Source organism: Rhodococcus sp. 05-340-2 (genome assembly GCF_002258915.1).
In the GTDB taxonomy this organism is placed as follows: Bacteria; Actinomycetota; Actinomycetes; order Mycobacteriales; family Mycobacteriaceae; genus Rhodococcoides.
Window position 1 is genome coordinate 169,330 of the sequence record NZ_NOYU01000032.1, and the last position, 50,309, is coordinate 219,638.

56 protein-coding genes and 1 pseudogene are annotated in these 50,309 nt (G+C 63.8%); 33 read left to right on the forward strand and 24 right to left on the reverse strand.

Annotation, left to right across the window (positions count from 1 at the left end; genetic code table 11):
• Window positions 1-1,640: 1,640 nt before the first annotated feature.
• The 3 genes from CH271_RS20470 to CH271_RS29625 all read left to right on the forward strand — a co-directional run bounded on the left by CH271_RS20470 (window position 1,641) and on the right by CH271_RS29625 (window position 3,642).
• Complete coding sequence (locus CH271_RS20470; RefSeq protein ID WP_052049215.1) at window positions 1,641-3,263, forward strand: FAD-dependent monooxygenase; 1,623 nt, start codon at window positions 1,641-1,643, stop codon at window positions 3,261-3,263.
• 173 nt (window positions 3,264-3,436) lie between these two features.
• A complete protein-coding gene (locus CH271_RS29365; RefSeq protein ID WP_254925546.1) occupies window positions 3,437-3,571 on the forward strand; it encodes a hypothetical protein in 135 nt (44 codons plus the stop codon).
• The gene (locus tag CH271_RS29625; RefSeq protein WP_369679413.1) at window positions 3,547-3,642 is read left to right on the forward strand and encodes a DUF1330 domain-containing protein; all 96 of its coding nucleotides are present in this window, start codon (window positions 3,547-3,549) and stop codon (window positions 3,640-3,642) included. Before CH271_RS29365 ends, CH271_RS29625 begins: the two co-directional genes overlap by 25 nt.
• Window positions 3,643-4,412: 770 nt before the next feature.
• Here the strand turns inward: CH271_RS29625 and CH271_RS20480 are convergent.
• The 8 genes from CH271_RS20480 to CH271_RS20520 form a co-directional block, all read right to left on the reverse strand.
• Window positions 4,413-5,573 carry a cytochrome P450 gene (locus CH271_RS20480; RefSeq protein ID WP_052049227.1) on the reverse strand — a complete coding sequence of 387 codons (1,161 nt, stop codon included), beginning with the start codon at window positions 5,571-5,573 and terminating at the stop codon, window positions 4,413-4,415.
• Between the two features lie 57 nt (window positions 5,574-5,630).
• The gene (locus tag CH271_RS20485) at window positions 5,631-6,800 is read right to left on the reverse strand and encodes a PucR family transcriptional regulator (protein ID WP_052049216.1); all 1,170 of its coding nucleotides are present in this window, start codon (window positions 6,798-6,800) and stop codon (window positions 5,631-5,633) included.
• Window positions 6,801-7,457: 657 nt separating this feature from the next.
• On the reverse strand, window positions 7,458-8,744 hold the full coding sequence (locus tag CH271_RS20490; RefSeq protein WP_032393657.1) for a pentapeptide repeat-containing protein: 1,287 nt from the start codon (window positions 8,742-8,744) through the stop codon (window positions 7,458-7,460).
• Between the two features lie 77 nt (window positions 8,745-8,821).
• Window positions 8,822-9,319: an NPCBM/NEW2 domain-containing protein gene (locus CH271_RS20495; RefSeq protein WP_179274791.1), complete on the reverse strand. Its 498-nt coding sequence runs from the start codon at window positions 9,317-9,319 to the stop codon at window positions 8,822-8,824.
• A gap of 831 nt (window positions 9,320-10,150) precedes the next feature.
• On the reverse strand, window positions 10,151-11,239 hold the full coding sequence (locus tag CH271_RS20505) for a BsuBI/PstI family type II restriction endonuclease (RefSeq protein WP_032393660.1): 1,089 nt from the start codon (window positions 11,237-11,239) through the stop codon (window positions 10,151-10,153).
• Window positions 11,236-12,993, reverse strand: a complete 1,758-nt coding sequence (locus CH271_RS20510) for an Eco57I restriction-modification methylase domain-containing protein (RefSeq protein ID WP_032393661.1) — start codon at window positions 12,991-12,993, stop codon at window positions 11,236-11,238. The genes CH271_RS20505 and CH271_RS20510 overlap by 4 nt, the downstream gene beginning before the upstream one ends.
• 167 nt (window positions 12,994-13,160) lie before the next feature.
• Window positions 13,161-14,009, reverse strand: coding sequence for a hypothetical protein (locus CH271_RS20515; RefSeq protein WP_032393662.1), 849 nt, complete (start codon window positions 14,007-14,009; stop codon window positions 13,161-13,163).
• A 111-nt stretch (window positions 14,010-14,120) separates the two neighbouring features.
• Window positions 14,121-14,489 carry a hypothetical protein gene (locus CH271_RS20520; protein ID WP_141216013.1) on the reverse strand — a complete coding sequence of 123 codons (369 nt, stop codon included), beginning with the start codon at window positions 14,487-14,489 and terminating at the stop codon, window positions 14,121-14,123.
• A 1,095-nt stretch (window positions 14,490-15,584) separates the two neighbouring features.
• Between CH271_RS20520 and CH271_RS20530 the strand changes: the two genes are divergently transcribed.
• On the forward strand, window positions 15,585-16,067 hold the full coding sequence (locus tag CH271_RS20530) for a hypothetical protein (RefSeq protein ID WP_032393665.1): 483 nt from the start codon (window positions 15,585-15,587) through the stop codon (window positions 16,065-16,067).
• A 158-nt stretch (window positions 16,068-16,225) separates the two neighbouring features.
• On the opposite strand, the gene CH271_RS20535 is transcribed toward CH271_RS20530, so the two are convergent.
• Window positions 16,226-16,594 (reverse strand): histone-like nucleoid-structuring protein Lsr2, encoded by a 369-nt coding sequence (locus tag CH271_RS20535; protein WP_032393735.1) that lies wholly within the window; start codon window positions 16,592-16,594, stop codon window positions 16,226-16,228.
• A gap of 913 nt (window positions 16,595-17,507) precedes the next feature.
• On the reverse strand, window positions 17,508-17,768 hold the full coding sequence (locus tag CH271_RS28500; protein WP_141216014.1) for a hypothetical protein: 261 nt from the start codon (window positions 17,766-17,768) through the stop codon (window positions 17,508-17,510).
• 403 nt (window positions 17,769-18,171) lie between these two features.
• On the opposite strand from CH271_RS28500, the gene CH271_RS20540 reads away from it, so the two are divergent.
• Both CH271_RS20540 and CH271_RS20545 read left to right on the forward strand, forming a co-directional pair.
• Complete coding sequence (locus CH271_RS20540) at window positions 18,172-18,384, forward strand: hypothetical protein (RefSeq protein ID WP_094618289.1); 213 nt, start codon at window positions 18,172-18,174, stop codon at window positions 18,382-18,384.
• Between the two features lie 86 nt (window positions 18,385-18,470).
• Window positions 18,471-19,943, forward strand: a complete 1,473-nt coding sequence (locus tag CH271_RS20545) for an MFS transporter (protein WP_094618290.1) — start codon at window positions 18,471-18,473, stop codon at window positions 19,941-19,943.
• 178 nt (window positions 19,944-20,121) lie between these two features.
• On the opposite strand, the gene CH271_RS20550 is transcribed toward CH271_RS20545, so the two are convergent.
• Window positions 20,122-20,937 carry a TrmB family transcriptional regulator gene (locus tag CH271_RS20550; RefSeq protein ID WP_032393538.1) on the reverse strand — a complete coding sequence of 272 codons (816 nt, stop codon included), beginning with the start codon at window positions 20,935-20,937 and terminating at the stop codon, window positions 20,122-20,124.
• 84 nt (window positions 20,938-21,021) lie between these two features.
• Between CH271_RS20550 and CH271_RS20555 the strand changes: the two genes are divergently transcribed.
• From CH271_RS20555 to CH271_RS20565, 3 genes are all read left to right on the forward strand, one after another.
• A complete protein-coding gene (locus CH271_RS20555; RefSeq protein ID WP_032393539.1) occupies window positions 21,022-21,390 on the forward strand; it encodes a Rid family hydrolase in 369 nt (122 codons plus the stop codon).
• 22 nt (window positions 21,391-21,412) lie between these two features.
• Window positions 21,413-22,600, forward strand: coding sequence for an MFS transporter (locus tag CH271_RS20560; RefSeq protein WP_052049163.1), 1,188 nt, complete (start codon window positions 21,413-21,415; stop codon window positions 22,598-22,600).
• Between the two features lie 85 nt (window positions 22,601-22,685).
• Entirely contained in the window at window positions 22,686-23,564 is an 879-nt protein-coding gene (locus tag CH271_RS20565; protein ID WP_052049164.1) for an alpha/beta fold hydrolase, read from the forward strand.
• 442 nt (window positions 23,565-24,006) lie between these two features.
• Here CH271_RS20565 and CH271_RS29380 read toward each other — a convergent pair whose 3' ends face one another.
• Window positions 24,007-24,756 (reverse strand): tyrosine-type recombinase/integrase, encoded by a 750-nt coding sequence (locus CH271_RS29380; RefSeq protein ID WP_230596585.1) that lies wholly within the window; start codon window positions 24,754-24,756, stop codon window positions 24,007-24,009.
• Here CH271_RS29380 and CH271_RS20575 point away from each other — a divergent pair.
• The 8 genes and pseudogenes from CH271_RS20575 to CH271_RS20605 all read left to right on the forward strand — a co-directional run.
• Window positions 24,756-25,667 carry a DUF2637 domain-containing protein gene (locus CH271_RS20575; RefSeq protein WP_082322322.1) on the forward strand — a complete coding sequence of 304 codons (912 nt, stop codon included), beginning with the start codon at window positions 24,756-24,758 and terminating at the stop codon, window positions 25,665-25,667. The genes CH271_RS29380 and CH271_RS20575 overlap by 1 nt on opposite strands.
• 273 nt (window positions 25,668-25,940) lie before the next feature.
• Window positions 25,941-26,210, forward strand: a complete 270-nt coding sequence (locus CH271_RS20580) for a hypothetical protein (protein ID WP_032393540.1) — start codon at window positions 25,941-25,943, stop codon at window positions 26,208-26,210.
• 3 nt (window positions 26,211-26,213) lie between these two features.
• A complete protein-coding gene (locus CH271_RS20585) occupies window positions 26,214-26,555 on the forward strand; it encodes a hypothetical protein (protein ID WP_032393541.1) in 342 nt (113 codons plus the stop codon).
• A 576-nt stretch (window positions 26,556-27,131) separates the two neighbouring features.
• Entirely contained in the window at window positions 27,132-27,368 is a 237-nt protein-coding gene (locus tag CH271_RS20590; RefSeq protein ID WP_032393542.1) for a hypothetical protein, read from the forward strand.
• Window positions 27,369-27,421: 53 nt separating this feature from the next.
• Entirely contained in the window at window positions 27,422-27,721 is a 300-nt protein-coding gene (locus CH271_RS20595; protein ID WP_032393543.1) for a hypothetical protein, read from the forward strand.
• A 67-nt stretch (window positions 27,722-27,788) separates the two neighbouring features.
• Window positions 27,789-28,118 (forward strand): hypothetical protein, encoded by a 330-nt coding sequence (locus tag CH271_RS20600; protein ID WP_032393544.1) that lies wholly within the window; start codon window positions 27,789-27,791, stop codon window positions 28,116-28,118.
• Window positions 28,115-28,279 carry a hypothetical protein gene (locus CH271_RS28940; RefSeq protein ID WP_155288773.1) on the forward strand — a complete coding sequence of 55 codons (165 nt, stop codon included), beginning with the start codon at window positions 28,115-28,117 and terminating at the stop codon, window positions 28,277-28,279. The genes CH271_RS20600 and CH271_RS28940 overlap by 4 nt, the downstream gene beginning before the upstream one ends.
• Window positions 28,280-28,408: 129 nt before the next feature.
• A pseudogene (locus CH271_RS20605) lies at window positions 28,409-28,807 on the forward strand (IS110 family transposase); the annotation flags it as partial.
• Between the two features lie 48 nt (window positions 28,808-28,855).
• Here the strand turns inward: CH271_RS20605 and CH271_RS20610 are convergent.
• Both CH271_RS20610 and CH271_RS20615 read right to left on the reverse strand, forming a co-directional pair.
• Window positions 28,856-29,830, reverse strand: coding sequence for a DMT family transporter (locus CH271_RS20610; protein WP_032393545.1), 975 nt, complete (start codon window positions 29,828-29,830; stop codon window positions 28,856-28,858).
• Window positions 29,827-30,402: a TetR/AcrR family transcriptional regulator gene (locus tag CH271_RS20615; RefSeq protein WP_032393546.1), complete on the reverse strand. Its 576-nt coding sequence runs from the start codon at window positions 30,400-30,402 to the stop codon at window positions 29,827-29,829. Before CH271_RS20615 ends, CH271_RS20610 begins: the two co-directional genes overlap by 4 nt.
• A 370-nt stretch (window positions 30,403-30,772) precedes the next feature.
• Here CH271_RS20615 and CH271_RS20620 point away from each other — a divergent pair, with 370 nt between their 5' ends.
• The 3 genes from CH271_RS20620 to CH271_RS28945 all read left to right on the forward strand — a co-directional run bounded on the left by CH271_RS20620 (window position 30,773) and on the right by CH271_RS28945 (window position 32,109).
• Entirely contained in the window at window positions 30,773-31,381 is a 609-nt protein-coding gene (locus CH271_RS20620) for a hypothetical protein (RefSeq protein ID WP_052049165.1), read from the forward strand.
• Window positions 31,382-31,576: 195 nt separating this feature from the next.
• Window positions 31,577-31,882, forward strand: a complete 306-nt coding sequence (locus CH271_RS20625; protein WP_032393547.1) for a hypothetical protein — start codon at window positions 31,577-31,579, stop codon at window positions 31,880-31,882.
• Between the two features lie 71 nt (window positions 31,883-31,953).
• Window positions 31,954-32,109 carry a hypothetical protein gene (locus CH271_RS28945; RefSeq protein WP_155290773.1) on the forward strand — a complete coding sequence of 52 codons (156 nt, stop codon included), beginning with the start codon at window positions 31,954-31,956 and terminating at the stop codon, window positions 32,107-32,109.
• A gap of 69 nt (window positions 32,110-32,178) precedes the next feature.
• Here the strand turns inward: CH271_RS28945 and CH271_RS20630 are convergent, their stop codons facing one another.
• Window positions 32,179-32,382 (reverse strand): hypothetical protein, encoded by a 204-nt coding sequence (locus CH271_RS20630; RefSeq protein WP_094634685.1) that lies wholly within the window; start codon window positions 32,380-32,382, stop codon window positions 32,179-32,181.
• An 875-nt stretch (window positions 32,383-33,257) separates the two neighbouring features.
• On the opposite strand from CH271_RS20630, the gene CH271_RS20635 reads away from it, so the two are divergent.
• Window positions 33,258-33,485, forward strand: a complete 228-nt coding sequence (locus CH271_RS20635) for a hypothetical protein (protein ID WP_141216015.1) — start codon at window positions 33,258-33,260, stop codon at window positions 33,483-33,485.
• Here CH271_RS20635 and CH271_RS20640 read toward each other — a convergent pair.
• The 5 genes from CH271_RS20640 to CH271_RS20660 all read right to left on the reverse strand — a co-directional run bounded on the left by CH271_RS20640 (window position 33,461) and on the right by CH271_RS20660 (window position 37,352).
• A complete protein-coding gene (locus CH271_RS20640) occupies window positions 33,461-34,735 on the reverse strand; it encodes a hypothetical protein (RefSeq protein WP_141215153.1) in 1,275 nt (424 codons plus the stop codon). The genes CH271_RS20635 and CH271_RS20640 overlap by 25 nt on opposite strands.
• Window positions 34,736-34,860: 125 nt before the next feature.
• Window positions 34,861-35,208: a helix-turn-helix domain-containing protein gene (locus tag CH271_RS20645; protein WP_032400201.1), complete on the reverse strand. Its 348-nt coding sequence runs from the start codon at window positions 35,206-35,208 to the stop codon at window positions 34,861-34,863.
• On the reverse strand, window positions 35,208-36,338 hold the full coding sequence (locus CH271_RS20650) for a tyrosine-type recombinase/integrase (protein ID WP_241258386.1): 1,131 nt from the start codon (window positions 36,336-36,338) through the stop codon (window positions 35,208-35,210). The genes CH271_RS20645 and CH271_RS20650 overlap by 1 nt, the downstream gene beginning before the upstream one ends.
• 77 nt (window positions 36,339-36,415) lie before the next feature.
• Window positions 36,416-36,880 (reverse strand): VOC family protein, encoded by a 465-nt coding sequence (locus CH271_RS20655; protein ID WP_052047650.1) that lies wholly within the window; start codon window positions 36,878-36,880, stop codon window positions 36,416-36,418.
• Between the two features lie 148 nt (window positions 36,881-37,028).
• A complete protein-coding gene (locus CH271_RS20660) occupies window positions 37,029-37,352 on the reverse strand; it encodes a hypothetical protein (protein WP_037190622.1) in 324 nt (107 codons plus the stop codon).
• A gap of 145 nt (window positions 37,353-37,497) precedes the next feature.
• On the opposite strand from CH271_RS20660, the gene CH271_RS20665 reads away from it, so the two are divergent.
• The 5 genes from CH271_RS20665 (at window position 37,498) to CH271_RS28950 (ending at window position 39,768) form a co-directional block, all read left to right on the forward strand.
• Window positions 37,498-38,247, forward strand: a complete 750-nt coding sequence (locus tag CH271_RS20665) for an ArdC-like ssDNA-binding domain-containing protein (RefSeq protein ID WP_176457427.1) — start codon at window positions 37,498-37,500, stop codon at window positions 38,245-38,247.
• A 371-nt stretch (window positions 38,248-38,618) separates the two neighbouring features.
• Complete coding sequence (locus CH271_RS20670; protein ID WP_094618293.1) at window positions 38,619-38,855, forward strand: hypothetical protein; 237 nt, start codon at window positions 38,619-38,621, stop codon at window positions 38,853-38,855.
• A gap of 53 nt (window positions 38,856-38,908) precedes the next feature.
• Entirely contained in the window at window positions 38,909-39,199 is a 291-nt protein-coding gene (locus CH271_RS20675; RefSeq protein WP_094618294.1) for a hypothetical protein, read from the forward strand.
• Window positions 39,200-39,265: 66 nt separating this feature from the next.
• A complete protein-coding gene (locus CH271_RS20680) occupies window positions 39,266-39,604 on the forward strand; it encodes a hypothetical protein (protein WP_141216016.1) in 339 nt (112 codons plus the stop codon).
• Window positions 39,601-39,768 (forward strand): hypothetical protein, encoded by a 168-nt coding sequence (locus CH271_RS28950; RefSeq protein ID WP_176457428.1) that lies wholly within the window; start codon window positions 39,601-39,603, stop codon window positions 39,766-39,768. The genes CH271_RS20680 and CH271_RS28950 overlap by 4 nt, the downstream gene beginning before the upstream one ends.
• Before the next feature lie 395 nt (window positions 39,769-40,163).
• On the opposite strand, the gene CH271_RS20685 is transcribed toward CH271_RS28950, so the two are convergent.
• The gene (locus CH271_RS20685; protein WP_179274790.1) at window positions 40,164-40,778 is read right to left on the reverse strand and encodes a DUF4145 domain-containing protein; all 615 of its coding nucleotides are present in this window, start codon (window positions 40,776-40,778) and stop codon (window positions 40,164-40,166) included.
• 655 nt (window positions 40,779-41,433) lie between these two features.
• Between CH271_RS20685 and CH271_RS20690 the strand changes: the two genes are divergently transcribed.
• Together CH271_RS20690 and CH271_RS20695 are read left to right on the forward strand one after the other, a co-directional pair.
• Window positions 41,434-41,721, forward strand: coding sequence for a hypothetical protein (locus CH271_RS20690; RefSeq protein ID WP_094618297.1), 288 nt, complete (start codon window positions 41,434-41,436; stop codon window positions 41,719-41,721).
• Between the two features lie 90 nt (window positions 41,722-41,811).
• Complete coding sequence (locus CH271_RS20695; RefSeq protein WP_094618298.1) at window positions 41,812-43,536, forward strand: ParB/RepB/Spo0J family partition protein; 1,725 nt, start codon at window positions 41,812-41,814, stop codon at window positions 43,534-43,536.
• A 39-nt stretch (window positions 43,537-43,575) separates the two neighbouring features.
• Here CH271_RS20695 and CH271_RS20700 read toward each other — a convergent pair whose 3' ends face one another.
• From CH271_RS20700 to ligD, 3 genes are all read right to left on the reverse strand, one after another.
• Window positions 43,576-43,893: a hypothetical protein gene (locus CH271_RS20700; RefSeq protein ID WP_141216017.1), complete on the reverse strand. Its 318-nt coding sequence runs from the start codon at window positions 43,891-43,893 to the stop codon at window positions 43,576-43,578.
• Between the two features lie 6 nt (window positions 43,894-43,899).
• On the reverse strand, window positions 43,900-44,268 hold the full coding sequence (locus CH271_RS20705; protein WP_094618300.1) for a histone-like nucleoid-structuring protein Lsr2: 369 nt from the start codon (window positions 44,266-44,268) through the stop codon (window positions 43,900-43,902).
• Between the two features lie 88 nt (window positions 44,269-44,356).
• The gene (gene ligD, locus CH271_RS20710) at window positions 44,357-45,283 is read right to left on the reverse strand and encodes a non-homologous end-joining DNA ligase (RefSeq protein WP_306437413.1); all 927 of its coding nucleotides are present in this window, start codon (window positions 45,281-45,283) and stop codon (window positions 44,357-44,359) included.
• A gap of 100 nt (window positions 45,284-45,383) precedes the next feature.
• On the opposite strand from ligD, the gene CH271_RS20715 reads away from it, so the two are divergent.
• From CH271_RS20715 to CH271_RS20735, 5 genes are all read left to right on the forward strand, one after another.
• The gene (locus CH271_RS20715; protein ID WP_212669313.1) at window positions 45,384-46,541 is read left to right on the forward strand and encodes a tyrosine-type recombinase/integrase; all 1,158 of its coding nucleotides are present in this window, start codon (window positions 45,384-45,386) and stop codon (window positions 46,539-46,541) included.
• Between the two features lie 3 nt (window positions 46,542-46,544).
• On the forward strand, window positions 46,545-46,877 hold the full coding sequence (locus CH271_RS20720; RefSeq protein WP_176457429.1) for a helix-turn-helix domain-containing protein: 333 nt from the start codon (window positions 46,545-46,547) through the stop codon (window positions 46,875-46,877).
• A 71-nt stretch (window positions 46,878-46,948) separates the two neighbouring features.
• On the forward strand, window positions 46,949-47,809 hold the full coding sequence (locus CH271_RS20725) for a hypothetical protein (RefSeq protein ID WP_052062047.1): 861 nt from the start codon (window positions 46,949-46,951) through the stop codon (window positions 47,807-47,809).
• 156 nt (window positions 47,810-47,965) lie between these two features.
• Entirely contained in the window at window positions 47,966-48,196 is a 231-nt protein-coding gene (locus tag CH271_RS20730; protein WP_027494143.1) for a heavy-metal-associated domain-containing protein, read from the forward strand.
• Between the two features lie 34 nt (window positions 48,197-48,230).
• Window positions 48,231-50,309, forward strand: a 2,079-nt coding sequence (locus tag CH271_RS20735) for a heavy metal translocating P-type ATPase (RefSeq protein ID WP_094634686.1), incomplete at its 3' end; no start/stop codon positions are given.

Consider the following 50,309-nt stretch of genomic DNA (forward strand, 5'->3'; position numbering starts at 1 on the left):
ACCACCTCTGGCTCGCGTAGGACCTTACGCGCTTTGCCCTCGGTGTCGGTAAGCGCAAACAAGCGTCCTTCCGGCTTGTCGAGTCAAAGCAACCGGTAGGAGGAGTAAACGACAAACACCCATGACCATTCTTGGGTCTGTCAGGACTCCTGGGAAGAACCGCAGATCGGCAGAACGCCATCTCGACCAGTGGTGATGGGGGATGTTGGAAAGTCGTTGTGTTGCTGGGCTTTGGCGGTGTCGAGGTCGGCGAACCGGATCGGCCGAGTGCGAGGAGCCTGGGCCGGGTGTAGGGGCCTCCACCAGGTTGTCGTGCTCTTCCGGACGACATTGATGAGCGCAAATTCACCTACCAATGCGACCACGAGCGGTCCGACGATGATCTGTTGGTTTTTGGCTAGCTTGCGCGTTCGGTGGGCGCGGTGCCAGCGCCTATGTATTATGATTCGTACCATCGAACCCTTCCGGGGACGTATTTCGACTTCGAGAGGAATTCCACGTGGCGGGACACCTGGATCTGGAAGCAACGACGATCTCGTCGGTACCACTTGTACTCAATCGGTGACGCTTGCCGTATACGTAGCGACCTTCTTCCCGGCCTTGGTCGCGGCTTCCGCCGCGGTCAGAACGGCGGTCGCATGCGCTGACAGAACGAGCAGCCTGCAGCTTGGCAACGGGGACTGCACCGCGTGCGGCCAGGGTGAATACGAGCCAAATCAAGGGTTGGTATCTGTCGCACCGACCTCAAGCTGGACACTCGGTGACGATGAGCAATACTGTCCGGACTGTTCGGCAACCAGATTCCATACATGGGGCTACTCGTAACGGTCACCCGTACCGTCCCACCGGTGAATCATCGCCCGGCCGCAGGACTCACACCTGCACTTGCCTGATGGCCCGCTGTGCTGAACTCGGTTAGTGGTAGGGGCCGTTGTCGTTAACGAACACCATTCCGGGCCGGGTGGCGGCTCCGCTTTGGCTTTCCACCCGCCGTAGTGGGGTGAGTCGTCTGCTCAGGCACGACTCTGATTGGCCCCGGGACGGAACGCGGCTACGTGCAGATGGTGGAAGGTTGAGCTGCGGTTCCAGCCGAAGAATCTCACGACTACTTGGCATCGCCGACGGTGGCGACGTGGTCTGGGCCGTGGATGGCCAGGCTGGACCAAGATGCTCCATCAAACGCCTATGGTGCGAGTTGAAGCGCTCGATCGGTAGTTTCCGTTGAGCCGGTCGCCGTTTCGGCGTCCCACCGGGTGACGCGGAGTTCTTCGGCGGAAGAGATGGCGGCACCCAAGCCGAGTTCCAACGCATCGTCCACGCAGACGGGACCCTGGTGGCAGTGCCTGGCGTCGACGAATCCTCCAGGCTGCTTCCGGGCCTGCCCAGCCTCTCCGATGTGTACTTGACCGGCTATCACGCGGCCCGCATGGGCCAGGCCTCTGCCGGCTAGACGGTGACCGACTTCGGCGAGGTTGCAGTCGGGTTGCCCACCGTCCTCGCCTCCAAGCAGATGGGAGTAGTGCCGTGCGAGTGATCCGTGCACTACTCTCTAGTAGTTGACGTTATCGTCATGCATGGCGCTAGCGTCAGTCAGCCTCTTGCGCGAGACCAAGGCGCTCGGCCCTTATCGAGGAGGAAGCATGACCAGGAGAAACGGTGACGTCGTCCTTCCCGGCATCGATGTTGACGTGGTCATCATCGGACTCGGTCCCACTGGTGCCACGGCCGCCAACTTGCTGGGTCAACTAGGTATCCGGACTGTTGTCGTGGAGCGCGATATCTCTGTCTATCCGCGCCAGCGCGCCATCGCCTCAGACGAAGATGCGCACCGGGTCTGGCAGGGGCTCGGGCTGTTCGACGAGATGCTGGCCACGATGTCGTCTGATGTGCGGGTGCACTTCAAGAATGGCAATCGGACGTTTCTGTCGATGACATCGTCGCAAAGCCACGGGCAGGGCGTGCCTGGGATGTGCTACTACCATCAGCCCGAGCTCGAACGTGTTCTCCGCCAGGGTATCGATCGATTCCCGACCGTGACTGTTATGCCCGGCTACGAGGCGGTCGACCTGACGCAGGACGAAGAGTGCGCGATCATCACGCTCCGTCGAGCAGACGGTGGGCAGGACCGGACGATCACCGAGCGCTACGTGATCGCGTGCGACGGCGGTTCCAGCTCGATCCGCAAACTCCTTGAAATTGCATTGCCCGGCAAACACATCGAAGAGCCATGGTTCGACATTCAACTACGCGCCTGGTACAACCTGCCTATAGACGCTCCACTGGACTTCACCTTCATTGCCGACCCGAGCCGTCCCGGGGTCGACTGCCCATGCCCGATTGGTTACCACCGCGTCGAATTCAGAGTCAACAAGGGCGAGACCATCGAGCAACTACAGACCGAGACGGGCCTGCGCGGCCTACTGGCCGAACGTGGAATTGACTTCGACCAAGTCGAGATCTACCGAAGCTGGGGATACACCTTCCATATCCGTCAGGCTGAACGGTGGAGCAAAGGCCGAGTATTTTTGGCAGGTGACGCCGCACGCATCATGCCGCCGTTCGCCGGCCAGGGAGTGTCGTCCGGGGTCCGCGACGTTGCGAACCTGTGCTGGAAGATCGGCGCGGTCCTTAATGCCTTCGCCGATCCCGATCTGCTAGCAACGTACGAGAGGGAACGACGTCCGAACGTGACAAAGTTGACCCAATTTTCATTACGCATCGGCGGGCTGGTGATGCTGAACAACGGTGCCGCGGTTCGTCTGCGCGACAGCGTGATTCGCAATGCAATGAGGCTTCCGGTACTGAGTTCGTTGATTACTAGCAATGGACTCAAGCCCCGCTACGAACTCGGAACCGACGGCGGCTTGTTCGGCGTCAATTCGAGGTGGCGCAGCCCCCGAGGTTCTTTCATCGAGCAACCCTGGGTTACTGGCTCGGATCTGACGCCGGTCCGGTTCGACGCATTGCTCGACAACAAATGGACCTGGATGGGGTTCCCGTCGGCACCGATCCCGCCACAACTCGCTGCGGCCGGAGTCAATGAAGTGAAACTTGAATACTCTTCGGCAATTGCTGCACACAGGACCACGTCCGGTCACTATGTCGACAGTGAGGGAGTGCTCGAGCGCCAGATGCGTCGGTCGCGGGTCCGGGGTGTGCTTGTTCGGCCCGACAGGTTTATCTACTGCAGTAACCGCGAAATATCAGCCTCGGACTACGAGCGAATCATTTCGGTCACAAGCGGAATCAGGCCGGTGCCGTAATGGCGGCCCAAGTTCGTCATAGGGCTCCCGGATCCCTGTGCCCGGAGGGCACCTGGACACCGACAAGAGATATCAAGGGCAACTCCACTGCCGGCAGCCTAGAATTGCGTCCCACAGGTTTTCAAGACAGCATAATTCAACCGCGTCACGACCAGACAGGGAGAGCCCACACCGTGCCCAAGGGATACGTCGTCTTCACCGAAAAGGTCAGCGACTCGGACGGGCTCGCCGCATACAGTGCGGCAGCAGTTCCGTCCGTGATCGCTGCCGGGGGAAAGCGATCATCGCAGGACCACCACACCTCGTAGCCGAGGGAGACTGGCATGGCGACGTTACCGTCATACTCGAATTCGAAAGCGTCGCCGCAGCGAACGCCTGATACACCGGTCGAGACTACCAAGCCGTTATTGACCAGCGGCATAAGGCTGCGAGCAGCAACGTTGCCGTCTTCGAAGGCTTCACACCGCCGAGTGTCGAACAGTGAATCGCGCTACCCGAGCCGATAGATGCAATCTGCGCTGTCGGACTTCGCAGGCGAAGTGGCTCATGAAGTAAGAGGACATCTAACACAACTGAAAAAGACAGTTCACGAGCCTCGGGAATTAACTCTTCGATCTTTAACATCGACGCCGCGGTCCACCCCGCAATCCTTCTGTCGGGACCTTCACCGAACAGGGCTACCAACACTTCCCTCGGGGTAGCTTCTCTTCGGGAGGTCGTCCTCCTCCACCAGTACTTGAGCAACAGCAATCATGAATTGCAGATCTCGTCAACGGCTACCGATGGTCAGCATGTCGGGCGTACCACCTCGACCACGCCAATCCGATACGGCCACACTGTCAGCAGCCCGGAATGGGCCCCGCCGAACTCCACCACGCCCGCAAAACCAAACGATAGCGGACACCCGTCGCCGGGGCGAGTCATGGGCGGCGCGACAAGAGATCTCCCGGCTTCGCTAGACCGAGTGCCTGGGACTGGGACCTACGCCTACGTCAACTAGTCACCCGGCCGCGGAACCATCATCGGCGGATTGGACGAGACATTTGCGCGCCGTCGATCAGCAACGGTTCGGAGTTCATTTCTCATGTGTGCGGCAGTTCTTACGCGGCAGCGTCGATATTTTAACCTATTCCAGGGGTCAGCTTAAGATCAATCAAACGCTGCGGGCTGCGACACGAGCCCTTGAAGCGTGTTGTTGACCAACGACACACCGGGACCGGTCAAGGTGACACGCCGAACGCGCGGGACCATTGCAGTCAGCAGGGCGCGCATTTCGAGACGGGCGAGGTGCATTCCGGCACATGCGTGTGCGCCGACGCCCCAACCTATTTGTTCGTTGGGAGAGCGACTGAGGTCGACGGTGTCGGGGTTCTCGAATTGTCGCTCGTCCCGATTCGCGGATCCGTAGAGCAACACGACTCGCGAGCCGCCCGGAACGAGCTGAGTGCCTACCTCCACGTCGGCTTTGGTGACACGGGTGAAAGCTCTGATCGGAGACGACAGACGCACCGCTTCGGCGACCATCGGCCCGATCAATTCATTGTCTTCTCTGATTCGGTCCCACAGCTCGGGACGCTCGCCGAGGAGTCGGAGCATTTCTGCCGATGCCAGGATGGTCGTGTCCAGACTGGGTGCCATGAAGTCGATGACCTGACCGCGCACGTCGACATGGGTCAGTTTCCCGGCATCGGCTGCCTCGAACATCTTCGCCGCCCAGCTGTGTGGAGCGACGTCGCTCGGTCGGAGCTTGCTACCGAATCGCTTCAGACGCAGTGCATTCGGCAACCCCTTAGCGCTGCGTATGTTGATCGGACCGGCCGCATCGAAGGTGCTTGCTCCCCACCTGAGCAGTCTGCTCGGCTTGACTGTGACGCCCAGAAGATCGGCTACGATCTCCACCGGTAGTACCGATGCGAAGTCGCTCACCGCGTCGAAGTCTTTCCGAGAGACGAGGTCGTCGACCAAGACTTCTGCGCGAGCAATTAGCTCGTTCTCCAACGGAGCGACCTTGCGGGCACCCAGGTATTCGAGCATCGCTCGTCGTCGTCGGGTGTGCGTTTCACCATCGCTGCAGATGACGGTGTCGTAGCTCTGTGAGTTGACGAGCCGGTTCGCTGCGATTCCCTTGCCACTGGCGAACACGGCATCGTTCCGCAGTGCCGCACGGACATCGGCATATCGGCCGATAGCCCACATGCGGTGACGCGAAAGCCAGACGGCTGAACCTGTATCGCGGATGGACCGGTAGGTCCCGAGCGGAGATTCGAGAGCTTTTCTGCCGTACAGGTCGAGATCGAGCGAAGGGCGCATGTGTTCCATGCTTCGGGACGGCGGCGGGTCAATCAATGTACTCGCGTGTCGCGTTTTCTACAGCGGTTGGTCTCGAGTTCCATTCGGCGACGCATTGGTCAGTAGGGCGGGAAAATCCACGATCAAGGAAAGAGCAGCTTCGAGCTGCATTCGACGCTCTGCCACACTTCGGCCTCGAAGTCGCTCCGCCCTCGACACACGGTGGGCCACGGTTCCGCGCGCAATGTGCATGTGATGTGCTGTCTTTTGCAGACTCCGATCGAACTCCAGGTACTGCTTGAGGGTCGATCGCAGGGTCTGCGTCATCTCATCCGTGGCGGCCAGCTCACCCAGCTCACGGTTAACGAATTCCCAAGCGGCCGCCGGATCGGCAGAGACCATCGTGACGAGATCGACGTCTCGAAATCGAGTCAATGCTCGCGGTCCTCGACTCGATGCAGTCGCGACCCTGGAGGCTTCGACCGCCTGACGATGCGTCTGACGAAAACCGTCGACCCCCGATTTTCCTTCGCCCAACGCCAAGTACACACCCGTGGTCCGGTGGCTCGGCGGGAGCTCTGGTTGGACTGTCATGTTCTGTGTTGCGCCCCACGCCCATACCCGTCGCTGCCCGACCGGAAGCGTCAGTACCGGACCGAACCCGGCAGTAATCAATGCCGTGCGTACCAGGTCGACCATTCGATTAGGTGTCATGTCCACCGAATCGCCCCACCATGCGACGACGCCCACATGATGCGATGCCAAGTCGTATCCTAAGGCTCGTTCGGCCTGATCCATCGAGACGGGGCCGCCTCTCAGAATGTCGTTCACGAACCGACTTCGAAGCGCCGTCGAGCTCGCCTCCCAGGCTGCCCGAACTTCCTCGAATCGGCGCGCCAGGCGCGCATCGAGCTGTTCGGCAACCGCGGACAGCAGAGTCAACAATCGGCCGGCCTCGGCGAACCGTTCCTCGACCGGTAAGTTGCTTTCGACAGCCGCGAGCAACGCCTGCACAGCGACGGCGTGTCCGATATGAATACTCCGGAGCATGTGATCTACGCCGAGCCCTCGGCTCACCAATTCCGACGGTGCTGACAGCAGTGCCGGCAATTCCTCCAACGGCGACACAGGCATGCCAGAAGCGAGCGAAATCCCCAGCATCGTCGCAGCTTCGCAGCCTCGACGGAGTTCGTGGTAGACGCCGTTGGCCCCGAGCTCGGGAAATGTGTCGACAATACGAGAAGCCATCGACTTGCTCAGTTCGACCGCCCAGCCGGTTGGCCCGGTCCCGATGCTTGCGGACAGCCGACCAACCCAGGCCTGCGGAAGCGCAGAATCCGCTATAGCCGAGGGAACGTCCGGGCCTAGGTGCAGGATCCACGAACCATCTTCCGCCACCGCTCACCCCCAAGTGGATCGATCTACTGCAACCGAGGAATTCTCTCATTCGGTCGGCGTCGAACACACTTCGGACTGGAAGTTGGCCGGCGCGCCTCGAACACTTCGACGGCACCGCCACCCATCTGCTCTACCCAAAGACAGATCAAGAGCAGTAGACCTGAAAGCGTTGCGAGAGAACAATTCTGTCGTATCCACTGCCGCACTCGGCAAGCATGTGAAATCAGACCTTCGACGTACCGCCACTACCTGCCGAAATCGCAGCGAACACAGCGCGACTCCTCGCACTCGTAGAACTGAACATCGCCCGGCCCCAACCGGAACCGAACGCCACGGCCAACGATCGCAGCCTCCACGCGCGACACTCCTGAAACCATCAACCCGCCGAGATGGACGCGCCCGTGTCCTTGACAGTCCTCATCGAATTCTGGCTGAACTCCGAGGCCCGCACGGCTGCCCGATATCCACCGGTGACGCTATCGAATCGGTGGCGTCACCACACTCGCTCTACGTAGGCTCTGGCTCGTCGGTGTCGGGATCGGCGGCGTCGATCCACGGCCAGCCCCCGAATCGATCACGGGTGTCCCGCGCAATGCGCGGGGGAGTACCGCCGGTCGCGCCTGTGAAGTCGATACTTTTTGTGAACGTGAAATCAACTTTCGAGAGATCGACCGGGCCGTCGAAACGTGCGCGGGCGAAGGTGACGTGGTCGGTGCCGAAGTTGACCTCGTCGAACAGCGTTGCGCTCGATTCCGAGAAGCGGGCGCTGACGAACGAGACCGATCCGGTGAACATGGCCCCTCGGAAGGTAGCGGAGTCCTTGAACTTTGTTCGCTCGAACCCGCAGGGGACGAACATGCGCACGTCTTCGAAAATAGCGGCCCTCAGATGTGCAGTCGAGAAGTCGGCACCTCCCTTCCTCTGCCCACGCGCGCGAAACCGGGCATTTGTGAAGCGCACCCGTCGAAGCTCGGCTGCGCTGAAAGTCGTTTGGCCGAGCAACTGGGCGTTCGTGAGATCGAGGTCGTCGAATGTGCAGCTCGAGAAGTCGGCATCGACCAATTCGGCACCGGTGAGGTCGAATCGGCGGTCGGACCACGGTCCGTCGACGAAGTCTGGGTACGAGCCGGGAGCAGGCGGTGTCGCTCGGGGTCTCGTTCGTTCGGCGATGATCCGAACGGCAGTGCGCCGCACTTCGTATTCGGCCTTCGAGCCGGCTTGTTCGTCTTCGACGGAAATCAACTCGCGGGCGTCGTCGAGGACTTCGCTCATAGGAATGGTGGGTGTGCGTAGGTATGCGCAGATGACGTCGATGCACGTCTGCTGCTCGCCGGGTTCGCCGCTCGCGCGCCAGTCGTCTGCGAGAGCTGCGATGGCGTAGAGACCGGCAAGCCGTACAGCGAAGGAGTGGGACCCGAGCTGCTCTGTTGCAGCGGTATAGCGCTCTCGTAATGCGCGTACGGAGTCTTGACTGAACTGCTGCTGGCCCAGTGCGAGAGCTCTCAGTGCCGTCTGTTGTGCATTCTCGGTGGTGCGTTGTCGGCGGTAGGCGATGAAGGAAGCACCGCCGAGGCCGACGATGCCGACGAGCGTGAGCGTCGTTCGCGCGGCGTCGAAGAGTTGTTGGCCGGCCACGCCGGTGAGGAAGAAATTGCCGAACGGACCCTGCTGCTGCCAGGCGAACAAGTAGAAGAAGGTCGCGCCAACAAGGGTGGACGCGCCGATTCCCAACAGGATCAACGACAGCAACGGTTCCGATGGCTCGGGTTGTTCGGGGTGCTTACGTAGAGCCATCAGTTGTCTCCTACTACCCGTTCCCAGGGTGTGATCGAAGCTGTGCCTGCGACGAACGCCGTGTGTTTTGGCGCTTGCTACCGCAGGGTTGGGTCCCCCCAGACGACGTTCCCGGCGTCGCTGCACAGGCCCATGTCGCCATCGACGAAGACGTAGCCGATCTTGAGCTGGAGCACGTTGTCGACCGGGACGCTGACGGGCACGGATTGCCCGACGGACAGGTTGCCGGAGGTGTACACCGGTACGTCGTCGGCAAGTATCTCGAATTGCGCGACCGTCTGGCTCTCGGTGTCGTCGCGGAGTCCGACTGTGGTCTCGAACGTCGTCCAGTCGCGGCCGATGTTGTAGGTGTAGCGGCCGGAAGTTCGGCAGCCGCCGATGTTCGCGTACAGAGAGTGCGGATAGACGTCGCCGTTGACTTCGGCGGATCCGGTGCGGAGTCCTCCGCCGTCGATCGCCTTGAGCTCATCGAGATAGATCTGCGCTGGTGGGCGAGGTGTGGTCGTCGTTGTCGAGGTTCTCGGCACAGACGATCGGGGTGTGCTGGTCGGGGGTGGTGTGACAGGTGAAGTCACCGGTTCCGATATTGGTGGGCTTGGTTCCGGCGATGCGGCGTTGTCCTTGTCCCGGTTCACGTAGATGAGCGCGCCCGCCCCGATGATAGCGGCCACGACAGGAATGATGATGGACGCGGCAATCCATTGATTTTTGGTCGGCTTGTGTTCTGTCCCCCCGGAATTCATGGCTCATGTTAACCGCCCCGAACGCGGATGCGCGCTCTGTTGAATCGGTTTCGTGTGTGGTTGCCCCCCAACTCTGAATCTGACACGGTCCTCAAGTGGATGTCCGAGAGTTCCCAGGCCGCTCCGCTCGATCTCAGGCACCCGCCGTCCGCGCACCTGTGGCGCTCGGAATCGGAACTCGTGGCGCTTGTCCTGAGCGTCTTTTGTGGTGACCCACTGCGCAGGTTCCCTCCGCCATCAGCGTGCTGGGCGGCGGAGCAAACACCGCGCGGGGCGGAGTCGGAGACGCTGGGGCGGCGAGGCTCAAGGCCTGGCCTTCCAGCGTTGGGTCCGCTCCCTAAAGCCATCAATAGGGTGGCGGAATACTTGCGCGCAGACATGCTCACGACCTTCTCTGCGACATCCATCCGTGGTGAGCACCGACGACGGGGTGGGAACATCAGACTCAAACGTGCACTCTATCTTTCGGCGTTCGCCTCGCTGCGCGATCAAGCCTCCCGTGAGTACGACGACCGAAAACGGGCAGAGGGCGAAGATCACCGGTCGGCACTGATCTGTCTGGCCAGGCGTCGAACCAACGTGCTCTACGCAATGCCCCACCGAGGTACGCCCTACCGTTCGGGAAACCCCACCGCGATCGCGGCGTGAACGTCAGGAAGCGACCTACGTATCCGTGCCGTCGACGAGCCGGTACCAGGCCAGTTCGTGTCCTGGCTCGTCGGCGAAGTATGCGTACGTTCCCGAGGCAAGGTCCTTGAGCCTCTTGCGGGCAGCTGGATCCGTTCGGGAGGTGAATGCGGTCAGGAAGTGACAGTGCGCAGGGTTGATGCCTTGACTGGTCGCCCACGTCAGCAGCGACTGCTTACGCGCCTCGTTGATTTCACCGTCCGTGTTGACGGCTTCGACAAACCAGAACTGGACATCGTCGCCGCCCACGTCGGCAATCAACGCATCCGGTAGGAGCGCCTGTGTATTGATCGTGATCTGAAGGTAGGTGAGCAGCTTGGCATCGGCGGTGAACACCTTGTCACCCGGCTCGCTGATCGTGACCACGTACGGTGTCGTCAGTCGCACGGCCGCCCACTCCTCGACCACGCTCTTGAGGATCAAGGACGCTTTGCCGGACTCCAATGGGCGAACGCCACCCCCGTTCGGGAGTGTGACAGAGACTGCGTGCTCAGTCTGGCGTCCCTGCGCTGCGAACTGGACCTTCAGTTTGGCGGCCGGAGAAAGGTGACGCTCCCTCCACTGCACAACTTGCAAGACGAGTTGATCCCCAGATAGACCAGGGTCGAACAGGTCGGCGAAATGCGGTTCGAGCGCCCAGCGGCCGTTGCCCGAATTCTTCGGCACACCTGCTTTTTCTCGAATCGCGCTGTTCTCGCGCCACTTTCGGAAGGTTTCGTCACGCAATGTTTCTCGTGAGTTGTCGGCGTATCCAGGGGCTGTGGGCACTCCCCACTCGTCGAGAACCTTCACGAGATCCTTGTTTGTCTTCGCGGCTGCCTCGCGCCACTGCATGCGATCGTCTTCGGCGTCGCGACTACGCATCTCTTCGGACATCCACATGACCATCGAGGGTCGGGCCCAAAAGGTCGTGGAATCGTTGCCGGTCGCGATCGAGTCCACGTAGATCATCGCGGACACCGCGGCTCCTGCCAGCGGGCTGGACATCACGGTATCGAATGCTTCCCGGGGGAAGATCAGCAGCAAACGTTCGGTAGCGCCTGACGCGGTGATGATCGGTCTCACAGCGTGGCTTCCGCACATCCGTAGACACCCTTGACGGCGGACTCGAGAGCTTCGCCGGACAAGGTCTCCCATTGCTCGAGAACTTCTACGGCAGGCAACGCCACCGATTCGAGTTCGTAGGCAGACAACGCAACTGATCCCGAGATACACCGAACCAGTTTGTCCATGGTGTCGGTTGCCAGTAGTCGCGTGAGCAGCGCCGACGAGAGTAGTGGCTCCGGTGTAGCGGGTCGGAGGACGTTGACGTGGTTCTCCACGACCACCGAGCCGCCGAAGCTGTCGAGATGCTCCTGGGTCAGTTCGGCAGCGACCAGTCGTCGGACCTGCTCGGGTGCAGTGGTTCGTTGCACCAGGATGCGAGGGTCAGAGGTGAGCATCGTCTTCGAGTCTGCGGGCGATTTGACTGCTAGATAACGCATGTGGGCGCGAGCAGCATCGCGGTGAAGCACGCCTCCATCGATATCTGCTGCCCACAACACCACATGACGATCGTTCGCCGGACGAGCGTGAAGATCGTCCTTCCTGCGATTCCACACCAGAGGGCCTGTGCTCACCTTCCATCCAGCGGCTGCGACCGACAGCGGCAGTGCGGCTGCGGCGGCGGCGATGGGCGCGAGGTCCGAACGTCGAGGAAGTACCCAGGGCCGACCGCTGGTGGGCGTCGCGACTGTCGCGACGTAGGTGGTCTGTGACCCAATTGTCTGAATAGTCGTACGACGAATCTTGCGCGACGTGAACGTTGCCAGGCAGGTTTCCTGAAGGACGGAGGTGAACACGCCCGATCTGTCGGCTACGAACGCAATCTCCTGCAGACGTGTTCGCTGCGCCAACAGTCGCCGGAGCGGCTCGAAGTATCGGCCGGCTGTGAACGATGTCGGCACCAGTGCCGCGACGACACCTTTGTCGTCTATCGACTGCACCGCTGCGGCCATGAAGATGCCGTACAGGTTGGCGTGGCCGTAGAGCGAATCAGCAAAGCGCACTCGATCGTCCGCGCTCAGTCGGACTCGGCCGTAGGGAGGGTTCATCACGATAATTCGAGCTTTGTCGGTGCGCTCCCTCAGACCGTCGTCCGTCTTTGCGAGAAGCGGGAACGGCCGTCGGTGCTCCTCAGGAATTCGTGCCTGTAGCGGAAGCATCTCCGCTGCCATCACCACGTTGGCCACCCACACCGCGGCAGGGTCAGTGTCGACCCCCTCGATGACGCTGGACAAGCCACTCAAGACCGCCTGGCCGTCGGTGCCGCCGTCAATGCTCGCTGAAAGATGCTCACGAAGCGCTGGCAGCAACAGCGCTCCAGCACCGCACGCGGGGTCGAGCACCAGCCCGGGGAGAGGCTGCAGCGGTGCCTTGAAGCCGACCGCCGAACGCGCCATCGACCACAACTGGTCGGCCAGTTCATGCGGGGTGTAATGCCGACCATGACGCGCCCGGGTCTCCGGTGCGAGCGAGTCAACGTACGCAGCACCGACAGCCTCGGGGGTGAGCGGACCCCACTCCAGCTCCAGCGGCGGGGCGTCGGACAGGATCAAAGGCGGTTCTGTGCCCAGTGCCCAGTGAACATCAAGCCAGTCACCGCTCAGACCCGCCATCGTCGCTCTGGCCGACCACCATGCCGGAATGGCCGCCAGCACTGCAGCAGCTGTTGGAGTCAGCTCAGCGGCGGGGTCGGACGAGCCGACCAAAGACCGCGAACCTCGCGCGCCGAGAGTTCGTGCGGACACCGCAGATGAGATGGCGGTCGACGGTTCCATGCCAAGGAGGTTAACTGCTCCTCGCACAGGAATCCCACAACCGCCGCCGACGGTCTCACGTCAAATTCGTGGCAAGACCGGCGCCCGGGTTGCGAAGAGATTAGAAGCCCTGTCACGTTCCCCCTCGAACGCGCCACTGACGGCCGCCCCCGGTTGCCCCTATTGTTCTAGTAGACCAGCGGTAGAAGCTGTTCTCGCAAGTCCGCATCCTTGTACGCAGCCCTCACGTCGTACGGGAGGCTGATGTAAACGCCCCCCTCTGGGTGAGCATTATCGAAAATCTCCACCAGCTCGTCATCGCTCACGCCGTTATCCAACGCAGTCTTGATCTCGTGCCAGTGGGAACCGAATTTCGTGCGTCCCTCATTATCTCGGGTCTGGTGCCATAACATCCGATACGCCCGCAATTCCGCGTCAGGTTCCCCGGAATCCGCAAACAGCGACGCTGACTGCGGCGTCAACTTCCATGACAGCCGTCGCGACGACAGGTCCGCTCTGCGGCCTGCTGCTGTAGCGCTTCCGCGCACAGTGAAGTTCCTCTTACTGGTCAGATGCTTGGACCCCTTGACGAGTGACCAGAACGGGAACATGACGGTAACGGTGCTACCTGGATCCAGTCGAGCCGACGTGGAATCGTGTCCCTCATATGCTTGGACGACGACCCCCTCGGTGTTCCTTCGACCCCTCTTCCACGGCCAGGATGAGGAGCGCCCGAAATCAAGCGAGATATTCTCGACTGACACGGAAATTCGGCCAACATTGGTGACCTTGATCAGGGCCAGCTCGACCCCTATCTTGGACACCTCGGGGCCGTCGAACATATCGAAGTTGGCTGTAAGGCCACTCCGCCCTGCTCCTCTGTAGATAGTGTGATGTCTGTCCAGGTAGTCGGGCATGAGTCGAACCTGCAACCGCGCGCCTGATAATCGATACAGCATGAGCTGCCAGAACAGTCCGCCAAGCGTGATGAAAGCACTCGCGCCCGAGACCATGAGAGCAACTTCGGAAGTATCCATTGCGCGAGTCTAGTTGCGAGCTCGAAAGTTGCTGTAGTCCAGTGAAGTACATGGGATGCCGCGCTACTTGACGACCGGGTCCGAGATGCGTTCACGAAACAAGAGCAATCTTCAGAAGAAGGCCAGCTGTGCATCGTCGACCCGATTGCGACCGGTGTTCGCAGCGCGGGGCCTGACTACCTGCCGTTGTCGAGCTGGGACGTGGAGGGCTGCAGCGTGCTTCGGGCTAAGTTTTGCGACCGCCAGGTGCGTCAATTCAATCCGCACGCGAGATCTTTCTTGGTCGCGGGCACGCCCCACCGCAGTGTCCCGCTGCTTCCACGTCGACTCCCACATACGCGATCCGGCCACCGGTGCCGACATTGCTCGATCGGTCAGCCGGTCGAGCAGTTGATCGACCCTGTCCACCAGAACGTCGGCGAGCTCGTCAAGCACACGATCGGGCACCGGAGTTACCCCCATGTCGTCGCTCTCGCTCACACGCGACACCGTAGAGGTAGGTGCCGACACGTATCGCTGAACTGGCTGAGCGGACACAACCAACTGCGATGCTCAGATCGATCGCTACGATCATCGAATGCCGTTTGACGAGGGTTGTCCGATTGGCGAGTCTGTTCTGCGGAGCAAGCCGTCGGTTCAGGCGAAGTCGTCGACAATATCGACGCTTGCCAAGCCCTCGTCGACAGTCTGACCTCCAGCTCGTGGTGGCAGTCCAACTTTCCGAACGCCGACACCGCTGGTCCGCTCCGGATGGTGGCGAAGCCGCTGAGCGTGATGTTGAAGTCGACAGGCCGTTCTCGCCCGCTGCGTGCACTACGACAATCGGGAGACCGCGAAAACCGCAGGTACAGCGGGCCGCTCGCAGACCGCCCGCGCGGCCCTCGACGCCGGGCAGCTCACCCTCGATCAGGCCGCGATCGTCGCGGAGTTCGACGCCGAAGGCGACACCGCCGCCATCGAGAAGCTCCTAGGAGCGCGGTACGACTTCCGGTGGACCGCGCAGCGTTTGCTCAACGACCGCGCTGAGCGCAAAGCCCGCGCCGAAGCAGGCATCCCCTACGCCGAACGAGGGTTCACCGTCCTCGAGGAAGAACCGGCCTACGGCGACCCGTACCTGCGCGCGGACGATCTGGTGACCGCCGACGGTGGCCCAGTGACCGACGCCGTGATCGACGGCGCAGCGGGGCACTGGGCGTTGTGGCTGTCGAAGGAAGAGCGATACACCCTCACCGCCACAGGCGAAATTATCGAAGAGGACAGCATCGACTGGGACACCGAGGACAACCTGTCGGCAGAGCCCGAGGCCGGACTGCACCACCACAAGGACATCGGAACCGCCGAGGTCTGGGTGCCGGAATACTTCACCTCAGACCCCGACGCCGCTGGTGTGAAGCCAGGGCCGATCCTCGCGGCCGCGTTGGCCGCACCCGCCGGTGACGTGGACCCGCCGACGCCGAGGCAGTCGCCCAGGCCGCCGAGCAGAAGCGGCTCGCCGCCGAGGCTGCAGCGAAGGAAGCCGAGAGGGCCGCGCGTCGGCGCACCAAGGCGCTCAACGTCGCATCTCTCGCCGCGACAGTGGTCCGCAAGGAGTTCCTGTCGAAGTTCCTCACCAGCAAGACCCTGCCGAAGGGTGCCGCGAAGGGGATCACCGACACTCTCGTCGAAGAGCCGGGACTGCTCACCCAGAACAAAGCCTCCGAGCACCTCGCGGAGCTGCTTGGTGTCACAGTCGACAAGCCCGCCACCGAGCGGTGGGGCGACTGGAAAGAACGCGCCGCACGCGATGCTCTGGCACCGGTGATCGACAAGGCCAGCGACACTCGCGCGCAGGTGATCCTGCTCGCGCAGATCCTTGCCGCCTACGAGGCACGGATGAGCGGAACCGGCAAGGATTGGTGGAAGCGCAGCGGCTACGGGAACCAGGACAACTACCTGGACCTATTGGTCGAGCACGGTTACGACCTAACTCCGGTCGAGCAGGTCGCAGCCGGAACGCTCACCCCCGAGCAGGGCTACGACGCATTGACCGCCCCCACCCAGGAGAGCATCACCGACTAGAAATCGGAACCGGTAGCGGGTACCCCTACGGTGCCCGCCACCGGCGGCTCGACGTCCCCGGCCCGGGTCGAGGGGGCCTGCGGCGGCCCCTCGAGCTCCCCCGCTCGGCGCACCACCACCGGCGCCCGCTCGCGTCGACGCAGGCGGCTCGCCGCCCGTCAGTGTGCGGCGTTGTACGCCTCTTCGATATCGGCCGGGATGCGGCCGCGTTCGCTGATCTCGTAACCTTGGTCGAATGCCCACTGCCGGATCGCCCGCGTCTGCTCCGGATCACGCTTGACCGATCCGCCGGCCGCTGTCGCGGTCGACGCGGCAGCGGGGGAGGGCTTACGCTTGCGGCCACCGACCCGCGTCGCATGCCCGACGTAGTAGTCGAGCTTCTTGTGAAACTCGGTGGCGTTCTTCGCTTTCAGGTCGATCGAGTACTCGACGCCGTCGATCGCGAACTCGATCGTTTCGCCGGACTCGTCGTCGATGACCGACCCGTCGATATCGTCCACCAATTGGGTTGTCACTCGTTTGGCCACAGCCGGAAAACCTTTCATCGACACATTCGCAATGCGCAACCGCATTCGTCTTCTCAAGGATAACCAGCGTCGATATCCGCATTCTTCATCGACACGGTAATTCGAGCCGCATTCGATTTCCCGGAAAAGGACATACAGGCTGCGAGAAAGTAAGACAGCTGGGCCGCTGGTCAGCTATTGAATCAGCCACAGACATTGCAGTGCAACAATATTCGGTCGCGTGAACGCGTCCGCACGTCCCCTTCGGGGCCGCCCCATATGGGTCACCATTTTGGTCGTACGAGTCGCCCGAGTCTGACATGCCGGGGACCCCGACCAGTCAACCCACGGTCGCAAGCTCCCTCTTCGGGGTTGACAGGCCACCCGTTATCTTCTTCCCAGCCCCTGGCCAGTGGGGGCTGGTCGACTGATCCGGTATGGCTTACAGGCCACCGGCCGACTTCAGGTCTCGGCGAGTGACGCCGCCGGATCGGTAGGCACCGATTCACCGCTGATAGAGGCATGGCTACAACGACGGGTCTGCATAACGTGGGTGACGGGAACGGTGCCCCCGACCACCACAACCCGAAGGGCAGGGGAGACGTTGGACAACAGTAGTTATCAGGTGTTCTGCGGCATCGACGTCGGCAAGACCAGCCACTACGCGGTCGCGCTGAACCGAGACGGTGAACGCCTCACGGGACCGACACTTGGCTCAGGTCGACTCGCGGGAACCCCGCACCGGTCGAGCCCAGGCCAGGGCACGCCGACCCTCCGCACTCGCGACCTGAGCGCGATACCGACGAAGACACGATAAAACCCGTGTTCGAAACACACTGCTGCGCAGTGCGCTAGAGAGCCGCGCTAGCCCTGTACCGGCGACACGGCCAGGGAACCCAAGTTGTCGAAACAGCGCCGCCCCCATGACCCGCCGTCACGGACGGCGGTCCTGGATCTTGCCTCCCGTGGCCCAGCAGTAAGCAGCGACCGCCCAGTTGTAGTCGTGGAACGACGAGTAGTTGTTCTTCGAATACACGCACCACTTGATTTTGTCAGCGGCGAGGTGAACGTTGTCGGCCACAACGCTTGGTGTTGCGGCCGGACGTGATGCGGGCTGGCCACTGGCGGTCGCACCCACCGCGGGGACGAAAAGCAGGCCCACAAGGACTGCGACCGTTGAGATTCGCTTCTTCATGAAATTCCCTCCACTATCTGACAAGGCACACGGGAGCGGTTCCCGCCGGATATTTGTACCGCGCTGACTTTGCATCGGAGCCCTCTGCCGAGCTAGTTAGAACGATTGAATGAACGGCACCCTGACGCGGTGGACGGGCGCGGGATTCGGTCAGTTGGGTAAGGTTGGCGTGAATTCGGCGGCGTCAGCGAAGTCGTCTATGTGCGGTCTACGCATAACGGACCCCCTTTCTTCGCCTCCCACACGGGCTGGAATATCACCGACAGCACTGTCGTGGTAGAACTCGACGGCGTTCGATCCCAATGCCCCGGGTACCAACCATCAGCCGCTACGAGCGGCCACCTGCCGAGAGGCGCACTGGCGAACACCGTCACCAACATCGAACGTCCAGTCATTCGAACGAATGACTGTTGCCGGAATCGCCGCACCGCCCCGTGCGTCCAAACCGGACATGGACCACAACGAGCGCGCAGCCATCCGATCGGAAGGCCACGACCCCGACCACCCGGCCGTCTCCCACGCCCTCGACCAGGTGAAACGCGACCTCCGGCTATATCGGCACCTCGCCTGGACCTTCACCGCGGCCGACCTCGACGGCCACGCCGTTCCCCGCTGAACCGGCTCACCAGCACATTCGACAGTCGAACACGCGTTCGATAGTCTGACGGTAGTTCCTACCGGCACGGCGAAAGGTCGATCCCCATGGCCACCGTCAACGCCATCCCCGACCTCACCGGACTCGACAAAGCCACCCAACTCGACGTCCTGCGCCGCCGCATGGCCACCGTCCCCGGCGGCCGCCGCGACCACGCACCCACCGAACTCCCCACCATCACCGCACCCGAACCAGCGCCACCCACCGCAAGCGGTACGGACCTCACGGGCAAGACCGACGATCCGGAACCACTCAGCGCCGCTGTACGCGGCAAACCCTGCGAACCATGCCCCGTACCCCCACCGCTAGATGCGCTGCTCCCACGCCGAGCCCTGACCCGCGGAACCGCCGTCTCCGTCACCGGTGCCGGGTCCATGCTGACACCGGTTCGGGCCTGGGCTGCCGTCACGGTGCTCGCGCTGGCGGTGTTCGCGGTGACCGCTACGGAGATGCTGCCCATCGGAGTCCTACCAGCAATCTCGGACGACTTGGGTGTCGGTGTCGGTGTCGCGGGTCTGTCCGTCAGCCTGTACGGCATCGTCGCCGGCGTCCTCGCCCCTGTGGCGACCAGGTGGACGCGTGCGGTCGACCGCCGCACCGTGGTGCTGATCATCGTCGCTGTGTTCGTACTCGGTAACGCTGCGACCGCTCTGGTGACGTCGTATGCGCAGCTTCTGGCGGTGCGGTTCGTGGTCGGGATTGCGCACGGGTTGATGTGGTCGATCGTCGCTGCGGTAGCAGTGCTTCTGGTTCCGCAGCCTCAGCGGATGAGAGCTACCGCGGTGACCTTTTCGGGCATCTCCCTTGCTCTCGTCTTCGGTGTTCCGGCAGGAACCTGGATGGGGGAGTGGGTGGGGTGGAGAGGTGCATTCGCGGCCCTCGCCGGTCTGACGGCGGTGGCCGGTGCCGCCGTTGTCGTACTGATACCGGCCTTGCCCGCGTCGCGATCCGCCCAGGCTGCGAGCAGCATTCGAGATGTTCTGCGACGCAGTCGAATCAGACGAGTTCTTCTGATCACCGCAGCTGTGGTGATCGGAAAGTGCGCTGCCTATATCTATATCGCGCCCTACCTTCTCGGCGGTGTGGGTGTCTCCTCGGACGTGGTCGGCGGGTACCTGTTGATCTATGGGATTGCCGGGGTTGCGGGGAACGCGCTAGCCGGGTTCGTGTCCGCGCGCTCGCCGATGATGCTGGTGGTGGGTGTTGCCGTCCTGGCCGTCGTGTTGCTGGTTCTCGCTGCTCCTATGGGTGCACTGAGCGTGTTCGTGTTGGTCGGTGTGTGGGGGCTGTCGTATTCGGCGCTACCGGTGCTGTTGCAAACTGCAGTGTTCGATGCCGCACCGGACTGCCGCGAAGCGGCGACGTCGTTGTACGTGTTGGTGTTCAACGTCTCGATCGCCGGCGGCGCGTTGGCCGGTGCTGTCGGTATCGATGTGCTCGGACCCATAGCGCCGATAGCTCTCGGAGCGGTTTTCTGTGCGCTCGGGACCGTTGCGGCTATCGGTGCGCGTCGGTCGTGAAAGGCCGTGCCGGGACGCGATCCCGCCGCCCTGCGCGCTTGCGAGCCCTGACGGCCCGCAAGCGCGGCCCTATCCGGACTAGGCGGGGACGTCGACACTGCAGCGCCGTGCGGTGCGTGGAGCCGGCTGATCCGGTAGTAGTTGTGTCGTCGATGGCGCTCCTGAATTCACCATCTGATCAGGGTGTGGTTGCGAGTATCGATTGCATGTCGTGGGTCTCGAGCAGTTGTCGGTAGTTTGCGTCGGGCATTGCGTTGATCAGTAGCCGTCCACTGATGTCGGCTTTGATGTATTCGACGGCGAGCAGGCCTGTGACCGGATTGGTGGTCAGCACTGCTTCCGCTGGTGAGCGGTCGCCGAATTCGGCCACGACGGTGTCGACATCGTCGGCGACGGCCACAGCGAGGCGTCGACCGGACAGCCTCAGTCGTGCGCTCGCCCCACATTCGGAGAGGTCATAGACCTTCGGACCGCGGAGGGTACGTGGACCGTAGATTGCAACATGCGTCTGCACCCCACGCTGTGCTGCACGCTCGAGGGCAGGGCCTGTAGCGTCGAGCTCTTCGTCCCAGATGCCGGCGAACAGTTGCGAGTGCGCAGTGTCGATGAGGCGCACGAATGCGTCGAGAATCGATTCTCGCGTGTAGAGCGACCACACCAAACCCGCGCGGTCGGCAGCGGGCATGGCATCGAGCTCGTCGATCGCCGCTGCGACATCGGCCTCGAATCGCGCAGCGAGCCCGGTGAGGAGATCGCGGTGCGGAACAGCTCCGTACAGAACAGGCTCTGATCTGTTCACCACAACCGCGCCTTTGGTTTCGAGGCGGGCGAGGGTCTCGTACACCTTCGACGGCGGCATACCTGCTCGCTTACTGACTTCGCTGCCGTTCATCGGAGACTGCCCCACCAAAGCGGTATAGGCCTTGGCTTCGTATTGGGAAAACCCGAGCCGCATCAGGGCCGACTGCAGCTTCGATGTCGGTTTGTCGTTCACATGAGCAGTGTATTCCTCTTGCCCATCTCTTCACTACCCTGGTAGTACTGTCTATGTTACTACCGAAGTAGTGAAAGGAAATTGATGCATACACGTATTTCGTCGGGATCGCCGTGGGAATCATCGGTGGGCTATTCACGTGCCGTGATGGCAGGCGACACCATCTACATCTCGGGCACTGCGGGAGAGGGCCCGGATGTGTACCGGCAGACTCTCTCCGCGCTCGCAACAGTGGCCACGGTCCTCGCCGAGTCAGGGTTCGAATTGTCGGAGGTGGTGCAGAGTCGCCTCGTCGTCGCTGACTTCGAGAATTGGCAAGACGCTGCCCGTGCTCACGGCGAGGTGTACGGCGAGGTCAAGCCGGCATTTTCGTTGGTGCACGCGCTGCCGTTCGTCGACGCGGAGACACTCGTGGAAGTCGAGTGCATCGCGGTACGTCACCGTGCCGTCTGAAAGTGTTGCACGCGTTGATGATGTGGCCGTAGATCGCCCACTGACCAGCGCCGAACTTGCAGTGTCAGCGGTAGTAGCGGGGATCGCGATCGCCAACGGTTACGCCATCGCACCGGCGTTGGGCGAGGTTGCGGCCGATCTGGACGCATCGTTGACGGTCGTCGGGTTCGTCACCTCCGGATCGCTCGTCGGGTATCTCGTCGGTGTGCTGATGCTGGTTCCGCTCGTCGATCGGATGCGGCCCGCTGTAGTGATCGCGGTGCAGTTGCTGGCACTCTCAGCGGCTCTGTCGTGTGCTGCGTTGGCTCGCAGCGCTGCGGTGCTGATCGCAGTGTTCGTCCTGATCGGGGTGCTGACCTCGGTGGCTGGGCAGTCCAGTGCACTTGTCGGCCGCTTGGCCGACCCGGTCAAGCGGGGTACCGCGCTCGGCGTCGTCGCGGCTGGGATCTCGGCGGGCATCGTCTCCAGTCGACTCGTCGGAGGAATACTTGCATCCGCGTGGGGGTGGAGGGCGATGCTGGCGATCTTCGCCGGATGTTGTCTGGTCGCTGCATCGGCAGCTTTGGCAATCCTACCGAGAGAGGTGCCGTCGGGCGCAGGTCGTCGGCAGTCGGTAGTGCGGACCGCCCCGGCACTGTTGATGCGTCACCGATCGTTGCGGCTGGCGGCTGCGAGTGGAGCACTCTGGTTCTTCGCATTCAATCTCATCTGGGTCGGCTTGTCCCTGGCACTGTCGGCTGAGCCGTATTCACTGAACGGGAGGACTATCGGTCTGTACAGCCTGGCAGGGCTTCTCGGTTTGGCCGCGACATGGCCGGCGGGCAAGCTCACTGACCGCTGGGGAAGCCGCCGAGTCATGCTGGCTTCGCTGAGTGTCACAGCCATTGCTGCGCTCCTTCTCACCGTGGCCCTCGGCAATCCGGTCTGGACGACGCTGGCACTCGCTGCCTTCGACGCAGGATGCTTCAGTGCCCAGGTCGCGAACCAGGCCGCGGTCGTCGCTGTCGACGACCGTCGCGCGGGCACTCTCCTCGGGGTCTACATGCTGATCTATTACAGCGTAGGAGCGTTGGGAACCGTCGTCGCCAGCCTACTGGCGACCTTCGGCGAATGGCCTGCAACGACCGTGGCCGCTACCTCCGCTGTGGCCGTAGCCACAGCGCTCACGTACCCCTCACCACGCACCCGTCTGGTATCCGCACGACCCTGACGTGAACCCGACTCGCCCCAGGGGCCACGCCCCGCGTTCCGGACACCGGGGTTTGTTCATCGAGGGCATAGACAGGAGAATCAGCATGACCGCATGGAACCTGGATCGTCAATTGCGCACAGGCGAAGGCGCAGTGCGATGGTCCACTTTCGGGACCGGTGATCCCATTGTTCTACTTCACGGAACACCGTTCTCGTCGCTGATCTGGAAAGACATCGCTCACGGTTTGGCCCTTACCCGGCAAGTGTATGTGTGGGACATGCTCGGGTTCGGGCAATCCGACAAGAACATCAGCCAGAACGTCGGTTTGGCGAAGCAAGCCGACATCTTCGGCGACCTGCTCGACGAATGGGGTCTGGGCAGCCCGAGCGTGGTGGCCCATGACGTCGGAGGTGCTGTCGCTCTTCGAGCAACTCTGTTGGGAGGGAGAATGTTTCGTGATTTGACGCTGGTCAACGCGGTTAGCGTCAATAGCTGGTCTTCCGGGGGATTCTTCAGCACTGTGAAAAACGATGCGGCAGCATTCTCGGCCCTTCCCGAGTACGCACACAAGGAATTGGTGACCAGCAAGATCAGCGACGGAAGCCATGTCGGTCTCAGTGCAGGTGTCCTCGACGCGTTCGTCGACCCATGGACAGGCACTGCAGGTCAGGATGCCTTTTACCGACAGTACGAACAAGCCGACGAAACCGACACCGACGAATTTCAAGAACTACTGGGTGATCTCGCGGCCCCAACAACGATCCTGTGGGGCCGACGCGATCGATGGCTCGACGCAGAATACGCCCTGAGACTGCGTAAGCGATTGCCTCGCAGTAATTTCCACTGGATAGAAGGCAGTGGACACATGGTGCAGCACGATGCCCCCGCTCGGCTACTCGCGCACTTGCTCACGCCGCTGGACCAGGCAGCGTCGCCCCCAACCTTGCGTCACAATGGCAGCCGCAAGTTCACTGAGCGCTGATACAGCTCGTCACGGCATCGCTGGGATTCCAAGCGACGTCGCGGTGCCGGATCCTGTCGTCCGGTCGAGGCCGACGAGCTTCGCTGCTGCCGCAGTGAGGCTGGTCTGGAGACCTTCGGCTTCGCCGGTCCAGCCGTTGTTTCGTGCCTCGTGAATGCGGTCGCGGAGGTTGGCAATGATGGCGGTCAGCCTCGTTCGAGCGGTCGGATCGACCTGCTGGCTGGGGCATCGGATGCAGGCATGTTCGTGTTTGCACGGAGTGTTGTAGGGGGCGACCGCAGGTTCAGAGTTCGAGCTTGCGATGCTCGGGGTGATGTTGGAAGTCGTTCCACTCCGCGTCGGTGGGGCTGCGGTATTCGTCGTCCGGTCGTTGCGCACGTCGGGCATCGAGAAAAGTTCGACAGGAGCGAACGAGCTTCTCGTCGAAGACGGCGGTGTAGATCTACGTCGTCGAAATATGCTTGTGCCCCAGCAGTTTTGCGACGATGTGGATGGGCAGTCCGCTGCCGACCGACTCGGTGGCAAACATGCGTCGAAAGTCGTGCGCGGTATACCGAAGCGGGTTGCCGGCGTTGTCGACGATCCGTGTCCCGGCGAGAGTTTGGTTGAGCCACTTCTGGATCAAGGTCCGTGCTGGGACCGCCCATTGCCAGCCCATTCGATGCTGGAACAGATGCGGTAGCGGTGGATTTCTGATGCGCTCGTGGCCGTCGTATCGCGCCGTGAGGGGCACTGCTCCGCCGTTGGTGGTTCGCAGGCGCGCGATGATCGTCGCCAGCACTCTCGCGAGTTCCGGACTGACCAGCAGAAGGCGTTCTTCGCCGGTTTTGGACGGGACAATCTGCAGCATCGGCACGATCTCGCCGGTCGATGGCAGTGTGTAGGACACGACTGCGAGGTGGGTGAGTTCGAGGAGTTCCTCCACTCGAATTCCGGTGTGGCGAAACGTCTCTATCACAGCCCATGCCCAGAATGCGTCGTGCTCTTCTATTTCGATTTCGATGATCTCACCGGTGTCGATGACTTCGGCGAGCACCGGTGGATGATCGTGCTGGTAGCTGGATTTCGTGAACGAGGGCGCGATGGACCGGCGGTAGCACACCCCGAGATGCTCGAAGGTCTCTCCGACCGCCACCGACGCGGTGGCAGTGAGTAGCGCGGCCGGTCGATCACAGATTGGACCTGCGATCAATGAATAACGCTAGTACCTCTATCGAACCGGCCGAAGACCACGTCGGCCACGCCAATACGGTCTTAATCCACCCACGAGTGCTGACCGGGGCTTTGGCCACTGCCATCGTCCTCACCGTCGGTATAGCCGCGGCGTCCTTCTGGCTGTCCTTCGCAGCCCTGCGGGATCTCGCCACAATGGCAGGTACCGAGCCTGGGAGAGCCTGGGTGATACCCGTCGTCCTCGACGGCGCAATCGTCGCCACCACGGTCACCGCAATCGCACTGTCTCACCACACCGACCCACGAACAGTGCGCGGGCGCCGCTTCGTCCTCTGCGTTCTTGCCGTCGCAGCCGGAGCCTCGATCGCAGGCAACGCCTACCACGCAACACTGACCTCAACCGTGATGCCCGCTTTCGTTGCAGCCGGCATCGCCACCATCGCCCTAGTCTTCCTCCTGGCGATGACCGAAGTTCTCGCCGTCATACTCCGAGCACCACGCGCCAGCCGTCTGGAAACGTCGTTGCCGAAGAATGTGATTGGCAGTCTGCCGAGCCGTGAAGGCGCTCCGAAGCCGGTCGCCGAACCTACAGACGAAGCCAGTACCCAGCAGCTCAGCGACCTGTTTGACGCACACGGAGCCCTGCACGACGACGTCTGGACAACAGCGTACCTCTATCACAAGCATCCCGAAGCGCAGGGAAATTTTGCAGCAGTCGCTCGGATGCTGAAAGTCAAAACTTCAACAGTCACCCGGCGCTACGACAAGCTGGTCCAACTCGTCGTAGACGTCGCGGAATCGAAAGTGCCCAATCATCTCCTCGCCCTGCATGAAGGCTCGAAGGAGGCACAAGTAGCAGCCGGCTCGGATGCCCCGTACGAGGTAGAACAACAGGCGGCCACCGGTGAGTACGCGGAGGCGACACGATGACGCAGCAACGAGACTCGCGCCTCAGTCAACGCCGCCGCCGCACACGAGTTCGCCGACCGCGGCTACGCCGGCGCTTCGATCAACAGCATTATCGCCAACTCCACATCCACCAACGGCCCGATCGGATCCGACCGCCTCGCAGCGTCCGCCCTTCTCGCCGACCCCGCCTTCAACCGCGTCATCAAGGAGGCCGGCGTCACTGGCCGGTCGGCTTTGTATCAATACAATGGTCCATCGCCGACCTCGTCCGACTTCGATCCGAGCGATGACACTGTGTTCTCCACAGTTGGCCGGGGGTGGAATGTTCGTGGCTCGCTCGGCAAACGCGAGGCATACCCTGCGGGCGCACCCGTGTTGTCCGCATGCATCGTCGGAGATCCCGTATGCGACCTCAACTCCGTCGGCCTCGGTGGCATCAACGCGAAAGAGGCCGCCGAGAAGAGCTGGTACCACGGCCTCTACACCGATGTGAACTTCCAGGACACTTCTGCGACTCTGGCCACTTTCGTGGGCAAGGCCGCAGCGGGCATGGCGAAGGGCTGACCGATGAACAAGACAACCACCCTGCTCGCAGGGCTCACCGTCGCAGGGTCCGCCCTTCTCACCGGCTGCTCCTCGGCACCCGAGATCACCGGTATGTGGGACTCCACCGGTCCATCGAGCACCGTCTACTTCTACGACGACGGAAGCTGCGAAGGCATGATGAGCGTCGACATCGGCGGCCCGATGTACTGCACACTCTCGGACGACGAAGCCGACGGCTACTACACGATGAAGGTCCGCCAGAGCGAGAACACGGCGACCTACCTCGTCCAACCCGACGGTGACGACCACCTCGGCGTCTACAACTCGTCAGGAACCCTGGTCTTCGAGCTCGACCGCATCTGACACCCACGAGACGGCGCACGACCCACGAGAACAACGGGTCGTGCGCCGTTTTCATGCCTGTCAACGGATCCGCGATCGGCAGCGGCAACCGGCGTGGCCGACGCCCAGCGCGTACCGCGACACCGACATGACGCGCTACCGCGACACCGAGCGTGGCCACGCCCCGTCGCTCCGCACAGTCACCGCACGAGCTCCACGACCGGGAGGTGGCCACACCGCGATCGGAGACGAGCGTCATGCGTCCGCCTGTCGGCGGTGCCGGCCACCCTCCGGGCGTCCACCCGAACCGAGCTCCGCTGCGCTCCGCACCGTAGAAGAGCATCGTTCTTTCGGGCATCTGGCTGCCGGCGAGTCTGCGTCACCCGTGCCCGCCTTACCCACCCCTGACTCCGCTGCGCTCCGGCCCTGCGGGCGCCGAAAACTTTTCACGAACGCCTCCGGCTGAAAACTTCCCGGCCCAGGGGCGGGACGACGTTCCCGTGCGCCGCCTACTCTCCCCACGCCAGATGACGGCGAAAGAACGCGGGGTAGGACGCAAGACCGACCCGGCACGAGTTCCGAAGGGCAGCAACAGTTATGACCGAGACCACGAACACCGACGCCGTCACCTGCATTGCGGACGGCCCCGATTGCACCGGCGACGTCGAATACCGGGACGCACTGTCCGGAACCGGGGTATCGCATCCGAGGTGCGACAAGCACTGGCAAGACCGGCTCGACCTCGAGGACGACATCCGCCGCCGCTACCCGGCCCACGCACCCGCCGACTTCGACCCCACCTACGCAGGCGAGCACTGGGACGAGGACTACTGACCCGCCACGCTCACCACCCCCACCCGACCCGCACCGACCGAGGAGCAAAGGCCATGACCACCAACGACATCGACGACTACTGGACCACCTACGACAAGGCCCTCGACGCGGCCGCAGAATGCCGGAGCGTCGAAACCCTGATCGACACCCTGAACCGCTACTACCCGCCCTCGTCCGGAGTCGCGTTCTTCCCCAACGGAGCCGACCGAGACCTACTCGGCACCCTCACCGACGCCGGACACTTCGATACCGTCTGGATCCACGCGGACTACCACTTCGCACTCCGTGACGGCCGCGGAGACGGATTCACCTACATCGAAGGCGACATCGTCCGCGGAACCTCACGCCGGTAACCGACCGCCCCGGTGCCAGACGGCACCGGGGCCACCAACCCCGCACCACCTGGAAGGAACGCCCCTGATGCCCGCTCAAGCATGGGTGACCCTGATCGTCGGCGTCCTCGCCGTCGTCGGCGTCGCCCTGACCGTCCGTCAACGCACCGTGGCCGACAAACGCGCCCAGGCCTGGCAACGGATCACCTGGTGCTTAGAACGCACCACCAGCGAGAACGAGGCCGAAGCCGCACTGGGCTGGGATATCTACACACCGGTGACCGACTCGCCGCTCATCACCCGAACCGAACGAGACGTGCTGCGCGCCGTCGCGACCCGGGCGTTGTGGCGAGCACTGGCGTCACCGGCACAAACCGAGGACACTGACAACCAGAACGAGCAGGAGGACCCACGATGACCACCACCGAGAAGCGCACTACCGCCGCCCGCCCACAGGTAGCGCGGGCCGCAGCACGGGCATCGGTCGCGTTGTACGAACGTGACGGCCTCGAGGTACCCCAGTGGATCCGCGACGCTGCCGAAGGGCGCCCGACCACCCCACCGGCAGAGCAGCCCTGACACAGGCACCAGCCGCAGACCGACAAGGCCCGCACCCGACACAGGGTGCGGGCCTTGTCCGTTGCCCAAGAGGGGCACAGCGGCTCGCGTAGGACCGGGCCACCCTGCGGGCGTCCACCGAATCGAACTCGCCACCGCAAAGCGGCGGTGATCGAGTCAATGCCCGGATTCGGCCCGCTGCTCGGTGCCGAGCTCCTCGCCGCTGCAGGCGGCGACGTGTCGGTGTTCGGCACAGCGGATCGTTTCGCCGCCGTTGCCGGTCTTGCTCCGGTCCCACGCGACTCCGCCCGGATCAGCGGCAACCTCCGCAGGCCGCGGCGCTATGACCGGCGGCTAATGAGGGCGGCCTATCTCTCCGCCCAGCTCAGCATCCGATCGTGCACGGAGTCCCGCATCTACTACGACCGCAAACGAGCGGAGGGCAAGCGACACACCCAAGCTGTTCTGGCGCTTGCCCGACGCAGATCGAACATGCTCTGGGCAATGCTGCGGGACGACACGCCGTACCACCCCAAATCCTCCGCTGCGCAGCGCAATACAGAGATGTTGCGGCGTGAGCTGGAGTGCGTAGCAGCGCTAATTAGCGAACCGGTCACCGCCGTTGACCGGTTGTCGTGAAGTCCAACGGTCGCTGACGTCGGGGCGGTTGGCAATCGACCTTGGGTGCGGTTCGTTCGCCGGCCGGGCGGAGCTCATCAGGACGGCGAGTCCAGCCATGATCAGCGCGACACCGAGCCATCCCGCGGTCGTGGGTCGTTCACCGACGAAGATGACCGCGAGTGCGGTGGCGAATACGGGTTCGCTGAGTGTCAGTGTCGTGGCGGTCGCGGCATTGATCCTGGCGAGGCCGTGGCTGAACAATATATAGCCGCCGAACATCGGGACGATCGCGAGGTAGGCGATCACCGTGAGGGGTCGTCCCGACAGGTCAGAGGTGAATGCCGCGGCGACGACGATGGGAAGCAAGGCGATGCCGCCGGCGCCGAAGACGGCCCCTGTCGATGCGCCGCGATTGATGCCGCCGCTCATCAGGTCCCGCAGTGATCGGGAGTAGCCAGCGTAGGTGAGTCCGGCGACCAGCCCGAGAGCGACACCGGCAGCGGCGGAGGTGTCGCCGGGTGAGTGGACGCCGCTGCTCATCAGCACCGTCCCGCCGATTCCGAGAGCAGCGGCGACGATCCAGGCGCGGGTCAGGCGTGTCCCGTCGAGAACACGGTCGACGACAGCCGAGGCCAGGGGAGCGGATCCCAGAGACACCGCAGTGCCCACCGCGATGCCTCCGATCCTCATCGAGGAATAGAACGCCAACGGGTAGATCGCCACGCACAGCCCACCCGTGAGCACGACTGCCCATCGGGCCATCAACGTGGGGCGAGCGCGGCGGAGTGCGTCGACGTTCAGTGCCGCTTGGAGGAGACCGCCGATGCCCATCGCCGCAGCACCGATCGCGAGTGCGCTGATCGTCGGGGCGAGCGACGCGGCGGTTCCGGTGGTTCCCCACAGCACGGAGGCACCCAGTACGGCCGCCGAGCCGAGCATTGTGCTGTTCACAGCGTCGCGAGGATGTTCTCGGCGATGGCCCTGGCGGCGAGGACGCGGTCCGGCTTTCCTTCGAGACCGGCCCGCGACATCGCGCCTTCGAGGATGAAGGACAGTTGCTCGCCCACTGTTCTGGCGGTCGATACCGGGTGTGCGCAGCTCAGCTCTTCGATGATGATGCTTTCGACCTGCTCTTTGTGCGTGCGGACGGCGACCCTCCCGGGGGCGTCGGCGGGCAACTCGGCTGCGGCGTTGAGAAGGCCGCAGCCGCGGAAACCGTGCGGATACGCCATGCGTGCGTGATCGAGGTAGGCGTCGAACACTGCCAGCACCCGATCATCTGACGTCGTCGCTTCCGCACGTCGGCGGGCATGGAGCCGGAGCCACTCCTCGTGCCGCTCACCGAGATAGACCTCAACCAGATCGTTTTTCGACTCGAAGTTGTTGTACAAGCTCATTTTCGCCACACCCGCCGCGGCGGTGATGGTGTCGATCCCGGTTGCGGCGATGCCGTCGGCATAGAACAGCTCTGCGGCAGCGGACAGGATCCGGGTGCGTGCCGACGGGGATCGAGTTGATGTCATGAGGTAACCATGCCACTCATTGGGTAGACCTGTCTACCTAAACAGGCACCTCGTAGCGTCACGCCAGACTGTTTCGCCCCCTCCGGCGGCGACCGAGCAGAACGGCCTGCGGCCGTGCTTGACAAAACCTATTGAGATTCCCTTCTGGCCTTCCGATTTTGACCGGCGGTGACCTCCGCGCAACCGCCGGCGTCCGCTGCGCTCCCGGCCCGAAGGGCTCCGGAAACTTTTCACAGACGCCTGCGGCTGAAAACTTTCCGGCCCGACCATTGCACTCCGGCCCCCTCCTGCCGGTCCAACTCTCCTCTGCCAGAACGGCAAAAAATTGGCGGGCCACCGAGGTTCGCCACGTTGAGCAGAGGAGCGCGAGATGTCGAAGACCACCGCCCAGAAAGCCCACAGCATCACCGACACCGACAACTACGGCGCAGTGGTCACCCACACCACCGCCACCATCGTCGGACGCCAGAAAGCCGTGGTCAACGTCCATGCCGCCGCCACCGACGACGCCCAGATGATCGTCACCTTCAACCGCCTGATGATGACCTTCCGCTCTGCCGCCGCCGTGCACGCGTTCATCGCTGGACTGGCCGACGCCCGCACCCTTATCGGTCGAATCGACAACCAGGCACCCCAGCCAGGGGGGCCGGGCGACGACTACGCCCGCGCCGCCATGTCCGTTGTATGGATCGCGCCACCGGAAACCGCCGTCACGCCGCGCGAGCAGTACGTACCCGCCCGGCGGCGCACCATGCACTGGGTCGAGGTCCACATGGGACCGGTCACCTGGCGCATCATCGACCGCCTCGGCTACGTCACCATGCTCGACGAGCTCCGAAACGTGCACCGCATGGCCGTCGCGATCTTCACCGACGGCGACCAGTACACGAGCGACCCGACCACCCTGACCGACGCATTCGACGACGCCGAACGCGAACACCAGGAAGACATGGCTGCACCCTGGCGTCGACGCCTCTAAGACGCTCTCAGCCCCCGGCCCCGGACCCGACACGGTTCCGGGGCCGAGTCATCTCCATCCACAGGCGAATCTTCTGTCCCCAGATTCCGGAAAATGCCTGCGCATCGCGGACCTCGCTCGCGCTCGGTACGCGATGCTGGAAGAACCACGCACCACAGGCCGCCCGGCTCACCCACCCGAAGGAACACGACACCGATGATCACCTGGACCGTCACCACACGACCCGACCGCCAACCCGAAACCATCACCGCCGCAGGATCAGAACCAAGCCTCATCGCAGCGAAACGCGCCGCCGCCGACGCAGTCCGCTACGCCCTCCTCGACGCCCAGGCCCACGCAGACGCCAGCCCCACCAACACCCCACCGACCTACCTCGTCACTATCGACGAAGCCTGCGCCCTTATCGTCAGTCTCGGAGCCTGCCGACCCGGCAACTACACCGGCGTGCTCGACAACCTCGAACACTTCGACGGCACCGCCACCCACCTGCTCTACCTATGATCAGGGGACTGCAGACCTGAAAGCGTTGCGAGAGAACAACTCTGTCGGTACCCACTGCCACACTCGACGTCATGCGAATCAGAACCCTCGACGGACCGCCACTGCCAGCCGAAATCGCAGCGAACACAGCGCGACTCCTCGCACTCGTGGAACTGAACAACGCCCGGCCCCAACCGGAACCGAACGCCACGGCCAACGACCGCAGTCCCCACGCGCGACACTCCTGAATCCGCCAACCCCTACAACCAAAAGCCCGGTGACCACGAACGGCCACCGGCTCCTGGCGCTTCTACCTATCAGCCATAGAACAACTGCAACAAAGCAATCAGCACGTCAACGGCCCCGTGAACCCACGGACCCACCACATCCCAGACCGCCAGCAGCACTGCCCACACAGGAGGCGAAACCTCGTCACCCTGCCACGGCACATCGACACCGAACACGTTGCACACCAGCTGAATCCGCCAGTGCACCTGCGCCAGTGTCGACAAGGTCCTCACGGGTCGTGAACCCCTGAACCTCGCGAACCATCCTCTCCAGCCTGCTCGCCCGGTCTCGGACCCATCATTCTTCTCTGCAGCCACAATACTTTCCCTTCGTAGTGAAATTCCGTCCCGTTGTTGGGGTGATTTGCGCACACGTGTGGCATATCGGCCTTTCGGTTGGATTCTCGATATCTTGGCTCAGCGGTTGCTTCGCCTCCATTAGAGTCCCATATCGAAGGGCCTTTCCGCAACCCCCCAAATGAATGCACGGTGGCCCCGTATCGGCAGGTCAAGGCCGGTTTATAAGTTTAATCGCGTACTTATCAAGTGCGAATTATTACCGGAATAAAGCAGCGGATATCTCTGATTCCTTTCCGGATATTCGCGATTAATTGCGTGGAATAGATAAATGTTCGACAAAAGAATCTATCCAGGGTCTACGAGCTGCCGCGACACCGAGCGTGGCCGGTCTCCGTCGCTCCCGCACAGTCACCGGGCGAGCTCCTCAGGTGGAGGTGGTCACCTGCCGACGTCGACGAGCGGTCTCGCATTCCGCCTGCCGGCGGTGCCGGCCACCCTGCGGGCGTCCACCAAACCGAACTCCGCTGCGCTCCGCACCGCGAAAAGACATCGGTTTCTTGTCGCACATCTGGCTCCCGGCGATACTGCATCACCCGTGCCCGCCGCCTCAACCCCTCGCTCCGCTGCGCTACGGCCGAAGGCTCCGAACACTTTTCGTCCCGTACTCGCTGCGCTCCCACGAAAACTGTCCGGCCGCAGGGTTGCCCCGTCGTTCCCGTGCGCTGCTGTCTCTCCTCACGCCAGATGACGGCGACAAGAAACTGGCAGAGCAGGCCGGGGGACCGGTCACGACGGAGGAGGCACCAGTCATGGCCACACGAACCAAGATCAGCGCAGCGGACAAGGCCGAAGCACGCCGCGAGCTGGCGGCATCACTGCACGCCTCGATCACCGACAAAGTAGCCGAGCTGACCAGCTCCGACACCTGGCGCGCGTACCTCGACCACGTGGCCTCGTTCCACTCCTACAGCACTGGCAGGGTTGCCGTATTCGACCCTGCGAATAGCGAGACTCAGGAGTGGCGGTCGGCGGCGTAGTTCGCCCATTGGCCGCTGGCTCGGAGCGTGTGCTGCGCGACGGTGTGTGCGTTCAGACCCAGCATCGCGGCGAGTGCGCTCGGTGGGAGCTCTCGGGTGAGGTGGGCGATGGCGGACAGTCTCAGGGCCTGCGGACTGATACCGATGCGACGCAACCGGTTACCGAGCGCCGTCGCCGTGAGTGGTATGTCAGCACGGTGACCGGGGAAGAGCCATGTCTGAGGTATCTGCTCGGCGGTTCCTGCGCGTCGTGGTCGGGGTAGTTGCAGTGCGATCTGGGCGAACGGATCCGGTAGCAGAAGCGTGTCGGCGCTGCCGAGCCGCAGTTCCACCCCGGCGTCGGTTTCGGTGACGTGGGCAGTGGTGAGTCCGGCGATACGGGTCAGTGGTTGGGCGAACAGCGCGATCAAGGCGCCGGCGAGCCGGTCGGCGGGGTCCAGAGACTCGTCGTGGACGAGGCGTCGGCAGATCTGCCACCTCTCGTCGTCGTCGGTGGGGACTTCCGCTCGGCCTCGGTAGCTCGAGGGGAGGGTGAGTGTGCGGGGTAGGTGCCGGTTGCGTCGTGCCCACGTCAGGAAGGACCGCACGCGCCAGTGGGCGGCTCCAGGCGCGCTGAACCAGGTGTCGATGTCGTGTTGTGTGCACTCGCCGAGCTCTGTCGAGCGCTGCTGCAGCAAGTCGAGGAACAGTGCCGATTGGCGAATCTGTGAGCGAGCGTTCTGGGCGCCGACATGGCCTTCCCGCTTCTCGGTCGCCGCGCGCAATCTGGGGAGTACGGCCCACTGTGTCCACCGGGTCAGGAGTGCGCGGTGGTTCGGGGTCAGGCTGCTCAGTAGTTGGGGGAGTTGGGCTTCGAGGCGGCGCAGGCTGCGGTCGAGGTCCGGGCCGAGGATGCCGGTGGCGACGAGGAGTGAGCGCAGGTGCTCGACCGACTTCGGGTGCGGGAGGGTGTCGAACGAGGTGTGTGTGAGGGCTGTGCTGCCGTCCTGGATGGAGAGCAGCAGGGGTGTGGTGCGGATCAGCCACCGGCGGGTGGTGACGGGTTCGGCGTGCAGGAGCGGCTGCCGCAGCGGTGCGAGGGGGCCGTCGGCATGAGGAGGGATTATCGCGTCGAGGCGGCGGGTCAGTGTGCACCGGTGACAGAGGGTGTCGCCTTCGGCGCCGGTGAGAGCTGATCCTGTTGCATCGCAACAGGTGCAGGTGCGACGCGCCTTCTGGCGGCACCACCGGCAGGTGTCGGCGTCGTCCAACAGTTTGTCCGGCTTTCTGCAGCCGGCGCACGTACCGCGGTGCTGCGTGGCTCGTTTTCTGCAGCGGTCGCACACCGTCATGCCGCGAACCTCGGCGGTGGTGCAGATGCGACACCGTCCTGCGATCACTGTCGCCGGATGTCGGCGCGTCGTGGTGTGCGGGTCTTGGCGCGGGTGGTCGCGGCAGCGGTGTCGGGGCGGTGTGTCGATGTTCCGGTCGCGGTCCCTGTGGCGGGTTCGGCGATCGGTTCGATGAGGTCGTTGGGTGTGCAGGTGAGGATGTCGCACAGTGCCATCAGCGTGCGCAGGCTCAGACGTTCGGGTGTCCCGGTGACCAGGCGATACACCTGTGCTTCGGAGAGTGTGATGCCCCGTTCGGCGAGGAGGGGTCCGAGTCCGGTGGTCGCGAAGATGCCCTGGTCGGCCAGGAGGCGGCGCAGATGCCACTGGTAGTTCAGCTGCGGGTGCGGCATCAGTTCTCCTCGTCGGTGCTCGCGGTGGTGAACGCCCGACTCAGTGCTCGTCGGAGGGCGTTGTTCTTGTAATCGGTGCCGACGCTGGTGTAGATCGCGGTGGTCGATCCCCAGGAGTGTCCGAGTTGTTGTTGGACGAAGAGGTGATCGAACCCGTCCTCGAGCAGATGTGTCGCATACGAGTGGCGCAGACAGTGCGGGCCGAGGTGCTTCTCGAGCCCGACGGCGTCGCGGTACTCGGCGAACCGTTGGGAGATCGACACCGCTCCCACCCGTGCGCTGCGCTCGGTGGGCCAGAGGGCGAGTTGGTCGGAGTCGTAGAGGGGCCGGATCTCGGTGACCCACTCGTCGACGGCCTCGGCGGCCCATTCCATGGTGGTCAGGACCGTGCGGCGCCGCGGCGGTCCGCCGGAGAGGGCTTTGCCGTGGCGCACCGACAGCGCCCCGTAGCGGCCGAACTCGGTGGCCGCGGGGTTGGCGGTCCAGTCGACGGTGTCGAGCATCGAGGCCTCCCGGCGGCGTAGGCCCCAGGCGTAGATCACCTTGAACAGCGTGGCGTCGCGATAGCTCGCCAGCCATCCTTTGCGGCCGGAGGCGCCGACCCGGTTCACCCGGGTGTCGCAGTAGTCGAAGAACGCCTGCAGCTCGTCGCGGGTCAGCGGCCGATTGCCGGGTCGCCCTTCATAGTCGCTGCGGTGCACGACCATGTTCCACTCGTGGAAGATCTGCACCGGGTGCACCCCGAAGTGCCGCTCACAGACCTCGTGCCACCGGTAGCGGACGTCGGAGATGTAGCTGCAGAAAAGCGATGCCGCCATCTGATACAGCCGCACCGTCGAATGCGCGGCTCCCGACTCCACCAGATGCGTCGTCCACTCCTCGACGTCCGCCGACGACCACTGCCACGGGTAGTCGTTGGTGAAGACCACCAACCGGCGCACGATCTGTGTCCGCCGCTCGATGGTCAGGTTCGCGAGCATCCGCGAGCGCTGCTGTTGCTCCCACCCTTCGATCATCGCCGCGAGCACGGTCTCCTCGGGCGCGAGCAGCGACAGACCGTCTCGCATCAGGTGATCTGCCGACCCCCCGGCGCGAGAAGCGCCGGACCCGACGGTATCCATGGCCGACATCGCATGAACGTATCATGCATCCAATGCAAGTTTCGTGATGACGCCGATGGATGCGTGGTGATCAACGGCTCCGCCGGTCAGGAAGTGGTGACAGCGTCACCGTCACCGTCGACGACCGGGCTTTCGGTCCGAATAGTGTTCGTGGAGAACGTGAGCAGGTTCCCATCGCCGTCGACGGTCGCGAATTCCGTCGTCCCCCAGTCCGTCGCGACGGGGTGGCCGGCGTCTGCCGGGTGCAGAACGCCCGCGCGCGAGAGTTCGTCGTACAGTTCCGTGATCTCGTCGACGGTGATGCGGCAACTGGCCGTTCCGGCGAGGAAGGTCTCCGCTCCGCTGCACACCGGCCACGGCGCAGGGTCGGTGCGGGTGGTCCAGCTGTCGTCGTCGGAGGCCCACAGGTGGATCTCGACGTCGTCTCGAGTGAGCTTGGCGAAGGTGGGATCGGAGTACTGCGCCGTGAAGCCGAAGGCGCGGGTGTAGACGGCGATCGCGGTCTCGATGTGCCGTACCGGCAGCGCGGGGACCGCTCTGGACATAGCCATGGGCAACACTAACGCCGGCGAACGCCACGAGGGAGTGAACGCTGCCGTGCCTTAGGGGAGTGCGTGCAGGTCGAGGTTCACTGGTCGCCGCGCGGGCGCTACCGCTCAGTGTTCGACCGGGGCGGCGGGACGCGACCCTTCGCTGCGTTCATCGTTGCAGCGCTTCGCCTTTCGATTGCAGCGACGCGGCGAGTTGGTCGACGGTCGGCAGACCCGCCAGGCCGCGGTCGGTCGAGTAGACGCGGCAGGCGAGTTCGGTCAGTTGCACGGCATCGTCGAAGGCATCGACGCCGTCGACAAGGATGGTCGGTGAGCCGGCGAAGGCCGACGCCGCTGCCTCGGCGTCGGACGAGATCAGCCGGTGACCGATCTCGATGTCCGACTGTCCGATCAGGCTGGCCGCAGCGCGAACCCGGTCCGCAGCTTCCTGCCAGTTCGGGCACCCGTCGAAGTACAAGATTTCCACCTTCATACGAGCGAGTCTGCCCTCGAATCGGATGGCGTGCCGGTGCGGCCACAACGGGCGTCGGTTCATGGTGAGATCGTGTCGGCTGCAACGGGCGGGGCGGCGATCGTGCATCTGATGCTATTCCGCATCCTTCTTCAATAATGTCCTGTTGATTCTCAGTCAGAAACCAGAGGCAACGCAGGTCGCCGGATTCCGTGCCTGGCAGCAGCGCGGGCGGCAGGTCCGCAAGGGCGAGAAAGCGATCCGGATCTACGGCTACAGCTCCCGCACCGTCACCGAGACCGATCCCGACACCGGCGACGAGGAAACCCGCAAGGTGCCCACGTTCCCGATTCTGTCGGTGTTCGACCACTCGCAAACCGACCCGATCGAGGGACACCCCCAGCCCGAGGAAATCGCCCAGCTGCTCACCGGCGCCGATCCGGACGCGATCTACGACCGCGTGGCAGCGATCATGATCGGCCGAGGTTGGACCGTCACCCGCGAGACGATCGCCAGCAGCGCGAACGGCTACACCACCACCGACGGCTCCCACCGCATCGTCGTCGACGCAGCCCTAGAACCCGCAGCGGCCTCGAAAACGGTGATCCACGAGGCAGCGCACGCGATCATGCACGCACCCGACCTCATCGGCCCCGAAGCCCGAAAGGACTTGCACCGGGGCCGGATGGAAGTCGAAGCCGAATCCGTCGCCTATGTCCTGGCCGGGATGCTCGGACTCGACACCAGCGCCTACAGCGTCGGCTACATCGCCGGATGGGCCGCAGGAGACCTCGAGCAGGTCACCGCCACCGCGAAAGCAGTACTGACCGCCGTCCACGAGCTGGCCGACGCCCTCGATCCTGCCGCCGCCGAGTCGGACGACGGCGAGGACACCGGGACCGGGGAAGCCGCATAGGTGGACCGGGCGGGTTCGCCGGCCGATAGTTCCGGCCCGGCGGACAGGCCACCTGCGGTGTCCACCGAATCGAGCTCCGCTGCGCTCCGCACCGTGGAAGAGCACAGACGTTTTTTCACAGCGGTTCTGGCTACCGGCGAGCATTCATCACCCGTGCCCGCCGCCTCAACCCCTCGCTCCGCTCCGCTACGGCCGAAGGCTCCGAACACTTTTCGTCCCGTGCTCGCTCCGCTCCCACGAAAACTGTCCGGCCGAAGGGTTGCCCCGTCGTCCCCGTGCGCTGCCTTCTCTCCTCACGCCAGAAACGGCGAAAAAACGTGGGGGAGGACGCAAGACCGACCCGGCACCAGTTCCGAAGGGCAGCAACAGTTATGACCGAGACCACGAACACCGAGACCGCTACCTGCATCGCGGACGGACCCGACTGCACCGGCGACGTCGAATACCGGGAAGCACTGTCCGGAACCGGAGTAGCGCACCCGAGATGCGACAAGCACTGGCAAGACCGCCTCGACCTCGAGGACGACCTCCGACGCCGCTACCCGGCCCACGCACCAGCCGACTTCGACCCCACCTACGCAGGCGAGCGGTGGGACGAGGACTACTGACCCGGCCCGCTCACCACACCCCATCCGACCGACCAGACCGAGGAGTAAAAGCCATGACCACCAACGACTACTGGACCATCTACGACAAGGCCCTCGACGCGGCCGCAGAATGCCGCAGCGTCGAATCCCTGATCGACACCCTGAACCGCTACTATCCGCCCTCGTCCGGAGTCGCGTTCTTCCCCAACGGGGCCGACCGCGACCTACTCGGCACCCTCACCGACGCCGGACACTTCGATACCGTGTGGATCCAAGCGGACTACCACTTCGCGCTCCGTGACGGCCGCGGAGACGGATTCACCTACATCGAAGGCGACATCGTCCGCGGAACCTCACGACTGTGACCACCCGCCCCGGTGCCTGACGGCACCGGGGCATACCAACCCCACCATCTGGAAGGAACGCCCCTGATGCCCGCACAAGCAGTGGTCACCCTGGTCGTCGGCCTGCTGGCCGTCGTCGGCGTTGGCTGGACCGTGCGCCAGCGCACCCGAGCCGACAACCTTTCGCAATCCTGGCAGCGGATCACCTGGTGCCTCGAACGCACCGTCAGCGACAACCCCGACGAAGCCGCACTCGGCTGGACTGTGTTCGGCACCGTCGCCGCGACACCGTTCATCGCCAAGACCGACCGCGACACACTGCAAGCCATCGCGGACCGTGACATCGCCTCCGATACCGATGACCTGGCGGAAACCGACGACAACAGCGACAATGGACCTACAACACACCGCGAGGAGCGCCCATGACCACCACCGAACCACGCCGGGCCTGGACCCCCGAGCAGCGCCGGAAGGTCCGCGCCGCAGCCGCAGGAGCCTCGATCAAGCTCCGCGAGTACGACAACAAGCCCGTCCCGGAATGGCTCCGCGACGTCGCCGCAGGCAAAGACACCAAGCCACCCAAAGACTGATCAACAGCGCACCTCATCGACGAAGGCCCGCCCCCAACCGGGGGCGGGCCTTCGTCGTATCGCGGACACCGGGCACAGATGCCGGCGACCACGAACAAGAGGCCACCCTGCGGGCGTCCACCGATTCGAGCTCCGCTGCGCTCCGCACTGCCACAACCCCGACCACAGTGCAGACAGTCCGCCCGTGCACGCGCGGTTCAGTCTTCAACCCGTTGCAGCGCAACACAATTTGTCGGTACCGGATGCCACACTCGACGCCATGCGAATCCGAACCATCGACGGACCACCACTACCCGCCGAAATCGCCGAGATGACCGCCCGCGCGATCGCGCTGACAGAAGTCTTGTCCGGTGACCTCGGCGTCCGGTCAGCCGCCAGCTACCGTCGTGATATGTCTACGGCACAAGGCCTTTCGCCTGATGGATTCGGTCTGCACGAGCAAGAGCGTCAGCGTAGTCGGGGGCATACAGTGCTGTGAGCGCGATCTCGACGTACTCGACCATGTCGAGCACATCCTTCGGTGTGGCATCCGACGCAGCATTTGTATGCGTCCCCTGATTGCCGACCCACTTCGCGGCTCGCAGGAACTTCGCTAGATCTGTCTCGGTGCGTCCGAACTCATCGAGCCGATCGTCGAGGTTTCGAAATTTGTTGCTTTGTGTCGTCGCAGACACCCCCTGGGCAGTCATCAACGCTTCCACTGCGCTTCGGACAGCAGTCATTGCCGCTGGTGCATCCATCCAGACCAACGTCCCGACTCGGCGCAACTGCTTCACCACCTCGTCCGGCACGTCCTCTGTGTACTCGGCGACCAGAATCGGGGGATAGAAGCTCCGAACACGATAAAACGTCGCCAACTGGCTCGAATAGTCATGAGTATCGTAGTTCTCGTTCGGGTCGACGAACATGTCACCAGAAACCGCGATGACAGCCGCACAAGTACTCTTCGTGCACCGCAGGTGCATTGTGAAGACGCCCTCGATATCCATCGGATCTTCGTAAGAGCTCACGGGCCATCGGTATTCGACAGGAACATCGTCCTCTGCTGGCTTGTCCACCTTCTTCGGGACTGTCAACACCCCGCTCTGGCACACAGGGCATTCGATGGACGGCCAAAACCCATCCTGGAACCCAATCGTCAATTCCCGAGCATGTCGTTTCACCATCGAATGCACCCTTCGTCTACGCGCGAAAACCAGCTGAGCATAAGCAGAACAGACCGACTGCCGTGACTCCGAGCGGGGTCGAGCTCCGTCGCTCCCGCACAATCGCCTGCCGATTTCCTCAGGTGGGAGGTGGCCACGCCGCCGGCGTCGACCGGTAGTCGTGCATCCCGCCTGTCGGCGGTGCCGGCCACCCTGCGGGCGTCCCCTGAATGGAGCTCCGCTTCGCTCCGCACCGTGGAAGAGCAAAGACGTTTTTTCACTCGGTTCTGGCTACCGGCGAGCATTCATCACCCGTGACCTCCGCATCAACCGCCGGCGTCCGCTTCGCTCCCGGCCCAAGGGCTCCGAAAACTTTTCAAAACGCCTCCGGCTGAAAACTTTTCGGCCCGACCCTTGACACTCCGGCCCCGTGCGCTGACTTCTCTCCTCACGCCAGAAACGGCGAAAAAACGTGGCAGGGCAAAGGGCCAGGCCACCAGTTGAGAAGGGAAGTAGCGACATGCACGACACCACCACACACCCGGCGAGGTCAGGACTGTGCACCGCAGTCATGGCCGCGATCGCGCAGGTACCCGAGCAGATCAAGACCGACGCGCTCGAACAGGTCAAACGCGAGACCGTGCGCGCCGAGCTGAGCAACCCACCGGCAGCGAAGCTCGCACACGCCGAGCAGGTCGCGAAATGGGCGTGCATCGCACGCGAGAACGGAGCGAGCGAGGAGGAGATCGTCGCCGCCGAAGAGGACGCGCACCACTTCATCGCCGTGTTCGGTGACGACGGGGCCTGACCTCAACCCCGAAGAAAAGAAGAAACACCGGACAGCCTCTAACTGCCCGGTGTCTCCAACCGAAGAATCTACCAGGAGAGAGACACCACCATGACCGCCAGCATCGAAACCACCACCGCCGCAACCGAAGCCCCCACGACCGGCACCACGCCGGTCGTGGGGGCGGGCGAGGAGTTCGCCCGCCTGCACCCCACCGCCCTCGAAGTCGGCCCCAACGTCCGCGACGAGGTAGACACCGACTCGGACGAGTTCCGCGCCGTCGTCGCCTCCATCACCGAACACGGTGTGCTCCTTCCGATCCTCGCGCGCCGCGACGAGGACCGCATCGTGGTCATCGACGGCCAGGTCCGCACCCTCGCCGCTCTCGAAGCCGGGGTTGACAGTGTGCCGGTGCTGATCCGGCCGACTGCGAGCAAGGCCAAGGACCGCGAAATCGAACGCCTCACCCAGCAGGTGAACACCAACGACCGCCGTATACCGCTCACCGACGGTCAACGCGCGAAAGCGGTGACCGCGATGTTCGAGCTGGGTCTCTCGGCTACCAAGATCGCCAAGACGATGCAGTACGACAACCGGGACACCGCCAAAGCCGCAGGGACAGCGGGCCGGTCGCAGACAGCTCGCGAGGCGCTCGACGCCGGGCAGCTCGACCTCGAGCAGGCGGCAGTGGTCGCGGTGTTCGACGCCGACGGCGACACCGAGGCCGTCGAGAGGCTGCTCGACGCCGGGTCGTGGTTCCACTCCGTCGCGCAGGAGCTGATCGCGGACCGCGCCGAACGCAAGGCCCGCGCCGAAGCCGGTACCCCGTATGCCGAGAAAGGTGTGACCGTCCTCGAGGAAGAACCCGACTACGACAGCCCCTACGTCGCCGCTGAGGACTTGGTGACCGCAGACGGAGACCCGATCACCGAGGCCGTCATCGACGGCGCAGCCGAGCACTGGGCGGTGTGGCTGACCCCGAACGAGCAGATCACCCTCACCGCCACCGGCGAGGTGATCGAGTCCGAGTCGATCGACTGGGCCACCGAAGGAGCCCCGAAAGCTGTTGCCACCGAGGGCTACCACCACCACAAGGACGTCACCGTCGCCCAGGTGTGGGTGCCGGAGTACTTCACCGCCGACCCCGACGCGGCCGGTGTGAAACTGGGGCCGATCCTGGCCGCAGCGTCGAGCGAACCAGACGAGGCCGACGACCAGGCCGCAGCCGAGAGGAAGGCACGCGAGAAGAAAGCAGCGCAGGCAGCGCTCGCGGAGAAGGAAGCCGAGAAGGCCACTCGGCGGCGCACCGTCGCATTGAACAAGGCCAGTGCCGCCGCGACGATCGTCCGCAAGGAATGGCTGACGAAGTTCCTGACCCGCAAGACCTTGCCGAAGGGGGCAGGGAAGTGGATCACCGAAACCCTCGTCGACGAGCCGGGACTGTTGACCGAGAACAAAGCGGCGCAGTACCTCACGGAGCTGCTCGGTGTCACCGTGCCCGCCGACACCAGCCCCAGCGCCGGATACCCCGGTGTCGCGGACAAGGCCGCGCGTCGAGCGCTCGCCGCCACGATCGACAAGACGCCCAGCGAGACCCGCGCGCAGGTGATCCTGCTCGCGCAGATCCTCGCCGCCTACGAAGCACGAGTGAGCGGCAAGGGCAACGACTCGTGGCGTCGCACGTCCTGGGGTAACCAGGACAACTACCTGGGCTTCCTCGACCAGCACGGCCACGTGCTGACCGTGGTCGAGCAGGCCGCAGCCGGAATGCTCACCCCCGAGCAGGCGTACGACGCGCTCACTGCCCCCAGTGAGGACAGCGCCGCCGGGCAGTAACGGAGTAGGGGTGGCGGGCACATTCGTTGCCCGCCACCCTCATTCGTCGCTGCGGTCGGTGCGGGTACTGCCGAGGCTGAGCACCGCCGCTATGGCGGCTCCGACGAGCAGCAGCAGCACTGCGCTCTCGCTGCGTTCGGACGCGCTGAGCTCACCCCAGGTCAACAGTCGGGCGACAACAGCGAGCCCGTACAGGCCGAGGGCGGCACTTCGTATCTGTCCATCGCCGGACAGTATCGGTCCCACAGCGCAGGTGGGGGAGCGTCCCCGGCCCGGGTCGAGGGGGCTGCCGCCGCCCTCGAGCTCCCCCGCTCGACGCCCCACCACCGGCCTGCTCACGACGCGCAGGCGGCTCACGAGAGGTCAGTGCGCGGCGTTGTACGCCTCTTCGATGGCGGCCGGGATACGGCCGCGATCGCTGATCTCGTAACCCTCGTCGGCCGCCCACTGCCGAATCGCGCGTGTCTGAGCCGGGTCACGCGTGGCCGGTGTCCCGTTCTTCGCGGGCGTCGCCGCGCCGGCGGGGGAGGGCTTACGCTTGCGGCCACCGACCCGAGTGGAATGCTCGATGTAGTAGTCGAGCTTCCTGTGAAACTCGGTGGCGTTCTTTGCTTTCAGGTCGATCACGTACTCGACGCCGTTGACCGCGAATTCGATGGTCTCGCCGGATTCGTCGTCGATGACCGACCCGTCGATATCGTCCACCAATTGGGTTGTCACTCGTTTGGCCACAGCCGGAAAACCTTTCGATCACACGCAATGTCAGGGACTCGGTTACCGGCCAGCGTAACCAACGAATGTGGCGATGAGCTGCACCCTTTCATGTCACGACGTCGCGGGGAGCGATGTCGGATCGGATTCCTTTGAATGCGGGATGCCGTAAACGCCCCGTTGCCGATTGTTCGCGGTATTCCACGGTCGCCACCAATTCCGGTGTCACCCAGGACACTCCGACTGCGTCGGTGCGCGGAACCGGACCGTGCAGCGCACTGTCCGGACGAGTGCGCTCGGTGAGCGCGCTCCGCAGTTCGCGGCGCATTCGATCGGTGAAACCCGTTCCCACACGGCCGATGTAGACCAACTCGCCCGCCTCGTCGTACGCTCCGAGAAGCAGCGCCGCCAGTGTCCCGCCGGCGCGACCGCCCGTCGGAACCCATCCGCAGATCACGCCTTCGCGTGTGTTCCGGATCGGTACCTTGATCCACGACGGCGACCGGATCCCCGATCGGTACACCGACTCCGCTTTCTTTGCCACGACCCCCTCGATGCCGTTATCGGCGGCAATGCCCATCAACGTCTCACCGTCGACTCCCGTCATGGTCGGCGGCACCTGTACCCGCCGCCCGTCGGCCACGCCGAGGCCCTCGAGCAACGCACGCCGCTGCGTATAGGGCAGCGTCCGGACCGATTCGCCGTCGACGTCGAGGACATCGAACACGAAATACGTCACCGGGGTCGACCGCAGCAACGCCGCCGACGGGCGCGCGACATGCATTCGGCGTTGAAGCAGCCCGAAATCGGGCCGACCGCCCGAATCCAGTGCCACCAACTCGCCGTCCAGGGTCACCGATCGACCTGCCGTCGTATCCGACAACGCCGCCGCCACGTCCGGGAACGAGGCGGTGATGTCGTTTCCGTTGCGCGAGAACATCTTCACCCGCGATGTGCCGTCGACAACGCTGACCCCGCGTTGGCCACTGGAGTCCGCACGGGTTCGATCGGCTGCCAGGAACCGGTGTAAGCCCAGGTTCCCTGGTCAGAGCAACGATTCTTCTTCATTCCGTGGTCGCTCAAATTTCATCAGTTACTCGTAGATTCTGCGAGTTCCTCGCATAAGTTCACTGTTCGTGTCAGATTTCGCTACTCGTCGGCAGCGACGTATCGCTGCCGACGGCGCATCGAGTGCCGCGCGGGTCGGCAGTGGGGAACTTGCGGACGTCGAATCGCTGCAGCGGCTGGCGTCGGCGTCAGGGGACGACGAACACGACTTCTTCCGTAACACGCTGGTCGAATACGGATGGGCCAGAGATGTGGCGGGTCTGAGCCCGGCGACGTTGCAGAGAATCATGTATCCCGTGATCGAGATATGCGATTACTTCGATTGTGTGCCATGGCGATTGACCCAGAAGCAGTTCGATCAGTACTTTGCCGGTCCCGGTAAGCGCAGTCACGCAACCATCCGCAAGAAGACAGTTCAGATCGACAACTACTACCGATTCCTCGAGCACCGCTACGCCGGTGAGCTGCTCCGAGCGTTCGGTGTCGGTGTCGAGTCGCCGGTCGACCCGTTCAACCGGCCGAGACACAGGGGTGATTTCGCGCTGCGGATTCCTCCCACTCGACGAGCGATGACAGCGTTCTTCGCCGAGTGGAGAGAGGCCCTGCCGCGCTCACGCAAGTACCACGTGAGCGCGCGCGACTACACCATGGCGAAGATTGCGTACCTGTCCGGTGCGCGCGCGTCGGAGCTGTGTGCGGTGAGGATCGGCGACATTCATTGGGAAGCGGGACAGTGGGGCCGCTTCGTCGTCGTGGGTAAGGGCGCTCGCGGATCAGGTCCACGCGAACGGCAAGCGTTTCTCTTCGAAGAGGGGAGAGAGCTGCTGTGGTGGTATCTCGAACAGATCCGGGGCGAGTTCAGCGACGACCCGACCGACGCGGGCGCACCGTTGTGGCCATCGGAACGCTTGCCGACCGCCGTCGCGGCGCTCAACCTCGCCGTTGCACCCGCGATTCAGCCCTCGACTTTCCGCCGCAATCTCAAAGCTGCGTCGCACCTTCATCTGAACGGCCCGGTGCGGGAGCTCTACCCCCATCTGCTGCGTCACGCCTGCGCCACCCACAACTACCAACAAGGCATGCCCTTGTGGGATGTGCAGAAGATGCTCGGCCACGAATGGGCGAGCACCACTGTGGGCTATTTGGCGTCGGCCGGAGCCGACCCGGAACGGTCTGTCATCGAGTCGACACAACGCGCCGTGCGGCGCTTGAGTACGGAGAATTAGAAGATGAAATGGAACCTGCGCATGGTCGCGACGCAACGCGACATCTGGCGTCCGACGCAGCTACTCAAAGCATTCGAGCAGGTCGACTTCCACCCGTCACTGAGCAAGACTGCGGCCCTGTGGTCTTCGGCGCCGGTCACGATCCGTCTCGATGACCTGGACAAGATCTGTGCGGCGTTGAACTGCACTGTCGGTGATCTGATGCTGGCGGAAGCTGTTCACAGCGTGGATCTCGACGCAGCTCCAGCACGCGCAATCGGTGATCGGTCGGGCCCGGCCGCACCCGCTACCGGGACCAGGAAGCGCGGAGCCCGCCGCGTCCCACCTCCCAACTGATGTCGGAACGAAACCCTGCCGATGGGGTGGCGGCAAGTAATGCCGCCCGGCACACCGAGCGCACCATACGGATGATCGAGCAAACACCCGCGCAGTTCCGCGACGACGTGCAGGCGTGGGTCACTGCGTTGGGCGGCCGCGGTCGACGTAAGTCCAGACCGCTGACGGAAGTGACCATTGCCCTCTATCTCAATTTCGCGCAACCGGTCTTGCACGAATGGGCTGAGACACACCAAAGCCTGCGATCTGTCGAAACTGTCGACATCGAGCGCGCGCTGAGCCGTCACTCAGGGCAGTCGAGACACAACGTGCACACGGCCCTGAGGTCGCTCTTCCGCGGACTCAAACGCGAACGTCGCATCTTCGCCGACCCTGCCCGAGAGGTCGCTGGTCGGTACAGCCGCAGGATCCTCAGACCGTTGCCGTCCGACCGCGTGCATGGGCTGTTCGATCAGCTGAGCAGGCCCGATGACCGGGTGATTCTGGCGCTCGTCGCGGTCCACGCGCTGACGATCGAAGAGGTCATCGGCTTCCGACTCGACCATCTCGACCGTTCGGCAGGACGAGCAACCGTCACCCGTACGCACACCCGCCACACGTTCTGGTTGGACGAGTTCACCGCTGAGGTGCTCCGCGACTGGCTGATCTACCGTCAGCTGCGGTGGCCGACCAGCACGAATCCGTACTTGCTGATCACCCGGATAACTGCGCCTACCGCACTGCCGGGCAGTCGCCACTACATCACCCGGCCATTCCGTGACCTCGGCATCACCGCCCGCGAACTGCGTGTCGATCGCATCCTCGACGAGGCCGCCCACAGTGGCGACCCAGTTGCCCTGATGACCGTGTTCGGTATCGGCACCACCACTGCGGTCCGCTATGTCAGGACTGCGCACCCAGGCCGATTCGACGTAGACCCCACCGCACCATGACTCGATCCGAAGTTCGGCCAACGGACTGGTCTTCGCCGCAGGTTCGTAAGCCACTCGACGCAGCCAACGGCCTTCCGAAACATACGGGGAGGGGGTATGGTCGACATGTCATCGAGATACCCCCAGGGGGTATCTAAGCAGCCAGAGGAGCGCGACATGATCACCACGGTTTACAAAGTCACGGGCATGACCTGCGGTCACTGCGAAGCGGCAGTCCGGGAGGAAGTAAGCACCGTTGCAGGAGTCGACACGGTCGAGGCATCTGCAGCTGCGGGAACTCTGACGGTGACAAGTGCTGACGTGCCCGACCACGCCGGTGTCATCGCAGCTGTCCGCGAGGCTGGATACACAGTCGAACCGCAACCCAAAGATTCGCGCACCGCGTAACCGCTGAACCTGGTGGAGAGAAGGATTTCCCGCGATGAACAACCACACACATGCCGACGCTGGCGGAGCCGAGACAGCGGGCACGCTGCCGGGCCACGATGCATCCGAACACAGCGCAGCCCACTCCGGCCATGGCGAGAAGGAACACGAAGGCCATACCGGTCACGAAGGCCATACCGGTCACGGTGGCCACGCCGGTCATGGGGACCACGTCGGCATGTTCCGTCGTCTGTTCTGGATCATGCTGGTCCTCGCCCTTCCGGTGATCGTTGCCTCGAACATGTTCGCGATGCTCCTCGGATACTCACTGCCCGACTCATCGTGGATCGCCTGGGTCTCCCCGGTGCTCGGAACGGTGATGTATGCCTGGGGCGGTTCCCCGTTCCTCTCCGGAGCAGTCAGCGAAATCCGTTCACGTGCACCGGGAATGATGCTGCTCATCGCCCTCGCGATCACCGTCGCATTCGTCGCGTCGATGGGAGCAAGCCTCGGCCTGCTCGATCATCAGCTCGACTTCTGGTGGGAACTGGCCCTGCTGATCGTGATCATGCTGCTCGGGCACTGGATCGAAATGCGATCCCTCGCGCAGACCACCTCCGCTCTGGACTCGTTGGCGGCGCTGCTTCCGGACACCGCCGAACGCGTCGACGGCGACGATGTGGTGCCGGTGCCCCCGTCCGAGCTGCAGCTCGGTGATGTCGTCGTCGTGCGCCCCGGCGGCCGCGTACCGGCGGACGGCACCATCGTCTCCGGATCGGCGAGCATGGACGAATCGATGATCACCGGCGAATCACGCACCGTCCGCCGCAGCGACGGCGACCAAGTCGTCGCCGGCACTGTCGCCACCGACTCCGGTCTCCGCATCAAGGTCACCGCAGTAGGGGAGGACACCGCCCTCGCCGGCATCGGCCGCCTGGTCGCCGACGCCCAGAACTCGACCTCGCGCGCTCAGCGCATCGCGGACACCGCCGCTGGCTGGCTGTTCTGGTTCGCTCTCGGTGCCGCGATCATCACCGCTGCGGTGTGGACTCTGGCCGGGATGCCCGACGACGCCGTCATCCGCACCATCACCGTGCTGGTCATCGCCTGCCCGCACGCACTCGGACTGGCGATTCCGCTGGTGGTCTCCATCGCCACCGAACGCGCCGCCCGCGGCGGTGTTCTGGTCAAGGACCGGCTCGCACTCGAAACCATGCGCACGGTGGACACCGTGCTGTTCGACAAGACCGGGACCCTCACCAAGGGTGAACCCACCGTCACCGCAGTCGAGGTGACCGGCGGGCGCACCGCCGACAACGTTCTCGCGCTGGCCGCTGCCGCAGAAGCAGATTCCGAACATCCACTCGCCCGTGCCATCGTCGAGGCCGCACGCGCGCGGAACCTGACGGTCCCGGCTGCAGCCGGCTTTCAGTCGTCCCCCGCCGTCGGGGTCGCAGCCGACGTCGACGGCGTCCGGATCCAGGTCGGCGGGCCGGCACTGCTCGAGCAGGAACACGGATCCGAACTCGCTGTCGCCGACCGGTGGCGCGGGGACGGGGCGATCATCCTGCACGTCCTCGCCGACGGGGCCGTGATCGGTGCCCTCGCGCTCGCCGATGAGATCCGGTCCGAGTCACGCACTGCGGTAGACGCGCTGCACGCGCGAGGAATCGCGGTCGTGATGATCACCGGTGATGCCGACGCCGTCGCGAAGTCCGTCGCCACCGAGCTCGGTGTGGACCGCTACTTCGCCGGGGTGAAACCGGAAGACAAGTCGCACAACGTCGCTGAACTCCAGAGCGAAGGCCGTACGGTGGCGATGGTCGGCGACGGAGTCAACGACGCCCCGGCTCTGGCGCAGGCCGATGTCGGTATCGCGATCGGGGCCGGCACCGACGTCGCAATCGCATCGGCCGGAGTGATCCTCGCCAGCGACGACCCGAGGTCGGTGTTGTCGGTGATCGAACTCTCGCGCGCCTCGTACCGAAAGATGAAGCAAAACCTCTGGTGGGCAGCGGGATACAACCTCATCTCGGTTCCGCTCGCGGCAGGAGTGCTCGCGCCGGTCGGGTTCGTGCTGCCCATGTCGATCGGCGCGATCCTGATGTCGCTGTCGACGATCATCGTCGCTGCG

What these genes read in the sequence shown, in the direction of transcription:
- CH271_RS20470 (WP_052049215.1), top strand. Translation starts at nt 1,641, where the DNA reads ATGACCAGGAGAAACGGTGACGTCGTCCTTCCCGGCATCGATGTTGAC.
- CH271_RS20480 (WP_052049227.1), bottom strand. Translation starts at nt 5,573, where the DNA reads ATGCGCCCTTCGCTCGATCTCGACCTGTACGGCAGAAAAGCTCTCGAA.
- CH271_RS20485 (WP_052049216.1), bottom strand. Translation starts at nt 6,800, where the DNA reads ATGGCTTCTCGTATTGTCGACACATTTCCCGAGCTCGGGGCCAACGGC.
- CH271_RS20490 (WP_032393657.1), bottom strand. Translation starts at nt 8,744, where the DNA reads ATGGCTCTACGTAAGCACCCCGAACAACCCGAGCCATCGGAACCGTTG.
- CH271_RS20510 (WP_032393661.1), bottom strand. Translation starts at nt 12,993, where the DNA reads ATGGAACCGTCGACCGCCATCTCATCTGCGGTGTCCGCACGAACTCTC.
- CH271_RS20515 (WP_032393662.1), bottom strand. Translation starts at nt 14,009, where the DNA reads ATGGATACTTCCGAAGTTGCTCTCATGGTCTCGGGCGCGAGTGCTTTC.
- CH271_RS28500 (WP_141216014.1), bottom strand. Translation starts at nt 17,768, where the DNA reads ATGAAGAAGCGAATCTCAACGGTCGCAGTCCTTGTGGGCCTGCTTTTC.
- CH271_RS20540 (WP_094618289.1), top strand. Translation starts at nt 18,172, where the DNA reads ATGACTGTTGCCGGAATCGCCGCACCGCCCCGTGCGTCCAAACCGGAC.
- CH271_RS20545 (WP_094618290.1), top strand. Translation starts at nt 18,471, where the DNA reads ATGGCCACCGTCAACGCCATCCCCGACCTCACCGGACTCGACAAAGCC.
- CH271_RS20555 (WP_032393539.1), top strand. Translation starts at nt 21,022, where the DNA reads ATGCATACACGTATTTCGTCGGGATCGCCGTGGGAATCATCGGTGGGC.
- CH271_RS20565 (WP_052049164.1), top strand. Translation starts at nt 22,686, where the DNA reads ATGACCGCATGGAACCTGGATCGTCAATTGCGCACAGGCGAAGGCGCA.
- CH271_RS20575 (WP_082322322.1), top strand. Translation starts at nt 24,756, where the DNA reads ATGAATAACGCTAGTACCTCTATCGAACCGGCCGAAGACCACGTCGGC.
- CH271_RS20585 (WP_032393541.1), top strand. Translation starts at nt 26,214, where the DNA reads ATGAACAAGACAACCACCCTGCTCGCAGGGCTCACCGTCGCAGGGTCC.
- CH271_RS20590 (WP_032393542.1), top strand. Translation starts at nt 27,132, where the DNA reads ATGACCGAGACCACGAACACCGACGCCGTCACCTGCATTGCGGACGGC.
- CH271_RS20595 (WP_032393543.1), top strand. Translation starts at nt 27,422, where the DNA reads ATGACCACCAACGACATCGACGACTACTGGACCACCTACGACAAGGCC.
- CH271_RS20600 (WP_032393544.1), top strand. Translation starts at nt 27,789, where the DNA reads ATGCCCGCTCAAGCATGGGTGACCCTGATCGTCGGCGTCCTCGCCGTC.
- CH271_RS28940 (WP_155288773.1), top strand. Translation starts at nt 28,115, where the DNA reads ATGACCACCACCGAGAAGCGCACTACCGCCGCCCGCCCACAGGTAGCG.
- CH271_RS20615 (WP_032393546.1), bottom strand. Translation starts at nt 30,402, where the DNA reads ATGACATCAACTCGATCCCCGTCGGCACGCACCCGGATCCTGTCCGCT.
- CH271_RS20620 (WP_052049165.1), top strand. Translation starts at nt 30,773, where the DNA reads ATGTCGAAGACCACCGCCCAGAAAGCCCACAGCATCACCGACACCGAC.
- CH271_RS20625 (WP_032393547.1), top strand. Translation starts at nt 31,577, where the DNA reads ATGATCACCTGGACCGTCACCACACGACCCGACCGCCAACCCGAAACC.
- CH271_RS28945 (WP_155290773.1), top strand. Translation starts at nt 31,954, where the DNA reads ATGCGAATCAGAACCCTCGACGGACCGCCACTGCCAGCCGAAATCGCA.
- CH271_RS20635 (WP_141216015.1), top strand. Translation starts at nt 33,258, where the DNA reads ATGGCCACACGAACCAAGATCAGCGCAGCGGACAAGGCCGAAGCACGC.
- CH271_RS20645 (WP_032400201.1), bottom strand. Translation starts at nt 35,208, where the DNA reads ATGCCGCACCCGCAGCTGAACTACCAGTGGCATCTGCGCCGCCTCCTG.
- CH271_RS20650 (WP_241258386.1), bottom strand. Translation starts at nt 36,338, where the DNA reads ATGTCGGCCATGGATACCGTCGGGTCCGGCGCTTCTCGCGCCGGGGGG.
- CH271_RS20655 (WP_052047650.1), bottom strand. Translation starts at nt 36,880, where the DNA reads ATGGCTATGTCCAGAGCGGTCCCCGCGCTGCCGGTACGGCACATCGAG.
- CH271_RS20660 (WP_037190622.1), bottom strand. Translation starts at nt 37,352, where the DNA reads ATGAAGGTGGAAATCTTGTACTTCGACGGGTGCCCGAACTGGCAGGAA.
- CH271_RS20670 (WP_094618293.1), top strand. Translation starts at nt 38,619, where the DNA reads ATGACCGAGACCACGAACACCGAGACCGCTACCTGCATCGCGGACGGA.
- CH271_RS20675 (WP_094618294.1), top strand. Translation starts at nt 38,909, where the DNA reads ATGACCACCAACGACTACTGGACCATCTACGACAAGGCCCTCGACGCG.
- CH271_RS20680 (WP_141216016.1), top strand. Translation starts at nt 39,266, where the DNA reads ATGCCCGCACAAGCAGTGGTCACCCTGGTCGTCGGCCTGCTGGCCGTC.
- CH271_RS28950 (WP_176457428.1), top strand. Translation starts at nt 39,601, where the DNA reads ATGACCACCACCGAACCACGCCGGGCCTGGACCCCCGAGCAGCGCCGG.
- CH271_RS20690 (WP_094618297.1), top strand. Translation starts at nt 41,434, where the DNA reads ATGCACGACACCACCACACACCCGGCGAGGTCAGGACTGTGCACCGCA.
- CH271_RS20695 (WP_094618298.1), top strand. Translation starts at nt 41,812, where the DNA reads ATGACCGCCAGCATCGAAACCACCACCGCCGCAACCGAAGCCCCCACG.
- CH271_RS20720 (WP_176457429.1), top strand. Translation starts at nt 46,545, where the DNA reads ATGAAATGGAACCTGCGCATGGTCGCGACGCAACGCGACATCTGGCGT.
- CH271_RS20725 (WP_052062047.1), top strand. Translation starts at nt 46,949, where the DNA reads ATGATCGAGCAAACACCCGCGCAGTTCCGCGACGACGTGCAGGCGTGG.
- CH271_RS20730 (WP_027494143.1), top strand. Translation starts at nt 47,966, where the DNA reads ATGATCACCACGGTTTACAAAGTCACGGGCATGACCTGCGGTCACTGC.